This window comes from Peribacillus sp. FSL K6-5616 (assembly GCF_038008245.1).
Taxonomy (GTDB): Bacteria; Bacillota; Bacilli; order Bacillales; family DSM-1321; genus Peribacillus; species Peribacillus frigoritolerans.
The window spans coordinates 1,027,856-1,084,886 of record NZ_JBBOYT010000001.1 but is presented as its reverse complement, the minus strand read 5'-3'; the positions used below and the strand labels follow the sequence as shown (position 1 = coordinate 1,084,886).

The following is a 57,031-nucleotide window of genomic DNA, read 5'->3' as shown; positions in this document are numbered from 1 at the left end:
CAAAAATGAAGATGAATGGTAGAACTTTCCACAAGGTTACTCTGATTGGCCTGATCAATGGACTTCTGCTTGGATGGATAATGAAGTGGGTCGAAATGCTATCCGGTAAACAAGTGTATAAGCTTTTATTGAATGTGGATTTCCTCCCCCTAATTGGAGCCGTTTCCTGGAGTGAGGAATCATTATTCTTTTTCCATCTCCTTTTCTCACTGGCAATTACGTATAGTTACGTTTATATACTACATCCTTTGAAAGCTTTCAGGAAATGGAACAAATACGCACTTGCTTTTATCACGATCATTCCCGCCATCATGCTTTACTTCCCACTATCGGCGCTGTCAAAAACAGAAGTTGTCCTTCCTTCTGATTTGACAGCTTTCTTTTTGTGGACAATCTTACATCTTTTTTACGGACTTTCCCTCCCTAAAGCAATATAAAAAAGAACCGTGCGTAAATCGCACGGTTCTTTTATCATTACTCGATATTTTTATACTTTTCTGGCTCTAACTGAATTTGGTCCAACATGATATCAATCAATTCAATCGGATAACGCTGCTTCTTCATTTCGTCTCCCAAAAGGTACTCGACGAAATAAAAAGGTTCTGTTTTTGTAACCGAATCGATTATCACCTGATGATCGTCTTTCAGCATCTGCATGAAAAACATTTCTGTATCGCGTGCAGCTGAATCATCAGGCCTTGCATCACAGACAACTTTGATCGTCAACCAATTGTATAAAGCATCCTGTAATGATTTCATCATCTTAAGCCTGTTCTTCTTTTCTCGAATTATGAAGACGGATCCTATAGATCCCCAGAACAAGCGAAGCGATGACTAATGCCTCCCCCATAGGGAGAAACACCGCAAAGAAAGAAAGAAGGGTACATCCAAGTGCCATTACCACATAAATGACCACATTTTTTAGCAATGGTAACTTTTTGGCAAAACCTAACTGATAGACAAGGATGCATAATCCAAAGACCGTCAAATATAAATACCACATTCCTGCTTCAGGGTTTTCATCCACTCTGTACAATGCTGCAAAAAATGATAATCGCTCTTGGATATCCAATCTTTTCTCCTCCTCTTGCTATTTATTTTTCTTCAACAGCAACTTTTTTTCTTTTAGCTGCTCTTTCACGCTCGTTTTTATCTAGAATTTTTTTACGAAGGCGGATTGAATCCGGAGTTACTTCACAGTACTCGTCATCGTTCAAATATTCCAGAGCTTCTTCAAGGGACATGATTCTTGGTTTTTTCATGGAAGAAGTTTGGTCTTTATTTGCTGAACGCATATTTGTCATTTGTTTCGCTTTAACGATATTAACAGTCAAATCGCTATCACGGTTATGTTCCCCGACGATCATGCCTTCATAAATATCCGTACCTGGCTCAACGAAAATAACACCGCGGTCTTCTACTTGCATAATACCGTATTGTGTCGTTTTTCCTGATTCCATGGATACAAGTACACCTTGGCGTCTTCCGCCGACTTGACCTTGTGCCATTGGTTGATAGCTGTCAAATGAATGGTTCATGATACCATATCCGCGTGTAATCGTTAAGAACTCAGTTGAATAGCCAATAAGTCCGCGAGCTGGGATCGTGAACAGTAAACGAACTTGACCGCTTCCGCTGTTGATCATATCCAATAATTCACCTTTACGGGCTCCCATTGATTCCATGATCGAACCAGTGTGCTCCTCAGGTACGTCGATTTGTACACGTTCAACCGGCTCACAACGGACGCCATCAATCAAACGAACGATAACTTCCGGTTTAGAAACTTGCAGTTCATAACCTTCACGTCTCATGTTTTCGATCAGGATGGAAAGGTGAAGCTCCCCACGACCTGAAACAATCCAGACATCCGGAGAATCAGTATTTTCGACTCTTAAGCTGACATCAGTCTGTAATTGGTTTCTCAAACGCTCTTCAATTTTACGGGCTGTGACGAATTTACCTTCACGGCCTGCGAATGGGCTGTTATTTACAAGGAAAGTCATTTGTAATGTTGGCTCGTCAATACGCAGGATAGGTAGAGCTTCAGGATGCTCGGTCGGACAAACCGTTTCCCCTACGTTAATATCCTCCATACCAGAAACGGCAATTAAATCACCGGCAACGGCTTCTTGGATTTCAACTTTCTTCAAGCCAATATAACCAAAGATTTTCGTTACACGGAATTGTTTAACCTTCCCATCAAGTTTCATTAATGAAACTTGTTGACCTACATGCATTTTACCGCGGAATACACGGCCAACGCCAATACGTCCTACATAATCATTATAGTCAAGTAAAGCCACTTGGAATTGAAGCGGTTCATCTGAGTTATCAATTGGTGCAGGGATCGTTTCGACGATTGTTTCGAAAAGTGGGGTCATGTCTTCTTCTTGTTTAGCAGGATCTGAATCCAAGCTAGCAGTACCAGCGATACCTGAAGTGAAGACAACTGGGAAGTCTAATTGTTCTTCTTCAGCTCCTAGTTCGATGAATAAGTCAATTACTTCATCGACCACTTCATTTGGACGTGCAGAATCTTTATCGATTTTGTTCACGACAACGATTGGCGTGATCTTTTGTTCCAATGCTTTTTTCAACACGAAGCGAGTTTGCGGCATACAGCCTTCATATGCATCAACAACAAGTAGAACGCCATCAACCATTTTCATGATCCGTTCCACTTCACCACCAAAGTCGGCATGACCAGGTGTATCCAAAATATTGATTCTTGTATCTTGGTATTGAACTGCTGTATTTTTCGCAAGAATCGTAATTCCGCGTTCTTTTTCAATCGCATTAGAATCCATCGCACGTTCTTCCACATGTTCATTTTCACGGAAAGTACCAGATTGCTTTAGCAACTGATCCACTAACGTCGTTTTACCATGGTCAACGTGAGCAATGATGGCTATATTACGAATATTTTCTCTTAATTTCAAAAAATTCACTCCTAAAAAAGTTTGTGTAAAACGTATCACTAGTATTAACTTACATATTATATCACAAACATACTAGAAACAAATACAGAAATTATGTACAATAGATATATTAGGGGTGATATTAATGAACATTAAATGGAATTTCTTAATATTAGCGGTATTGGCAACATCCAGCATTGGCTCCATTGGCATCTTCATTGCTGAAAAAAGCTTGATTGGAATATTAGCTGCAATCGTTATTCTTTGCGGAATCATGGGGTTCGGTTTCACCCAGAAGAAGAAATTACGTGAAGCCGGGAAGTTATAATATAAAAAACTCGCTGACAGACAGCGAGTTTTTTTTTGTTAATTATTTCTATCCGAGACATTTATCATGGCCGCAATCAGTCCTTGATACTAATGGCTGGAGTTTCCTGATAAGTATTTTTCAAATACTTCGTTGTGTAGCCCTGGTTTTGATACGAAAAGTGAGTCGCCTTTTAAAAAATCCAATTTGTCACCTTTAATATTACTAACTTCCCCGCCCACTTCCTCGACCAGTAAAACTCCCCCGGCAAAGTCCCAAGGCATGAGTCTCATGGTTATGTATGCATCAATCCTTCCAGCGGCCACGAATGCCAGCTCCAACGCTGCCGAGCCATAAGAACGTGTTCCTCTTGCATCCCGGACCAGCGGTGCCAAAAGACTCGGGTCGATCCTCCGGTTTTCCGTTACCCAGCTTGCATTAATGGAAATGATCGCTTTGCTTACCGATGCCTCTTCAAGAGATGGGAGCCTTTGATCATTCAGAAATGCTCCTTGTCCCTTAATCACATGATATAATTCATCACTAAAGACATCATAAACCATGCCAATCTTTCCGATGCCATCCACATAAACCCCAAGGGAAATCGCAAAATTCCTCTGTTGATGAATGAAATTCAAAGTTCCATCAATTGGATCGATGATCCACACCGTACCTTTTAGGTCTTTAATATCATTGCCCATTCCCTCTTCACCAAAAATGCGGTGTTCTGGAAAAACTTCGCCAATTTTTTCGCAAAAAAACTTTTCTATCCCCTTATCCATATTAGTTACCAAATCATTCGGATTCGTTTTCATTTCAATATTCAACTTGGTTTTGAAGGACGCCCTTAGCCGAGTACCGGCTTCTTTCATCCATAACTTCGCATATGTATCCATTTCCTTGACCGATGCCATTATAATATCCCCGTCCTTTATGATCAGAAACTACATTAAAATGATCCTCTTTTAAAGATTAAAGCAAATATAGCTTGCCTTCAAGCTTTTAACATCTTAAATTTTCCATTTTTTTAACTGATGAGGAAAGAAGGTTCCTTGACTGCCCATCCATTAATCGTAATCATGTTTTAGCCAGCAAGAATATTCTCCCTTATTTGACGTTCCCCTTCCTTATTAAAGGGACTTGATACAAAATGATATTCCACCTTATATATATTGGACATTTAATGAAAAACGGACACATTATTTTTTAATAAAATAAAGTGTCCGTTCATCTATAATAAAATTCCTTGTATTGAAATTGATTCATTTCCTTAATTCATTCTCCTTCAAGGTCTCTGCAGCCAATCATTTACAAGGCTTTCAGTTTCAACAATTCCAAGCGGATGCGTTCTAGTCTTTGCTTGCATTGTGACCTCTTTTGGTCATTCTCTTCACCGATTGCTTCAAAAAGGGTTGCTAATTCATAGTCCATTTCCATTCTTAACACTGCAGCTCTATGTCTTTCAACTTCTTTAGCTTTTAATGCTTGGTTCATGACTTGTTTCATAATTAACATTCTCCCTTCGTTAATTAACGTAATTTTCTGAATTTATATTATCATATGACTTCCTACCTCAAATAGCAACTAATTTGTGCTTAAACCTATAAGGAATTTTTCATTGCCAACCCGAATCGTATTTTTTAAATTTTACTTTTACTTATGCTACAATATGTGCAGATATTACGGTAGGAGAGATGAAAATGAATATAGAAAGTTTTACAGCAGATGATTTTGATGTTTTTAAAATTGATGGATTGGAACCACGCATGGATGCTTAAAAGAACGGATCCAGCCTAAATTACAAGCCCTGGGAGAGCACTTTTCTCAAAAACTCTCAGTTATGACCGGCGATGAAATGCACCCTCACGTTGCAAAGCATGCTAGACGGACAGTGAATCCCCCAATGATACATGGGTTGCTCACAAAGTATAACTTCTATAATTCATTGTCCTTACTTGGTTTTTATTTACCCCTACCTAATTCAATCTAAACTTCACGAAGGAGATTTTCGATAATGCAATTTGAAGGATTCACGAAGAATGATTTTGATACATTTAATATAGAAGGTCTTGACGAAAGAATGAAAGCGATTCAAGAACGGATTCAACCGAAGTTCCAATCGATCGGGCAAGCGTTGACGGACGAACTTTCCGTGAATCTTGGGAACGAAATGTTTTTGCATATTGCAAAACACGCACGTCGAAGCGTCAACGCCCCGAAAGATACATGGCTTGCGATAGCGGCAAACAAACGGGGATATAAGCAACACCCGCATTTTCAAATTGGATTATTCGACGACCATGTTTTTATTTGGCTTGCGTTCATTTATGAATTGCCGAACAAGACGGAAATCGCAAAGACGTTCTTGAATAATTTGGACAAAATAGAAAAAAGAGTTCCAAGCGATTTTGTTGTATCCCTTGACCACATGAAAAAGGACGCAATATCAATGAAGGAAATCGACTTGAAAGCGTCACTTGAACGTTTTCGGGACGTCAAGAAAGCGGAATTCCTAATTGGACGACACGTTGCGGCAAACGACCCGATCTTGACGGACGGCAACGCATTTGTGAAACTTGCGAAAGAAACGTTTGAAACGCTTATTCCATTATATAAATTAGCATATAAATAAAAAAAGCGTCTTCGCCCGCTATGCTTGAACGGGTTCGGACGCTTTTTCATATGCCTTTTTATTTATCCAAGAATTGAAATCCTCATCCGCTTCATCACTTGGCTCATTACTTCTAACCGTGGCGGTCAACTTTCCAACCTTAAACATCTTGTTTCGTATAAGTTCTTTTTTCATTTCGAATTCCACCTTTTCGGTTGATACCGAAGTTGTGGTTTCAAAACGGGTGATTGTGACGGTCGGAAAGAATCTTTTTGAATTCACACGGGAAGGCGTCAAGTTCGTTGGATACTGCGTCCGTCCAGAAGCTATTTGAAACGCCGTGAGTCGAGAAAACGGGTCTAAACGGACTATAATCGTTCAACTTGAGTGAAATATGTTCCAACAAAAAAAGACAGAGATCACCACCGCCGTTATAATTCGAGTTCTTGTTCCCGTGTACCCGATAAGTATTTTATTGAATACTGGTCGGAGAAATCAATCAACATTCCTGAAGGTAACGGTTTGTCCTTCGATATGAGAACTCTAAACGTTCTTGATTGTCCAGCCGTATATAAAGAAGGTCTTTCAACAATGAAAACCCGATTCGCCCCACGGTTCACCGTTAACAAAGATTTCTTTTATGTAGAACGTCAACTGAACTTTTGTTTACAATATTAGTTTAATAAACAAAAGGACGGGCAATCGCCGTACCTTTTATTGCCGTTTTCTTGATTGCCTTTTCAATTCGTTTTACGTTTTTTTCATGAATTGCTGATACAAATAGCAGCAGCTTTATTGAAGGATTTGAAATTCGCACGTTAACGTTTAAATTTCGTTCGATATTCTTCCCCTTGTAAAAATATACTCCGAAGCGATTTCAAACGGTGGTAAGTCGGCGGGTAAATCGTTTAAATTACTCTTTACGTCATTCCGTTCCAAAACAACAAAGGACGCCCCCTTTATTCGGATTTGTTGAATGACGCTTGCTTCTTGCCGCCAAGATATTTTTGAATCGTGTGTGTTTCGGGAATGCTTTCGTCCGCCATTTCGAATGCCTTATCGACTTGTTCGAATAGTTCTTCGATCGTTCCGTTGTTGTGGATATCGAAATCAACCTTGAAGTTTTCGACGTGCTTACAAAAATGCGGGTTGCCCCGAACACGTTGTTTTGAAGGCGTTGCGGGCGGATATGGAAGACTTTTCGAAGAAGTTGTTCAATGTTACCCAAGACGAACAAAAAGCGACTAAGGGCGGCAAGGCTTTGATTGCAATACAAATGGAATCGGTCGATAAGTCAAAGGAAAGAATTGATCGGATTAAAGACCTATTCATTGACGGAATCATTGACCGTCCAGAATTCGAGAAACGTAAGAAAGTCGAAGAAATGAAAATTCAAGCGGCTTCGAAAGAATTGGAACGTCTTTCGCAATCGAATGATTTTGTTGACGAAGTGAAGCGGAAAGAACGAATGAAGTTTTGGAAGGAAATCGATCAAAATAAACTATTTGAAGAAGGTCTTTCGGTGAAGGAAAAGAACGAAGGATTCAAAAAACTAATTGAACGAATCGAATATAAACGTGAAGGCGATATAATTGAAATCAACGTAATCTATAAATAAAAAACGGCGGCGGTCATTTCGACCCCGCTTTTTGTTTTGCCGCATTTCCAAATCGGGTTATGGGAAACGCATATGTTCATCTGGTATGCCGTCATTTACGAAGCCCCTAATAAAATGGAAATCGGAAAGCATCTGGAGCAGCAGGCAGACCGATTGGTGAATAGCATTCCCTCCCATTATGTATGGTCAATGGACCATACATAACCTGATGTCATCCCTCACGATGGTCTTGGAGTAGATGATTTGAATTCAATGTTCACCCGTTTGCAAACGGTAAAGAAAGCCGAAATCCTATGCGGTATAAAAATTTCCCGTGATGACGCTATTAAGTTAAAAGATGATGATTTCATTGAAACCATTCAAGATGCGTTTGAACATCTTTTACCCTTATATCAATTAAATTAAACACATTGATTCCTATTCGGATCCAACAAAAACTGGATAATATAAAAGGAGAGCCTTAAAGCTCTCCTCTGACTGTAGACAAACTCGATAATCATTGGGTTGATCTACAGTTTTTTTAGGTTTTTAAAAATTTGACCGTTGCCTCCAGGCACTCGCTTTCCACGGGCGATCCGGCGCTTTTGCACCTGCGGGGTCTCCACTGGACACGCTTTTCCGCCAGAGTCTCGTACACCCGCCCCAATCAACTATGTTTTAAGATAGAACTCCTTTTTGCCTATAAACTAAGGGCAGCCTGGGAGTCTCTCCATCCCTATTTTTGCACTAAGCCTTTGCTTGCTTGAATCAAGTCTCTAATTCGGTCTTCCTTGCCTGTCTCGAAGCATTCAATGATCTTGCTGCCGACAATGACTCCATCGCAGTATTGTATGGCATCACGGACATGTTCTGTAGTCGATATGCCGAACCCGGCAAGAACGGGAACCGGACTTATCTCTTTTACCTTCTTTAAATAGCCTCCAAGTTCTTCTCCGAAGGCGTCACGGGCACCTGTGATCCCTTTGACTGTAACTGCGTAGATGAAACCCTCCGCCCCTGCGGTAATCTCAGTGATGCGCTCTTGCGGAGACGTGAGTGTCACAAGTCGGATAAGAACGATCCCTGCAGTTTTGATTGATGAAAAGATGGCTTCTTCTTCAATCGGTAAATCGGGGATGATGCACCCGGAAATTCCTGCTCGAAGACAGTCAGTCGTAAACTCTTTAAGTCCATATGCCAGGATTGAATTCGTATATCCCATTAAAATAATGGGGATGTTCACATCATTTTTGATTTCCATTACTTTTTTGAGAACATCTTTTAAAGTTGTTCCATTTTTCAAAGAACGGATTCCAGCTTGTTGGATAACGGGTCCATCAGCGACCGGGTCAGAGAAAGGTATACCTAGTTCAACGGCAGTCGCCCCGCTGTTTTCAAGGAAAAGAAGCTGACTCTTTAACCGATCAAGACCTCCATCACCTGCCATGATATATGGTATGAATGCTTTTTCCTGCTTTGTTTGACATTCTTCAAGCGCATTTGTTAATTTATTCATGTTCACTACCCCCCATCAATGATTGGACCGTTTCAACATCTTTATCACCACGGCCGGACAGGCAAATCACCAGTCCTGTTCCTTTCTCCATTTCTTTAGCAAGCTTTAAACCATAGGAAATGGCATGTGAACTTTCTAAAGCAGGGATGATCCCCTCCTCCCTTGAAAGCATCGCTAGGGCTTCCAATGCTTCATCATCGGTTACTGAAGTATACTCCACCCGATTCGTATCTTTTAAGTAACTATGTTCAGGCCCTACCCCTGGATAATCCAGCCCTGCCGAAATAGAATGTGCCTCCTGGATCTGACCGTCCTCGTTCTGCAAAACATACATGAATGCCCCGTGGAGCACCCCAGGCTTCCCTTTCGTCAAACTTGAAGCATGTAACGGTGTATTAAGTCCATGCCCTGCCGCTTCCACTCCGTATAACTTTACCGTTTCGTCCTCAATGAAGGGATAAAACATCCCCATTGCATTACTTCCTCCGCCTATGCATGCAACTACTGCATCCGGCAGGGAATGAACCGCCTCAGAATATTGACGTTTTGTTTCATTCCCTATCACGCTTTGAAAATCACGGACAATAACGGGGAATGGGTGCGGACCAAGAACTGATCCCATTATATAATGGGTGTCATCCACATTAGCCACCCAATATCGTAACGCTTCATTTACTGCATCCTTCAGTGTCCCGCTTCCTTGTGATACAGATATGACTTTGGCTCCCAAAAGCTCCATCCTGAATACGTTCAATTTCTGTCTCCTGATATCTTCTTCTCCCATAAAGATGATGCATTCCAACTTCAGCAAAGCACACACAGTCGCCGTTGCAACCCCGTGCTGTCCTGCACCCGTTTCGGCAATCACTTTTTTCTTGCCCATTTTCTGAGTCAGCAAAGCCTGGCCGATCGTATTATTTATTTTGTGGGCTCCAGTATGATTCAAGTCTTCGCGCTTCAGATAAATGTCTGCACCGCCAGCCAGTCTCGTTAAGTTCTCCGCAAAATAAAGAGGGGTTTCCCGACCGATATATTGTTTCAGGTAATAACTTAGCTGCCTTTGGAATTCTGGATCATTTTTAGATTGTTCGTATACTTCTTCAAGCTCCGTAATCGCCGCCATTAAAGTTTCTGGAACGAAGCGGCCTCCATATGCTCCAAAATGTCCAGTTTTATCAGGCTGTGTATAAGTATTCATCTATTCATTCCTCTTTTCCGGCTGTATTTTTTGCCTCATTGATAAATGCTTTCATTTTTACAGCATCTTTTAATCCGTTTGTTTCAACACCACTTGCTACGTCAACTGCAAATGGTGAAACGGCATTAATCGCTTTTCCGACATTTTCCGGAGTCAGCCCACCGGCTAGAATTACCTTCTCCAGTGGCAGATCAGCTTTTCGAATCATATCCCAATCCAAAGTCAATCCCTTGCCGGATGCGCTCTTAGGAAGATCGACCAATAGATAATCCGCTGGGTATTCATGCAGGTTTTCAAGGTCTTTCTCTGAATGGATGGCAAAGGCCTTGATCACCGGCAGGGGCATTCTGCGGGCAAAGCTGGCAGACTCGTTACCATGAAGCTGAATATAATCCAATCCCGCAATTTCAGCACTTTTTATCACTTCTTGTTCAGTTTGATTGGCAAACACTCCGACCTTTTTAACATGACCAGCTAGATTCGCTCCGAAATCTCCTACTATCTCCGGCTCAACCTTCCTGCTGCTCTCGGCAAAAATGAAACCAATGAAGTCTGCTCCGGAACTAACAGCAGTCTGAGCAGCTGCCAAAGTCTTTATCCCACAGATTTTCACTAACATATTAATCTCCTTATATACTCATTTGCAGTTCGGCCATCTTGTGCGGAAGATTTGATGCAGTCATGAGTGTCTCCCCGACCAAAACCGCTTTTGCACCAGCAACCTTCACACGCATTACGTCTTCTTTTGTTTTGATCCCACTTTCACTGATAATGATATGTCGTTTGGGATCAAGTAACTTCGCCAGTCGTTCCGTTACAGCCAAATCCACTTTGAAGGTCTTTAAATTCCGATTGTTAATCCCTATGAGCTCTGCATTCAGCTCTAGAGCACGTTCCAGTTCGGCTTCATCATGGATTTCCGTCAACACTTCAAGTCCTTTGTTTTTTGCATATTGATATAATTCATGAAGGCGTTCTTTAGAAAGTGCTGCCACAATCAATAGAATGATAGTCGCACCTGCTTGATGGGCCCGATCGATTTGGATTTCATCGATGATGAAATCTTTGCACAACCTGGGAATTCGTATGGCCTCGCTTACGTTTTTCAAATCTGCAATTGATCCTTTAAAGAAAACCTCATCCGTCAATACGGATATCGCTGCAGCTCCGCCACTTTCATATGAAAGGGCCTGCTCGATGGGATTTACATTGATTTTAATGTCCCCTTTTGAAGGGGAAGCCCGTTTTATTTCCGCGATGACCGCCATCGATTTAGCCGTTTTCAAATTTTCCACCAAAGATGGTCTGACTATGTTGATCATGACCGAATCATCTAAGCCCCTTTCTTTTAATTTTGCGACTTCCACCTTTTTCTGTTCGATAATTTTCGTTAAGATATTTTCCATTACATGACCACCTTATTTCTATTGCCATAAGCAATCAGATTTTCTAACTTTGCAAGAGCCGATCCGCTATCAATGCTTTCTTTGGCCATGGAGATTCCTTTTTTGATCGTCGCTGCCGTACCATGTGCGTATAGCCCCAATCCGGCATTCAATAAAACGGTATCACGATATGCACCTTTTTCCCCTTTGAGAAGCCTAAGCATGATATCGGCATTTTGTTTGGCGTCACCGCCACGGATGGCATCATTTCCGTAAACAGGCAGATCCACTTCTTCAGGATGAAGCGTAAATGGGATAATATCTCCTTGCTCCAAAAGGACGAGTGAGTTTTCACCCTGCAGGCTCGCTTCATCCATGAACCCGGCACCATTTATCACGACTGCGCGTTTCCTGCCCAATTTATGCAGGACTTCCGCAAAAAGCTCGAGCATATCGCGTCGATTGATTCCCATTAATTGCGTGTCGAGTTGGACTGGATTTGTCAGAGGACCGATAAGATTAAATATCGTCGGGATTTTCAGTTCTTTTCTCACTTTCATTATCCTTGCAATATTAGGATGAACAGATGGGGCAAATAAGAATGTGATCCCATTTTCCTCCAACAGTTCCTTTAACATGTCAGGCTCCAAGTACAAATTAACGCCTAATGCTTCCAATACATCCGCACTTCCCGTTTTGCTTGAAATGCTGCGATTTCCATGTTTGGCAACCTTGACACCGGCCCCAGCAAGCACGAAGGCCGATGCTGTGCTTATATTGAAGCTTTGTGACCCATCTCCTCCCGTTCCGCAATTATCCATTACATTAAGGGAGCTTGTTTGTACACTTCTTGCTTCTTTTCTCATGACTCTGACAAGGCTTGCTATTTCACCTGCCGTTTCCCCTTTGGCTTTTAAGGCAATGATGAATGCTGCCATCTCGCTTTCGGAGATATCTTTAGAAAATAACGATTGGGCTGCTCTGCTCATCTCTTCTTCCGTCAATGTTTGACGCTCTGCTAACTTCGCTAAATACTCCTTCACCGCTAACTCCCCCAGTCGTTTTTTGTTTTATAGAATGGATTGTTCCTTCTCTGATTGAAAGGTATCGGCAATCTCATAAAATTGATGTAATAATTCCTTGCCGATTTTCGTCCCTATTGATTCAGGGTGGAACTGTAAACCGTAGAGAGGGAATTCCTGATGTTTAAGGGCCATGATTTCCCCATCATCCAGTGCCACTGCCGTCACAGTCAGTTCTTCTGGCAAACTCCCCCTTTCAACCACAAGGGAATGGTAACGCATTACCGGGAATTGTAAGTCCTGTTTGGCAAAAACACCTGTTCCATCGTGTTCGATTACCGATGTTTTCCCATGCATGATTTGTTTCGCCCCAACAACATTCGCTCCAAAAACCGCCCCAATGGCCTGATGCCCCAAACAAATGCCTAATAGCGGAACCTTCTCATAAAAATTGCGGATGATCTCCATACTGATTCCAGCATCTTCCGGCCTGCCCGGTCCCGGGGAAATGACGATTGCCATTGGATTCAGTTCCTCAATTTCCGCAAGGGTGATTTCGTCATTCCTTTTTACTACGATTTCTTTTTCCACTTCACCTAAATATTGATAAAGGTTGTAAGTGAACGAGTCATAGTTATCAATTAATAAAATCATATAGTGTGAACCTCCATTAAAGCGCGTGCTTTATTTTGTGTTTCTTCATATTCCGTTTTTGGATCTGAATCATATACGATTCCAGCCCCTGCCTGTACATAGGCCTTGCCATCTTTGATGATCATCGTCCGAATGGCTAAAGCCATATCAAGATCCCCTCCAAAACCTATGTAGCCTATCGAGCCCGAATACATCCCGCGTTTACAATTTTCCAGTTCATTGATCAGCTCCATTGCCCTGATTTTAGGAGCACCTGAAACTGTTCCGGCAGGAAGGCATACCGTCAGTGCATCTAAACTCGTGTACCCTTCCCTAAGCTTTCCGCTAACCTTCGAAGCAATATGCATGACATGCTGATATCTTTGAATTTCCATTTCCTCGGTAAGGTGGATTGAACCGATTTCGCAAACCCTGCCAAGATCATTTCTACCTAAATCAACAAGCATCTTATGCTCGGCAAGTTCCTTTTCATCCATCAGCAGGCTTTTTTCGAAGCCCTTATCTTCTTCATCCGTTTTCCCTCTCGGCCTTGTGCCGGCAATGGGATTAACATGAACCGTTCCTGATGAAACACTGATTAAACTTTCTGGAGAAGACCCAATGATTGTATAGTCACCAAATTCTATATAAAACATATAAGGAGAGGGGTTGGCTAATCGCAAACGACGATAAGCATCGAAAGGCTCCCCACCAAAGTCCGCTTTAAACCTTTGTGATAAAACAACTTGGAACACTTCACCAGCTATGATCGCCGATTTAGCTTCAAGGACCATTTTCTCGAATTCATCCTGACTGAAATTCGAGTTGAATTCCAAATATTCCGACGATATTTCCTTTGACGGCTTGCTTGCCTGATTGATTTTATCCTTCATTCCCAATAAACTTTTTTCACTATCTTCTTCAGCAGTCAAAAGATGGATCTTCTGCAGAACATGATCGAATATATACAGTTCTTTATAAAAAAGAAAATGAGCATCAGGCATTTGCAAAGAATCAGGTGGAACCGGACCTATATTTTCATAAAGACGAATGATATCATAGCCCATATATCCGATTGCACCACCGTTAAATGGCGGAAGATGTATGGGAGCCTCTTCTATTTCCACTAATAATTCTTTTTTTAGAAACTCGATGATATTGATGTCCTTAACGATTTGATCACCTGTTTCAGTGTCTTTCACATTTACTCGGTCAGCAAGTGATGTCACCTCCAAATAAGGTTTTGAACCTAGATATGAGTAGCGGCCGTTGTCATGATGCGAGTTCGAACTTTCCAATAAAAACTTCTGGTCACCCTCTAATTTCTGAAATATGGCAATGGGTGTATGGATATCCCCTTCAATTGTATCCATTTTGAAACGGAGTATTTTTTTTTCATCCAAATTATTCATCTCTTGATTCCCTCCCGATTCTTATGCGCTCTTATAATCCCCCGGAGGGAAAACCCTTTTGGTCAAATGACCAGGTCTTCATTTCCTCTGGATATTTTCTTTAAAAGGTATATATATTGAAATTCCAATAAAAAAATCCCCTGCAAACACAAATATGTGTCTGCAGAGGACGGTATACCGCGGTGCCACCTCAAGTTGGAAAAATGCATCATTTTTCCCTCTCAAGCAAGAATTGAATTCTTGCGATTACCCTTTAACGGTGGCAGCCGAGTTTCCCTACTTATTTTCAAGAAACCACTCATAAGTCCATTCATCTTCTTATATCGTACCGGTTTCCACCTATTCCGGCTCTCTGTGACGCATCTAAAAAGATTACTACTCTCATTCATAGATTTAATTATCATTTTCAAAAAAACGCAAAAAGGGCCCTCATCCAAAGGACGAGGAACCCGTGGTACCACCTTAATTAGCTAAATTAGCTCACTTTACGGCATTAACATGCCTATCTCCATTAACGATGAGATAATCGCCAAAGCCTACTCCGTTCATCCGTTTCGGTTTGGGGCTCGGAAGTCCATTCGCTTAATTTCGTTCACCAGTTTTCAGCAACCACTGGCTCTCTGCAGAACATCATTAAGGTACTCTTCTTCGTCACTGCCTTTATCTTTTTCTTGATTATTATGTTAAAACAATCTTTTCAGTAAGTCAATGGAGTTTTCGAAAAATTATATTTTTAATGTTTCATTTTTATCCATTCCCCGTCATCGATTCCTTTTGCCTTCTTAATGACAAGATAGGCTGAATAGGTGCTGACTGACTCAAACTCATCCGTATACTTTTTTTCATCCGCCTTACCGGGGACTATTTCCTTGAATCTTCGGTAAGCCTTCATGAATTCTTCCTTTTGTATCTTATTTTCATAAGCCTTTTCTACTGCTTCAAAGAATTTAATCACATCTACGATTTCGTCAGTAGACCAATCAAGATCCATTGGATATTGATAATCCATATCCTAAACACGCTCCTTCTAGATAGTTTTTCATGTTGTCCGGCGGACCATGCATCATCAGTCTGCCCATTTTGAACGAATTGCTTCCGCCTGGTCGATAATCCGACTGAATAGTTCAGCAGTCGATGGTACATCATGAATCAGCCCCATCACTTGTCCAGCCCAGGCAAAGCCTTCACCTTCGACTCCGTCATGAATATAACGCTGATTCGCTTTTCCACTTATGTATTCCTTCAATTGTTCATATCCGCCGTTTTCTTTTTCAATATCAAGAATCTTTTCGGTCCAGCTGTTTGCAATTACCCTGGCTGGTGCACCAATGGACCGCTTGATGATAACGGTATCATTTTCCGTGCCGGAAACCAAGGCATTTTTATATAATTCATGTGCATGAACACACTCCTTGACAGCTATGAAACGTGTCCCCATCTCGATTCCTTCGGCACCAAGCGCCAATGCTGCCATCAAACCGCGTCCATCTCCAAAACCACCAGACGCGATGACTGGGATTTTAACGGAGTCCACAACTTGAGGAATTAACACGGAGGTTCCAATATCATCACGCCCTAAATGTCCTCCGCCCTCCTGACCAACTACCATCACTGCATCTGCACCAAGCTGTTCAGCCTTCATTGCCTGCCTTCTTGCAGCAACAAGCACCAGTTTTTTCACTTGAGTGCCTTTAACGTAATCAAGAAAAGGGCCAGGGTTGCCGCCGGTTACGGAAACAGCAGCAATTCCCTCTTTCAAGGCTGCTTCAAGCATGTGTTCATAAGGCCTCCCATGCTGGCCGATCGCAAAGTTCACACCAAACGGTTTATCCGTCAATGATTTTGTTTTTCTTATTTCTTCTATCAGCTGCTCCGGGGTGTCCAAGGACATGGCCGTCACCTGCCCTAGCCCTCCTGCATTCGACACTGCCGCAGCCAGGTAGGCATATGCTAAATGGGCCAACCCCCCCTGTACAATTGGGTATTGAATACCTAACAAATCGGTCACACGCGTTTCCCACTTCAAACTCCTCATCTCCCTTTTCAATTGCTGGTTTGTTTATTTAGCTGAATCCAAATCATTAGCTTCATTATGGCAAAAATTGTTTACCCGTTCAATTTTTAACTCACACATACAATATAAAAAAAGAAGAATTCTTGAGTAAATCAAGTAAATACTAGGAAAATGGATATTTATAAACTGCTGATAATTTTATTGGGCTCCCTAAAGACAAAGACAAATATAAATTGTTTAAGTCAGGACATTAAATCACTCTAGGCATTTATTATAAGACGTGCTATAATTCATATGTTTTATGTCTATCCACAAGCTCACTAACCATTTGAATGGAATCGGAGAAACATACGATCATTAATAGAACGGGAGTAAAGCCTCCCATATTTCGTACCTATTTTACTGAAAAGGGGCCACAAAGAATTGTCACAGAATGAAACACCCTTATACACTGCCTTATTGCAGCATGCAAAAAGAAATCCCGTTCAATTTCATATTCCAGGTCATAAAAAAGGAAAAGGAATGGACGCTGATTTCCGTAATTTCATTGGAGAAAATGCATTATCGATAGATTTAATCAATATCGCTCCACTCGATGATCTCCATCAGCCAAAGGGGATCATCAAACAAGCTCAGGATCTTGCCGCTGAAGCTTTTGGGGCAGATCACACATTCTTTTCCGTTCAAGGAACAAGTGGAGCAATCATGACGATGGTCATGACAGTCTGCGGACCTGGGGACAAAATCATCGTCCCAAGGAATGTACATAAATCCGTAATGTCTGCCATTGTATTTTCCGGAGCTGTTCCCATATTCATCAATCCTGAAATAGACAAAGATTTGGGCATTTCACACGGAATCACCGTCGATGCCGTTGAAAAAACTTTAAGGGAACATAGCGATGCAAAAGGATTGCTTGTCATCAATCCCACCTATTTCGGCATTTCGGCTGATTTGCAAAAAATAGTGGAAGTTGCCCATTCCCACCAAATCCCAGTACTCGTAGATGAAGCACATGGTGTCCATATACACTTCCATGAAGACTTGCCGATGTCAGCCATGCAGGCTGGAGCGGATATGGCTGCTACTAGTGTTCATAAACTGGGCGGTTCACTAACGGGAAGTTCCATATTGAATGTTAAGACTGGATTGGTTTCCGCAAATCGTGTTCAAGCCATATTGAGCATGCTCACAACCACCTCAACCTCCTATATCCTTCTGGCTTCCCTAGATACGGCTAGAAGACAACTTGCGACAGTAGGCAGGGAAATGATCGATGAAGCGATCAATCTCGCAGGGTATATCCGTGAGGCCGTTAATGAGATTCCTTATCTTTACTGTGTCGGCAGCGAAATTCTCGAGAGCGAGGCAGCCTTTAGTTATGATCCGACAAAATTGATCATATCCATCAAGGAATTGAATATTACCGGATACGACGTTGAGAAATGGCTTCGTGAAAAGCATAATATCGAAGTGGAACTTTCCGACTTGTACAATATCCTTTGCCTGATAACACCTGGAGACACAAAAACAGAAGCGGACCTGCTGATCGCTGCCCTTAGAGACTTAGCGGATGAGTTTAAGGAAATGGCGGCTGAACATGAAAAGATCGAAGTCCTGCTTCCTGATACACCACCGCTGGCTTTATCACCCAGGGAGGCATTTTATGCAGAGACCGAAGTGGTTCCCATTGAGGAATCTGTCGGCAAAATCAGCGCTGAATTCATCATGGTTTACCCGCCTGGAATCCCGATCTTCATTCCGGGAGAATTGATTACTGAAGATAATATCAATTACATCCGGAAAAACATCGAGGCCGGACTTCCGGTTCAAGGCCCTGAGGACCCAGAAATAAAACATTTACGCATCATAAAAAATGATTGATCCCATCAAACCAGAGCAGAGTACTGCTCTGGTTTTTTTGAACCTTTTATTATTAAGCACTGGCTTTTATAAAAAGGGTGCTTCAGGTTACAGCCCTGAAACACCCTTACATTCTATTAATCTTGAAATCTTTTTTCCATTTATTTTTCAGAGGCAGCTGTATCACAGCTTTGGCAGTTGTGATTGTGTGTGTATAATACACTTACTTTCTCATCTTCAAAATGTTCAATCGTGCTATTGCAAGTTTGACATACGATAGTTCCCATTTTTACAACCCCTTCCCCTATATTGTATGCATTATTGATATAATGTAACCGCTTTAAATGAATTATAATATAACACATTTATTATTTCAAGCTAAAAAGTATAACATATATACTTTTTCCCACTTAATGAACGATCATCTTGAAAGAACTGCATTCCAATCGTTCGTTAGACTGATTCTTTTTTTAAAACACGGTAATTTATTTATAAACGAAGGGCCCTGGACCAGTGCATCACACTCCTTGCTTTAGCATGGCAAGGTGAAAAAGGAATTTCGCCTTTTCATTTACATATAGATAGGTATATAATACATCCGTAAAATGTTAAAATATTCTTACATCTTATCGATTTAAGGGGGATCCACATGATTGAAAATGCCTATATCAAACTTGTTCCTGAGTCCGTGAAAGGAACTGTAACCATCGAAGACGTGAAAGAATTACTGAACTATTATCAAATGATTACAGCGAAAACCGGAAAGCAACTGGATTGGGACTATGATAAGAAAGCATTTCCTTATGAAATGAAAGAACCGGAAAGAATGAAGGATAAGGCCATATATCTCCAAGCCAAAGAAGATCGATATCACATGATATTGATAGGAGTTGACCAAGAAGTCGTAAAGGATGAAGATGGATCAGATCGGATCCAATCCTATATCCAATTCACCCTCCCCGAAACAGCAACTTTCGGTGATAAGGGAAAAGCTAATGAATTGTGCAAATTCCTTGCAAAGAAATTACGGGCGCAGCTGCATCTCTTCAATAAACGGGTGATGTATTATTACCCAAGGAAATAAAAAAACCTGCAAATTGGCTCATGCAGGCGTTTCAATTAATTTTGGATCAAGGAACTCGTAGCCTTTCTTTTGAAAACCTTTCACGATATCCTCTATCGCTTCACTCGTCCATTTCCGGTCATGCATCAGTAAGTTCGCCCCATTTCCCAAATAAGGGCTGTTCAACATGATTTCCGTTAAAGCTTTTTTATCCTGATACTCTTTTTCCCAGTCATATCCGTAAGTCCAATTCATGACCAACATTTTTTCTTTCTCAGCGACTTTTTTTGAATGCTCGGTATTCGACCCAAATGGCGCCCTGAAGTACTTAGGGCGCACCCCTATTATTCCCTCAACCAAATTGTTCAATTTTACGATTTCCCGCTCTTGTTCCTTTTCGTTCAACTCTTTTAAATTCACATGCGAATACGTATGATTTCCTATGGAAAAACCCATTTCATGAATTTCTTTCAGCATCGCTTTATTTTCATCATTTTCAAGAAAGTGACCATTTACGAAAAAAATCGCAGGTACTTCAAGTCGCTTTAGGGTTTGGGCGATTGCCAGGGAATATTTTTCAGGTGCATCATCAAATGTCAACAACACAACTTTCGGATTTGCATCCCCAATCGGTTTAAATGACCAATTCTCTTTATCCACCCGATATTCTGCCTTTACATTCCCTTCGCCAATCGTTTGTGACGTTTCCGTTTCCAAATCTTTATCTTGCTGACTTTCATCTTGGACCGTTGTCGTCGTTTCCACACTTTTTTCATTCTCATTTTCAGTTTGACCGGAACTCGGGTCATTACAAGCCACCAATAAAAATGATACTAATGTAAATAATGCCACTACTTTTTTAAACATGATTCCTCCGTTGTTTCATATGTCATCGAAGCTTACGAAAAATTCAATATACGGGTACCAGCGTTTCCAAAAGGATTTGCAAAATCCCGTAACATAATAGACTTATCACGGTAACAAGCATGGTTCGTCTATTGGATTTTAAAATCATTTTACCAATGTAAATGGCTAGATAAGAAAAGACCAGAAACATGAATACTTTGAAAACCAATCGATCGTTAACAGACAGCCATTCAACTAATGTATACCCACTCCAAACGATTAGTTGAAAGAGGATTACCAGATAATTTTTCAAGTGATCCACCCCATTTTAATATGAATATATCAGCCATGATTGGCAAAAAATATTCCTTTAACAAATCGCTCATCTTATTTTTTATCCTCTATGGCCTTTTTCAAACCATTTCAAGGAAAAAAGTAAGAAGTCCTTTTTATAGCTTATGCCCTTTTTGTCCATTTCATTTAACTAGTAAGAAGAAATTCATGTATGGGGAGTCTCCTTCATTTTTTAAATCCGGCCAAAAAAAAGCGTACTGCATTTAGCAGTACGCTTTTATATAACTCAATTACTTAATGATGTGGATAGGAGTTCCAAGGGCAACTTCAGCAGCTTCCATTGTGATTTCCCCTAAAGTTGGATGTGCATGGATTGTCATCGCAATATCTTCGGCAGTCATACCTGCTTCGATAGCCAAACCAAGTTCTGCAATCATATCAGAAGCGTTTGGTCCTGCAATTTGTGCTCCAATAACCAATCCGTCTTCTTTGCGAGTGATAAGCTTCACAAATCCGTCCGTATTATTTAAGGAAAGAGCACGTCCATTTGCAGCGAATGGGAATTTAGAAGCAAGCGCTTCGATTCCAGCTTCCTTCGCTTCTTTTTCATTATAACCGACAGAAGCAAGTTCCGGTTCAGAGAATACAACAGCCGGAATAGCAAGATAGTCGATTTCAGATGAATGTCCAGCAATGGCTTCAGCTGCAATTTTACCTTCATAAGAAGCTTTATGAGCTAACTGAGGTCCAGAAACGATATCACCGATTGCGTAGATGTTTTTCACGCTAGTACGGCATTGTTTATCCGTTTCGATCAAACCGCGGTCAGTCATTTTGATTCCGACTTGTTCCAGGCCGATTTCAGCAGTGTTTGGACGACGTCCAACTGTTACTAAAACGTAATCGGCTTCAACTTTTTTCTCTTCGCCTTTTACTTCATAAGTAACGGTTACACCTGTATCAGTTTCTTCCACGCCTTTAGCATTTGCTTTAGTAACAATTTCAGCACCTTTGTTTTTAAGGTTACGCTTAACAAGTGCTGCCATTTGTTTTTCAAAGCCTGCAGAAAGGATTTCTTCGGTACCTTCAAGGATCGTCACTTTAGTGCCAAAGCTAGCGAATGCTCCGCCAAGCTCAGTTCCGATGTAACCTCCGCCGATTACCACGATCGAACTTGGAACTTCTTCCAAGGCAAGAGCGCCAGTTGAATTAAGTACACGTTTCGTATATTTAAATGACGGAATCTCGATTGGCGATGAACCAGTAGCGATGATTGCGTTTTTAAATGTATATGTTTGGGCTGAGTCTTCATTCATAACACGGATGCTGTTTTCATCAACGAAATAAGCTTCGCCAGTTACAACATCAACATTATTGCCTTTTAACAGGCTGCTTACACCGCCTGTTAATTTTTTTACAACAGAACCTTTCCAAGCTTGTACTTTAGAAAAATCAACAGTAACTTTTTCTGCAAAGATACCCATATCTTCTGAATGCTGAGCTTCATGGAAACGGTGTCCAGCCGAAATTAAAGCTTTCGATGGAATACAGCCTACATTCAAACAAACTCCGCCGATTGTTCCTTTTTCAACGACCGTTACTTTCTGTCCAAGCTGTGCTGCGCGAATTGCGGCAACATATCCCCCTGGGCCTGAACCGATTACTAAAGTATCTGTTTCGATTGGAAAATCTCCTACTACCATTGTTTACGCCTCCATTAACAATAATTCTGGGTCGTTCAATAACTTTTTGATATGATTCAATGCATGTTGAGCTGTTGCTCCATCAATCATGCGGTGATCAAAGCTCAGTGATAATGCCAGAACTGGAGCGGCGATAATTTCCCCGTCGCGTACAATTGCTTTTTCGGCAATGCGTCCAATCCCTAGAATGGCAACTTCTGGATGATTGATAACAGGTGTGAACCATTGACCGCCTGCGGAACCGATATTCGTAATGGAGCAAGAAGCACCTTTCATTTCGTTAGGAGCCAATTTGCCGTCACGGGCTTTCGTCGCTAATTCGTTAATTTCTTGTGAAATAGCAAAAGTTGATTTACGATCTGCATCTTTTACAACTGGAACGAGCAGTCCTTTGTCTGTGTCTGCCGCAATTCCGATATTGTAATAGTGTTTATGGATAATCTCACTAGCTTCATCATCAAATGATGTGTTAAGCATAGGGAATTCACGTAATGCACTTGTTAACGCTTTAACAACATAAGGTAGGAATGTAAGCTTGATTCCTTTTTGTGCAGCAATTTCCTTGAATTTCTTACGGTGAGCAACCAATAGCGTCACATCGACTTCATCCATTAATGTTACATGCGGAGCTGTCTGCTTGGACTTAACCATTGCTTTTGCGATCGCTTTTCTCATACCGCTCATTTTCTCACGAGTTTCAGGATATTGCCCTTCTGGAATTGAAACTTTTTGTTTTTCGGTCGTTTCCGTATCTTTTTGTTGTGAAGCTTCACTTTGAGCTGCTGGTTGCTGTGGAGCGGTTTTGCCGTTTTTGAAAGCATCAATGTCTTCCTTCATGATTCGGCCGTTATCCCCAGAACCAGTGATCTCACGAATATTTACCCCTTGTTCGCGTGCATATTTCCTGACAGAAGGCATGGCGATAATACGACGTGAAGGATCTGCCTCAACCTGTGGTTGTGCTCCCGCGCCCGTTACTCCGCTATTTTCTTGAACCGGAGCAGCCTCTTTCTTGACTTCCTGTCCAGCTTCAGCAGTTGCTTGAACCTGGGCCTCCGTATTCTTCTCGCCTTCTGCCTTCGCTTCTTCTCCATGATCCCCTTTAAACTGAAGATTTTCATAACCTGGAGCATCGAATGTTACAAGTACATCGCCAACAACGGCAACCGTTCCTTCTTGAACAAGGATTTCTTCAACGGTACCTTCCACCGGGGATGGGATTTCAACAACGGCCTTATCGTTTTGAACCTCGCAAAGCACGTCATCTTCTTGTATCTTATCTCCTGGTTTTACAAACCATTTCACTATTTCACCTTCGTGTATACCTTCTCCGATATCAGGGAGTCTAAATTGGAATGCCACTGAGTTCAACCTCCTATATTAAATCATACTTAGTGCTTTGAATAAAGTCCTTTATCTTGCATTACCGTTAATGCAAAATCACTTTCCCAAGCAGGACATTCATTCCATTACTTAAGATTGTTAAAACTTCAAGACTTTAGTCGCCGTTTCAATAATGTCTTTATAATTAGGGAGCCATACTGTTTCAGCTTGTGAAAACGGGAATACCGTATCAGCTGCCGCCACGCGCAGTACTGGAGCATCCAAGCTCAAAATGGCACGTTCGTTAATTTCCGCTACGACATTCGCCGCTATACCAGCTTGCTTTTGTGCTTCTTGAACAACGATAGCGCGTCCTGTTTTTTCTACAGAAGCAATGATTGTATCGATATCCAATGGTGATACAGTCCGTAAGTCGACCACTTCGACGGAATGACCATCCTTAGCCAATTCCTCAGCTGCCTTGATGGATTCCTGCACCATCGCACCATAAGTAATAATGGATAAATCCGTTCCTTCTCTTTTCACATCCGCTTTTCCTAATGGAATTGTGTATTCTTCTTCAGGAACTTCCTGACGGAAAGAACGGTACAATTTCATGTGCTCAAGGAAAATGACAGGGTCATTATCACGAATCGCTGAAATCAATAAGCCTTTTGCATCGTAAGGAGTGGAAGGGATAACTACCTTTAACCCTGGTTGCTGGGCCATTAAACCTTCTAAGCTATCAGCATGCATTTCCGGAGTATGCACTCCGCCCCCAAAAGGTGAGCGAATTGTAACCGGTGCACTGTAACGTCCGCCTGAACGGTAGCGCATACGAGCAAGCTGACCGCTTACGGAATCCATTACTTCATATACAAACCCAAAGAATTGAATTTCAGGAACAGGACGGAAACCTTGTAAAGAAAGACCGACCGCTAATCCACCGATTCCAGATTCAGCAAGAGGTGTATCGAATACACGATCTTCACCGAATTCTTTTTGAAGATTTTCCGTTGCACGGAAAACTCCACCATTAAGACCTACATCTTCTCCAAAAACGAGTACATTCTCGTCATTTTTAAGTTCTGTACGTAATGCTTCTGTAATTGCTTGAATCATCGTCAATTGAGCCATGGCTTACTTCGACTCCTTCTCTTTATAAATTTCATATTGTTCTTTTAAGTTATAAGGCATTTCTTCATACATGATTTCAATTAGGTCTGTAACCTTTTGTTTAGGTTCTGCATCAGCCAATTTGATTGCTTCTTTAATATCGTCTTTGGCCTTCTCTATCGTTTCGTTTTCTAATTCTTCATTCCAAAGTTTTTTGCTTTCCAAGAACTTACGGAAACGAACCAATGGATCTTTCAGTTCCCACTCGTTATCCATTTCGGAAGTACGGTAACGTGTCGGGTCATCCCCAGCCATCGTATGTGGTCCATAACGGTAAGTTAATGTTTCAATCAATGTAGGGCCTTCACCATTGATCGCACGTTCACGCGCTTCTTTAACGGCTGTATAAACGGCCAACGCATCCATACCATCAACCTGGATTCCAGGAATACCTGCAGCCACACCCTTTTGGGCCAATGTTTTCGATGCTGACTGCAAATCAACTGGTGTAGAGATTGCAAAACGGTTATTTTGCACGATGAAGATAGCTGGCGCTTTAAATGCACCTGCAAAGTTAATTCCCTCATAGAAGTCACCTTGTGAAGTTCCACCGTCACCCGTATATGTAATGGCAACAGCTTTTTTCCCGCGTTTCTTCAACCCAAGAGCCACTCCGGCAGCTTGGATATATTGAGCGCCGATAATGATTTGAGGAGAAATTACATTGACGTCTTCAGGGATTTGATTTCCCTTAAAATGACCCCGGGAGAATAAGAATGCTTGCCAAAGCGGCAGGCCATGCCAAACGATTTGCGGAACATCACGATAACCAGGCAAAATGAAATCTTCTTTTTCCAAAGCATACTGGGAAGCGATTTGAGAAGCTTCTTGACCGGCAGTCGGTGCATAGAAACCTAATCTGCCTTGACGGTTCAGTGATATGGAACGTTGATCCAAGATGCGTGTATAAACCATACGGCGCATTAATTCTTGCAATTGTTCATCACTTAAATCAGGCATAGCCGCTTCATTCACGACTTCTCCCTCTTCATTTAAAATTTGAAAAGTTTCAAATTGTTCTTCTACTTTCTTAAGCTGATCCTGAACATTAATTTTAGCTTGTTTAGTTTTTTGAGCCATTTGGCACCTCATCCTTTCATTAAAAAGGTTTGCTATTATTATTCTATAAAGCAAAAATAGTTTGCTTTTTAGTTTCTTCAACAATACATTCTTTTATTTTTCCCTTAAGACCAATCCTCAAACGTGGATATGCTTAATATGTCTCAATCTTATTCTGTACCATAAAAAAAATCAAGGAAAATGATACAAGAATTTTTATAGATTAAGTTTACAAGATGAATTAACATCAAGTCAATCACTTGGAGTTCCTTATAATTTTGATTTAATAGAATTTCCAATACTCATACTTCTTCTCTGTATTAGTTTTCAATTTATAACTGTACTATTAAATTTCCCGTATTTTTCAATTTAAGGATGGCGAAGGATAACATTTCAATTCCCCAGCATATCCCATCGATTCCAAAACCGCTTTGACTAAAGGCATTTGAGCCCTTAAAATAATATTCCGATAAAATATTCAAGCGCTTTCATCTAAGTCTGCTGTTAGATTTTTAATTATCGTTTTTTTTTAGTACAGGTATGAAAATTTCACATCAGGCTTGTTGCATAAAAAAAGACCATTCTAAAATTTTTTATCCAAAAAATGAACTGGATTGAAAAAAATATGGGCTGTGAGTGAGGATCACAGCCCATCATTATTTATATTATTTTGTTGAATCCGCCATTTCTATGCCGGAACTATCATAAAAACTTTCTTTTTTTTGATTTGATTTTTCCGTTAATGCATTAAATTCCTCATTCGCTTCCAAAACTTTTGTATAAGAGGTATTTATTTTCTCGATTTGCACTTGTAATTCATCCATTTTCAAATCCTCTTTTTTAAAAAGCTCATATAATTCACGATCATAAGCGAGACTTTGTTGATAAGCATCATATAAATCATCATAGGTGCTATAGCGCTCACTCATGATCTTTTTCATTTCAGTCGCTTCTTTTTTTATCTTTTCATCCTCTATTTTCCCGATTTGTTCATCTATTTGATTGAATTGTTCTTTTGAGGATTGCATACTGCTTTGTTCCTTTTCAATTATTTTTTCCCTTTCGTCGATATTCTTGGCTGCTTCATCTGAAAGCTCGACGATCCGTTCATAATCATCCAATCCAAGTTTAATGATTTTCTCATATTTTTCTTTTTCTTTTTTCTCCAATTCATTAAGCGGCTCTTGATTCTCGGTGAAATCACTTTCCTTTTCTGCAGTTTTCTCCAGGATTTTGTGGATTCTTTCTTCCGGTGAACCATTAAAACAACCAGTCAAGATCACTAAAGAAAGAAGTAAGATAACAAATGGACCAAAACGTTTCAACATAGACAACTCCTTCTGATAGTTCTTTGAAGATTCATGTTCCTCAATTCATTCTTAAGCCGCAGACATTTGTTACAATCATATTCCGAACAGGTTTTTTTCATTACTGGGCGCTAGCCTACACCCTTTAAACCATACTGCATAGGCTGTAGGGACCGTTTCAAATTTGAATGGTCAGCATTTTAATAAATACAAAAACGGAGGTATGAAATTATGTATGGAGGTTTCAACCAAGAATGTTGTTATCCGGTTTCCGCTGCACCCAGCTATGGATATGGCGATGGTGGAGGCTGCGGCTTTGGAAGCGGCTTTGCCCTGATCATTGTCCTGTTCATTCTGTTAATCATCGTCGGCGCGTGCTTATGCTAACCAGGTAATTACTATTACCTTTACCCGAAAATGATAACGATTTACCCTGATTCACAAAAAATGATAATATTTTTTAAATAGACCAACATGCAAATTAAATAATGGCAGGGATAGGAAATCATCGACTTGATTCCATCCCCTCCATTTTTCTTTCATTAAACCATTCATTAACTTTCACCCTTTTTTTTGTTAAAATAACCCTATACATATTATAAGAATTTTTATGGGGTGAAAGATTATGCTTACCATGGATGATTTTGTTAATGAAGACGATCCAATCTTAAGGCAAGTCGCGGTAGAGGTTCCGCTTCCGGCATCAAATGAAGATAAGCAACTTTTAGCCAGCTTGATGGAATATGTCCAAAACAGCCAGAAACCTGATATTGCTGCTCTATACGGGTTAAGGGCAGGAATTGGCTTGGCTGCACCACAGGTTAATGTTTCAAAAAGGATGATTGCGGTTCATTTAAAAGAAAAGGATGATCAACTTTATAGCTATGCACTTTTCAACCCTAAACTCGTTAGCCATTCAGTCGAAAAAGCATACTTGACATCCGGAGAAGGCTGCCTTTCCGTAAATCGTCCCGTTTCCGGCTATGTGCCACGTTATGCCCGAATAACGGTTGCGGGTACGGACCTGGAAGGAAAATCGGTTCAACTCCGCCTGAAAGGCATCGCAGCCATTTGCTTTCAACATGAAATCGACCACCTTAATGGTATCATGTTTTATGATCATATAAATCCGGAAGACCCCTATGCCATTCCGGAAAATTCAATTGCGGTGGAAAGGTAACGTAATAAGCAAAAACCCCCGTCTGTTGGTTGACGGGGGCTTTATTTTTTATATCAGTTCAAGTTCCTTCAAACCAAAAAGTATGCCATCATCATCGACATCCTTCGTTACAAAGTCGGCCTCTTGCTTCACAAGCTGACCGGCATTCCCCATAGCCACGCCATATCCCGCTACTTTTAACATCTCTATATCGTTTAAGCCATCTCCAAAGGCGTAAACATCCTCAAGAGCAAACCCGACTTTTTCCATTAATATTTTAATGCCTTCAGCCTTTGAACCCCCGAATGGAAGTACATCCGTCGAATACTCATGCCATCTAATGAAGTGAAAATCATCATATTTCCCAACAAAGTTCCCTTCTTCATCTTCCGAACAGAATAATAAGGCTTGGTATATATCATGGTCCTCATAAAAATCCGCCACATGTTCAGGGTGGGGAAACTTAAGGCTGCTTAATGCTTCTTCAATTCTGCTATGATGCGGAACACTCGATTTCATTGTCTCCTCATTCATGAACACGATCGGTATTTCATTTTTTTCAGCATGTTCGTGAAGGCGTTTTATCTCAGGTATGCTCAAAGGGTTTTTATAAACGACTTTCCCTTCAAAAACAACGTATTGTCCATTGAAACTTACGAATGTATCGATGCCAAGCTCTTCCCTTAAAGACTCGAACATGAACGGAGCCCTTCCTGTGGCAATCGCTACAAAAACCCCGCTATCCTGCAGTTGCTTAATGGCTTCTTTTGTTGAAGCAGGTAACTTTTTTTCATGATCAAGCAATGTTCCGTCAATATCAAAGAATACGATTTTCACTTGCAATTCACTTCCAATTCATTCATTTTTTCCTTTTTAATATGTACCCATTTAATAATTGTCATCAAGATAAGTCAAGTAACTCTACCGGACCAAACTCAAAGTTACGTTTTTTATTCAGGAATGGGCATATACTATTCTTAATGAAACCAACTCAGGCTTACCAGATTACACTTCTCCCATCCTTCTGCCTCTTAAATCCCAGTTACTTGTTGAAAGAGCCTTTTTTTTCAAAAATGGGCCATGTACCTGTAAAGACGTATTTACATTATTGAATAATCCTATACAATAATAACTAAGGGAGCGTGATCGCCATGTTAAAAAAGCTTCGTAAAAAGCTTGCTAAACAGTGGAATGATCTTTTAAGAAAAAAATCTATCGCATGATTTGCCACTCATTCCTGCCTTGGCCGTCATCCATATGCGAATTTTTTTCGGACAGCCCTTCAAAAACTTGCGGAGGGCTTCTTCCTTGTTGTAAAGTTCTTGTTAGGCATTCTTTCTATCTTGGCTTTTATATGGTCAGGTGAATACATATTTCAATAAATATATGAGTCGCTGTGTTTTCATGAAACGCTGTACACAGTGGTACTGTATTAATTTAGAAAGAAATCGTTTACGAAAAAAAGATCCCATGATTTAAGTTTTACACATGGCAAAAACGGATAGGATATAAGATAGAGGAAGCTACAATTGGATTGATACCAGATTCGGCCATCTATTTTTTTATATACTTTTAGACATTGGTATATTTAATTCATCAAACCCCTTCCGTTTTTATGGCGGAGCTGGGTTTATTTTTACATGATGTTGAAAAACATGAAAAAATTGTTGTTTTTATATATAATGAAAAAAGCAATGCAAACAAGTGAGGAGAGATTAAAATGGTTTTTAAGGTATACTATCAAGTAACCATATCAGAGGTTCCCATCAGGGAGAATACTAAAACAATGTTTGTCGAAGGTGAATCCGTTCGTGACGTTCGTTTAAAATTAAAAAAAGAACCTTATAATGTAGAAATCGTACTACCCGTAACCGGAGCATATTTAGAATATGAAAAACAAAATGAAGATTACAAAGTATTGGAGCTATAATTTATGAAATTCGTAAAAAACGATCAAACAGCTGTATTCGCCTTGGGCGGTTTAGGCGAAATCGGTAAGAACACATATGCTGTTCAGTTTCAAGATGAAATCATCATCATTGATGCTGGAATTAAATTTCCTGAAGATGAACTCCTCGGTATTGACTATGTGATTCCAGATTACAGCTATTTAGAGAAAAATGTAGATAAAATCAAAGGTGTTTTCATTACCCATGGTCATGAAGACCACATTGGCGGGATTCCTTATTTACTTAGAAAAGTGAATGTCCCTGTATACGGCGGGAAGCTTGCACTTGGACTGCTTCGTAATAAATTGGAAGAACACGGCCTTTTACGTCAGACAACCATGATTGAAATCAGTGAAGATGAAGTGATCAAGTTCCGGAAAACGTCCGTCTCTTTCTTCCGTACAACTCACAGTATCCCTGACTCATATGGAATCGTCGTAAAAACCCCACCTGGACAAATTGTCCATACTGGTGATTTTAAATTCGACTTCACCCCAGTGGGTGAGCCTGCAAACCTGACCAAGATGGCTGAAATCGGTAAAGAAGGTGTATTGTGCTTACTCTCGGATAGCACAAATAGTGAAGTGCAGAACTTTACTATGTCCGAAAGCCGTGTCGGTGATACCATTCAAGACATTTTCCGCAAGGTTGACGGCCGGATTATTTTTGCAACGTTTGCATCGAACATCCATCGCCTTCAGCAAGTTGTGGAAGCAGCCGTGGCCAACGGCCGTAAAATAGCCGTTTTTGGCCGAAGCATGGATTCAGCCATATCAATCGGACAAGATCTTGGTTATATCGTAGCGCCTAAAGATACATTCATTGATGTACAGCAATTGAATCGTATGCCTGCGAATAAAGTAACCATCCTTTGTACAGGCAGCCAAGGTGAACCAATGGCAGCACTGTCGCGCATAGCGAACGGCACTCACCGTCAAATTCAAATCATCCCTGGTGATACGGTAGTATTTTCTTCTTCACCCATCCCAGGTAACACAATCAGTGTTTCCAGAACGATCAATCAATTATATCGTGCAGGAGCAGACGTCATTTCAGGTCCTCTTAATGACATTCATACATCAGGACATGGCGGACAGCAGGAACAAAAGCTTATGCTCCGTTTGATAAAACCAAAATTCTTCATGCCAATCCATGGTGAATACCGTATGCAAAAACTGCATGCCCGCCATGCAGTCGATTGCGGCGTTCCGGAAGAAAATTGCTTTATCATGGATAATGGTGAAGTTCTTTCCTTAAGTGAGAACACAGCTCAAATCGCTGGTAAAATCCCTTCAGGTTCGGTTTATATCGATGGAAGCGGCATTGGGGATATCGGTAATATCGTTCTCCGTGATCGTCGGATTCTTTCCGAGGAAGGCCTTGTCGTTGTTGTGGTCAGCATCAATATGAAGGAATTCAAAATTGCATCCGGTCCTGACATCATCTCACGCGGATTTGTTTATATGAGAGAATCAGGAGACCTTATCAGCGATGCTCAATCCTTGATCACAAAGCATTTAAATAAGGTGATGGATCGCAAAACTACACAATGGTCTGAAATCAAAAATGAAATTACAGACACTCTATCTCCATTCCTATATGAAAAAACGAAACGCCGTCCGATGATCCTGCCGATCATCATGGAAGTGCAATAAATAATAGAAGCCCAACCATCATTTGGCTGGGCTTTTTTTGTTTAGGTTTGTAAATCCCCCACCTTGAATTCCACTCCAGGCACTCACTTTCCACGGCTGTCCGGGAGGCCCCCGGCGCCTTAGAAGCCTGTGGGGTCTCCCTTACACGTCTCCCGCAGGAGTCTTGAATACCCCGCTCCAATCAATTTTGTTTTAAAAGTTAGATAGAACTCCTTTTGTCTACAGTCTTTCTTGTTTTAAAAATGGAAAGCTTCCGAAAGTAAACTGATAAGAAGCATGTATTTGTTGATTCCACACTGTCGAAGTGCCGGAAACACGAGTTTATCAAGTACGCAAAAATAAAAAGGGAATTGAAAAATTGTCGATGCAGGCTATTCTCTATAACTCCTTCAGATCCAATTAAAAAACAAAAAGGTTTCGGAATGAGGCCATTCCGAAACCTTTTTGTTTTCCTTTGATAAAAGCGCTGCTCGATTTTAGCAGGACGCTTACTTATTCCACAATTTTTTTTTCAAAGCGATTGATGTCCGAATCCGCGCCGATGACGATCAATATATCACCTTTATGAATTAAATCGCTCGCCTGTGGGGAAACATTTATTTCGTTCCCTCTTTTGATTGCGACTATATTCAGTCCATAGTGGGCACGGATATCAAGGTCAATTATCGAGTTTCCATTCATCTTTTGGCTTGCAACAATTTCGACGATGGAGTGTTCATCAGAAAGCTCCAAATAATCGAGAATATTATTGGAGACGATATTATGGGCAATCCTTCTCCCCATATCCCGTTCGGGGTGCACGACAAAGTCGGCCCCGATTTTACGAAGAACCTTCTCGTGATAATCATTTTGAGCTTTAACCGTAACATTTCCAACACCCAATTCCTTAAGCATGAGAGTCGTCAATATACTGGCTTGAATATTCTCGCCAATCGCTACAATGACGTGATCAAAATTTCGAATCCCTATGTTTCTCAGTACATTTTCATCTGTCGTATCCCCTACTACAGCATGTGAAGCTATTCTGGCAAATTCATTCACTCGATCTTCGTCGGCATCGATAGCCAGAACCCCTAATCCTTCTTCAGCTAATGTCTTGACTATGCTGCCGCCAAAACGGCCAAGTCCAATCACCGCAAATTCTTTTTTCACAATAAGCCCTCCAACGTCATTCGTTCTTTCTTTAGAGCATGTTCTGTACTGAAAATCATTTTTATGCTTCGCTTCCTTTAAACGTTATATAATCCGTTAAGTGATCGATCGCGAGTTCAATCGCTTTTTCATCCGGGCTTAACTTGGCGTGGTGCAATCCGTATTCCGATGAAACCCCCAGCCAGAACATGAATCCTGGAATCTCCTTTAACATATAACCAAAATCTTCACCAGTCATTGCTTCAGTACATTGATGCAAACGAACAGCAGTTGACCTCTCTGTGAATTCCATGAATTCCCGGGTCAACCGTTCTTCATTATATACCTGGTGATACATTGCGCCATAGTCGATTTCAGCCAAGCACTCATATCCCACTTGTATACCATCCACAAGCGCTTTTATCCTAGACTTGACCTTTACCATCGATTCGGGGTTAAGAGTGCGTATTGTGCCCTCTAACCGCGCTGTCTCCGCAATAATGTTTTGAACAGTGCCTCCAGTAATCTTCCCAACTGTAATGACAGCTGAATCAAGCGGATTGACATTCCTGGAAACGATTGTTTGAAGCTGCCCTACAAGCGAGCAGGCCGCAATGACCATGTCATTTGTTTCGTGCGGATAGGCCGCATGTCCTCCTTTCCCCCTCAAATCGATGAATAATTCAGATGTATTGGCAAATAGAAGCCCTTCTTTAACGGCAATCGTCCCAACTGGATACTCCGGAGCAATATGTAAAGCAAGAATCATATCAGGCTTCCATTTTTTCATCGTTTCCGATTTAAGCATTGGTTCAGCTCCGCCAGGACCCTCTTCTGCAGGCTGGAAGATGAATAGCAAGTCATCATCTATCGGATTTTCCGTGAAATATGTCAATAATCCCAAACCTATGCTCATATGAAAATCATGACCGCAGGCATGCATATATTCCTCGTGGTTGGATGCAAACGGCAATCCGGTTTCCTCTTTTATCGGCAAACCGTCTATATCAGCCCTGTAGCCAATGGTTTTTCGCGGGTTCATTCCCTTCACTTTCACGAATATCCCAGTTCGCCATGTTTCTATTTCCATTCGCTCCTGGGCCAGATTGGTTATGTAATTCAGTAGGTATTGCTGCGTCTTGAATTCTTTGAACCCTATCTCCGGTATTTGATGCAGATCACGCCGGATCTTGGCAAAAGGGTTTATTTTCACATTATTCCCTCCCTATACAGAAAGCGTGGATATAGTTATCCACGCTTCAGGCAATATTCACTAAAGAAATTAAAGTTGACGAAGTTCTTGCATGATTTCTGTTTTTGATTTTGTTTTTTCGTCAATTTGTTTAATGACCCTCGCCGGGATACCAGCAGCCACGGAGTATGGAGGAACGTCTTTCGTTACGACGGCACCAGCAGCGACAACGGAACCTTCTCCGATTTTGACACCTTCCAGTACGACCGCATTGGCTCCGATCAATACATCATCTTCCAAAATGACCGGCTGTGCGGAAGGCGGCTCGATGACACCTGCTAAAACGGCACCAGCACCTACGTGACAGTTTTTGCCCACTGTTGCACGTCCGCCCAGTATTGCGTTCATGTCGATCATTGTACCTTCACCGATGACAGATCCAATATTGATTGATGCACCCATCATGATGACTGCGTTATCTCCAATGGAAACTTGGTCACGGATTATTGCGCCTGGCTCGATACGGGCTTTGATGCCTTTTAGGTCCAATAAAGGAATGGCAGAGTTACGACGATCATTTTCAACTACATAATCCTCGATTTTTGTTCCTGCTGCCTTGATCGCTTCTTCGATTTCAGACCACTCACCGAATACAACCCCTGTATTTCCTGTTATGAAAGTTTTAGAAGCTGGGCCAAAATCCAGGCCTTCTAAATCGCCTTTGACATATACCTTTACAGGTGTAGATTTTTTACTATTCGAGATAAAAGAAATAATTTCGTTTGCATCCATTTTATTCATTCCGGGTAAACCTCCTAAATATGTATCATTACTCGTTTTAAATTTACCAGACAACAGCCGGCAAGACAAGTTGAATGTCACTCATATATATTAATCTGCCCTATTGACATTTTCGTCGGCGGACCTATAACATTCCTTGGTCGCGGATATGCTCTTTCACCACTTCCGTGAATGCTTGGACTTGCTTTAACTGGAAGGCAGATTCATAGCCGCAAAGCCATGTATCACGTTCGATTGAGTGGTTATGCCCATCCAGTAGAGGGATTTTAAATACATTCGTATCTTTATCATGTAAAGTGATGGCTGGCAGGATCGCATATCCAATACCATTAAACACCATTTGTTTGCATGTTTCGATTTGATCAACGACTATGGTGTTTTTTGGTGTCGTTTGAAATTGCCGATGCCACCAATCTTGGATTTCCTGATAATAATTCGAATCGCTTTTAAACTGAATGAATGGACGGTCCGTTTCGAACACTTGATTCAATTCCTTCATTTCAGTATCCACCAAATACAGCATATCCGTGAATAAATGCTGTTTTACGCCTTTCCAATCCGGTGCTCCCCTTATGATGCCAATATGCACTTGCCCTTCGTACAAAGACTTTAAAATCTCACTGCTCCAGCCAGTGATCAAGGAAATTTTTGCATACGGATATTTTCGGACGAACTTTTTCAATACTTGCGGCAGCCAATTTTGACCGACAATCGAGGCACAGGCTATTTTCAAAGTGCCATATACTTCATGGTCCATGGCTTGAATACTTTCCCTGACCTTCTCTTCTTTTTCTATAACCTCATTGGCCAAACGAATTACCGCTTCACCTGCAGGCGTCAGTGACAGCCCCTTTTGTGAACGCAGAAACAGTTTCGAGCCCCAATCCTTTTCTATTGATTGTAAACGCTGGGATAAAGCCGGCTGGGAAACGAACAACCGCTCAGCTGCTTTTCTCATATTCATTTCCTGAGCAAGCACTGATAATAAATGAAATTCTGAAAATGACATACACACCAACCTCTTGATAATTAATTCTTATCATGATGATTTAATTTATTTAAATTTTATTATCAACAAAGTCCGCTTATAATACAAGAGAAAAGAAACGGAGTGAATATCCTTTGACGATCATTTTATTGCTTGCCATCAGTTTTGCAGCATCCTTTGTCGGGACATTGGCCGGGAGCGGCGGTCTCATCGGCATGCCGTCCCTTCTTTTGATAGGTTTACCCATTCACCAGGTTATTGGATCAGTCAAATTTTCCAATATGTTTTCTTCTTTTTCTAGCTTTTATATTTTACTCAAGAAAAAGCAGCTAAAATTGAAGGATGCCCTCCAGTTAATCCCATTTGCCCTTTTTGGTGGCTTATGCGGCGGTCTGCTTGCTAATTCATTCTCCGAGAAGGCAATGAATTTGTTAGCCATCTGCCTTTTGACTGTCGCTTTGATCATGAATTTCATCAAAAAACCGCAACCTTCCGATGAATCGGATTGGCATCTCCCAAAAAAAGTTTATCCATCCCTATTCGGAATCAGTGTCTATGACGGAATGTTCGGACCGGGACAGGCGACCATGCTCATGTATACCTTTTTAAGAAATGGCGCCACCTACCTTCAATCCCTTGCCTTTACTAGATTCCAAACTTTCATTAGCTGTACAGCTGCATTCATTACCTATTTCATGGCCGGTAACATTGCATGGGGGATTGCCATTTATTACACGATCGGTTCCCTGATCGGATCACAGCTGGCCTTGCGTGTGGCTCAAAAAATTTCCACTGGACAGTTGAAATTCATTTTACATTCGGTCACGATCGCATTATTGATTCAATTGGTCATCAGAGTTGCGTTTCCTTAAAACAAAGGCAAACTCCATTAACGAGTCTGCCTTTTTCCTATGCCTTCTTATTCTACCTTATTCTTTCTTAGTCTTGTTAGAAACAGGAAGCTGATTACAGAGAAAACTAGAACAATGAGATAAATGGTCTGTAAAGACAATGTAAGTCCTTCCTGTAAAACATTTACCACATTTTCAGGAAGCGACGTGCGTTCTTCACTGTTCAACAATTTATTTGCCGTATCTATCGTCACTCCCGATCCGGCCGGCGCATGCTCGTTCAGATAAGCGTGAAGCCTCATATTCATGATTCCTCCAAGTAATGCAGCACCTACAGTATTTCCTAAATTACGCATGAACATATTGGAAGCTGTCGCAATACCCCTTCGTTCCCAGCTGACGGTTTTTTGTATGACGACAATGAATGAGGTAGAAGTCAAGCCCATGCCTACACCGACAAAGAAGGATCCCATGGCGGCAATAATGGGCCCAGCTTCCGGCTTCATCCATACTAGGATCAGACTCCCAAGGATCAAAGAGCACCCTCCAAGAAGGGAGGTTGATTTAAATCCTATTTTCAACAATAACTTGCCTGACACCATAGATGCGATCGGCCAGCCAATTGACATGGCTGTCAATGTAAAACCAGCTACCGTAGGCGAGCGCTCCATCACGCCCTGAACGAATGTGGGGAGGAAACTTGATAATCCAATCATCATCACCCCTGTCGTCAAGGATACTAGGTTCGCAATCAGAATGGAACGCTCCTGCCAGATTTCAAATGGCATCATCGGTTCGGATGCTTTCTTTTCCTGAAGAATGAATAGGATAAAGGTGATGATGGCCACTAATGCCAAGGATATGACCGGAGCTGAAGTCCATGACCATTTCACTCCTCCTTCTACGAGCAGCACCATAAGAGTGGATATGGACAATGTCAATAGCGTTGCACCTAGGTAATCGATATCACGTTTTTTCTTTTCGATATTTTCATGAAGGAATAACCAAATTCCAATAAAAGATAGTACGCCCAAAGGAATATTGACCCAAAAGACAAGTTTCCAAGTCAGGGATTCAACGAGCAAGCCGCCCAATGCTGGTCCCATGACCGCTGAAATGCCCCAAACGCTCGATAGATACCCTTGAACGCGTGCCCTCTCTTCATTTTTATAGATATCACCAATAATTGTCGAGGCTACAGGTGCTACAGCTCCCGCCCCAAAACCTTGTACAAAGCGATAAATGATGAGTTCCGTCATTGAATTGGCAAAGCCGCAAAGAAGGGAGCCGATTAAAAAGACAACGATTCCAAATAATAAGACGGGTTTTCTCCCGAGTATGTCCGATAGCTTTCCATAGATCAAAACTGTTACGGCATTCATTAATAAATAGCCTGAAAACACCCAGCTGTATAGTGAAAAACCACCTAAATCACTTACAATGGCCGGCATTGCCGTCGAAACGATCGTTCCTTCAATAGCATTCATAAACATCGCCAACATGATGGCAGCCAATATGAAGGGACGTTTCAATTTTTTATTCTGCACGTTTGCACTATCCATTGCATGGCCCAATGTTTGCATCCTCTCCTAATAGATCCTACCTGTTAATAGACTTCACCACTAACTGGATCAAATATGTAAAAAAACAAGAAAACTCGCCAACTGGCGAGTCTTGGGGTTAACCGTCATTTTATGCCTTGCTTATTTATCAGGTGTATTTTGTTTAAATACTTTTTTCAAGATTGCCCTTCTTGTTAAGATGCCTTCAAATACATGTTCGTCATTCTCCACACAGACAAACGGATGATCAATCAACAATTCCACACCCTTGGTCAATGTATCTTCAATATGCAGGCGAGGTATTTCTATATTCATTATTTCGGAAACTTTTTTATGCTCAAGATTATCAAATTCAATTCGTTCCAGTCCCAAGATTGAATCGAGAATGACTGGTGTGCTAATTAAACCATGCAGTTTATACATCGGATCTAACACAGGAATGGCCGTATAACCGCTCTTTGTTAATACCAATAGTGCATGTTCTAAGTTATTGGTTACCTGCACGTGGGCCACGCGTTCAGAAGAAATCATTAAATCTTTAACGCTGGATTCCAATAAATCCCCATCATGAGTACCGATCATGTTAAAACCCCTTACCATATGTTTTTATATACAGCTCTTTCTATAGTTTAACATATGTAAGCAGAAAAGGCTCATTCCTAGACCAATAAAATCCCAATTGGCGGGATTCGTGAGAGACCCTTAGCCCTTACTAGTTTTGATGTTAACCTGTTTAAAACCGCATTCCGGGCATATTACCATCGGATTTTTCATTTACATCCCTCCAACTAATAAGATGTCGTAAAAATCACGACTTCATTCAGTAAAATTTGACCGGTTTTTCACAATAAAAAAGCCGCTTCCAATGGAAGGCGGCTTTTTGTGTTTTTTTAAGATTGAAGAAGATCAAAGATTTCAATGGTAATCATATCAATATTATCAAATTGATATTTTGATGATTTCCCTTTATCACTGTATACTTCAAGCTCGAACATTTCTGTTTTGCTGAAATATGTAACCTGGCACTTTTTCACACCATCTATTTCAAAAAAACGTTGAGCAGATTCAGATTCCTTCGCTTGCTCTTGAAGACTTTTCAATCTGGTAAGGATGCCCTGTAATTGAGACATACTCCCTCTCCTTTCTGAATAAAACCTTTTCGATAGGTTTCACTATACCATACTTTTCTATCCAGTAGCCACGCGGAAATAAATTCAGAATAATTTAAAACTTCATTCTTTACATGGCACTATTAACAGAATAAAATAAGGAATGGATTTTGTACATGAAAAATTTTCTGGGGGTAGATTCTGTTGCAAAACATTAGTGAGCTTGGTTTTCGAATTTCATTGATTGATGGTTTTGATTTGGATAGAAGAAATCGTACAGGAACATATGTAATTGCCGATGAAGACATCACCTTAGTCGAAACTTCCGCCAGCCCTTCCATCTCCCACTTAATGAAGGGGCTCGAACATTTGGGAATCGCCCTCGAAGATATTACATATATCATTCTTACCCATATTCATTTGGACCATGCAGGTGGAGCTGGACTTTTTTTACAGCATTGTCCGAATGCCAAAGTGATCGTCCACCCAAAAGGCGCAAGGCATCTAGAAGATCCAACACGTTTGATCGCTGGGGCTAAAGCAGTCTATGGTGAAGAATTCAACAAGCTTTTCGATCCGATATTACCTATACCTTTTGAAAAAATGCTGATTAAACAAGATAGGGAATCCCTAAAAACAAGTGATACTTCCACGTTGACCTTTTATGATACGCCAGGACACGCGAACCATCATTTAAGCATATACGATTCGGTTTCAAAAGGGATGTTTTCAGGTGACACCGTAGGCATCTATTATCGTGAACTCGATGAAGAAGGTTTGGAATTTTACTTACCGTCCACATCGCCAAACCAATTTAATCCCGACGCGATGCTTGCTGTAACGGAATTGTATGAAAGCATTGGCGTCGAACGTATATATTTTGGCCATTACGGCGTATCGGAAAACCCTAAGGAAGTATATAAACAACTTCATTACTGGCTGCCTAAATTTGTGGAGACTGCCAAATCGGCATATAGGGAATATGCTAGCTTCGAGGATCAAGTGGCAGCAACCAGTAAAAATATTTTCACGGAAGTCGCTGTTCATTTAGGCGAAAAAGGAATCACTGCTGATCATCCAGTTTTTGATATCATTGCCATGGACTTGAACGTTTGTTCCATGGGATTGATAGACTATCTTGTAAAACAGGAGAAAAATCGGTAAACGATCCTTGAGGTTTATCCCTATTCAAATGTCTTGGCATTCTCTATAATGAAAAAGTGAACCCTACTAAAGCATATATGGAGGAATGAAATGAAAGACGTTACACTCTATACCCAACCTGATTGCCCTCCCTGCAAAATCATGAAAATGTTCTTTGATGATAATAATATAGTATACAAAGAAAAAGATATTAAAGCAGATGGGCATGCACGTAAAGAACTAACCAATAAATACGGGGCTTATTCCACACCAACGGTCGTCATCGACGGGAAAGCCATTATTGGTTTTGAATTGGACGAAATAAAAAAAGAATTGAATATATAACAAAAAGTCTAGAGAAGGCTGTGGCCTTCTCTAGACTTTTTCATTTCAGCTTCCTTTAAAATCCCCAATTCTATTTTCTGTTTTCATACTTTACATCCGTTACCTTCCAAGCGCCATTTTCCTTTTTCAAAGTAACTGCTTCAACATGTTTTTCCATCGATACAGGTCCGTCCCCATTGTCCTGGAATTCTTCCTGAACATAAATGACATCACCGTTTTTCCCATATACAATTTCCGTATTCTTATCGTAACTGAAGAAAGGGATATAATACGGAGCGAAATCTGAACCAAATGCGGTATAACCGCCTTCGACTTTCACTACATTCGCTTGGACGAACTTCTCGATGAGATCACCTGTGAAATGTTTATCCAACTTTCCTTCAATCGCTTCCTTAGATCGTACTTCTTCGCTGATCGAACGTTGATTCTCCATGGCATCATGTACTAAAGATAGTACTTCCTCTCTATGTAAGCCCTCCGCTGAAGCAGTGAACCCCCCATTTAAAAATAAAAGGACGCTGGCAAGACATGCAACTAAATATTTACTCATTACAATCATCTCCTCGTTATAGAATTTCTCCTAATGATTCGGATTTTTGCCTATGTCTTTCAATACCCGTCCAGGTCAAAGCCAAACTACAAAATCACATTCTCCGTTAGACCTTGAAACCATCGCCCATTTTTCACAATAAAAAAGAAGATTTCATGATATTGAAATCTTCTTCTTACAACTATCGAAAAGCATAGTAAAAAATAAAACCGGCAACCAAAATCGTCCCAATAAAAAGAGAAACGAATATCGGGTTCTTTAAATAAGGATGTTCCTTAACTGAATCATCGATAGTCGAATCATATCTGGCTTTCACTTTCTGTGCCCTTGCTACAGAATAAGTATAAAAGAGCAGATATAACGCCATGACTGTAACGATTATGATTAGAATCCAGATGTACGTGCTCAAAATATGTCTCCTCCAAGCGCATCATTTCTGCTTATCGTTACACATTTAAAGCGATTATATTCATGAATCGTTTTTTATAATAGTGCTTCATTTTCATATAAATAACTATAAGAAAGATCACAGAAAATATATTCCTTATTATTCAGTGGATAGGAAAAGGTCCGAATGGTCTCCCCCGTTTCAATATCACTGTATAAATCGGATAGCCTTCCTTTTTTCTCGTTACGCATCTTTACAATATTTTCGAGGAAATAAGGTCTCCAGCTCCAATTTTTATTCATATAACTCGGTTGGACTATCCATTGCCCGTCCTTATGGAGGATATTGGGGGATTTTTGATACCCCTCTTCATCACATATATATAGACGAAAACATATTGAATCCAATTTTTTCGCCAAAACTCCGAGAAACTCTTCATGGGAGCCGGCCCGCTTATGCTGTTTTAAGAAGTTTTGCATATTCTCGTTGAATTGCAAAGTCTTTTGATAAACGGCTTCAAGCTTCTTGGTCTCTAAAGAAATGAAGGACTGGCATTCTTGATGGAATTTTTCACGAAGTAAATCTTTATTAATGAATTCGCCTTCCGGTTTCGCCAAGAAATACCCTTGATAATATCGTCCCCCATTCTTCCATGCAAAGCGAAGCTGGTATTCGGACTCAATGTTCTCAAATAGTAAGTTGGCGCCGATTTTACGTGCTAGCATGCTTAAAGAAAACAGGATGACCTGATAGGCATCTCCACCTGAGATGCGAAGCTGGTCCAGGTTAACTTTTAAAATATTCGGAGAAATCTGTGCGATTCGGTCCAGTTGCGTATCTTGTCCTAAATGATCTAAAGCTATCTTAATCCCATATGTTTTAAAGTAAGCAAGCACATGCTGCAGAGGATCTAAGTTTTCCGGACTGATCGTGTCTGATAATTCCAACACGATCCGGTGCATTTCCTCCGGTTGAAAATGACGATGTAAAATCTCCATGAATTCTTCGCCATGATCCAGCATAAGCAAATTAGGATCTCTGTTGATAAAGATAAGAAAATCTTCACCATAGTCTTTTATTCTCTCCAAGGCAATTTCAAGTACGTAATTGTCCACTTCCACCCTATACTCTTCCGGCACTGCAGAATCGTGAAAAAATGGCCCAAGGCTTTTATATTCAGATTGTTCCTCATAGCGCCCTAGAATTTCATACCCGATTACCTGATGTTGATCTGCACTGAAAATCGGTTGAAAGAATGGTGTCACCCTGTCTAAATTCTTTAATATCTTTTCTGTATCCATGATGCATCTTCCCCCTAATTACGAAAACACCAATATGCCAAAATTATACCATTAGTTTCTTGCATTGATAATAAATAATTTTAATTCCTACTGCATAACTCTTTTTTCAATACAAATTCCCCATTCATCCTATCCATTTGAAAAGAAACACATTGAAAAGGCATTGCCCATAAATGGAACAATGCCTACCGTTTTTTATGGTTTGTACAATGAACGCTGATTTCCTCTCCAGGCACTCGCTTTCCGCGGGCGGTCCGGGAGCCTCCTCGGCGTCTTTGCGCCTGCGGGGTCTCCCCTGGCCTCGCTTTTCCCGCAGGAGTCTCGTACCTTCCGTTCCAATCAACTTTGTTTAACTTTTAGATGCCTAAAGTCTTCATGGTTTTAAATAGAATTAATAAAACTTGATGTGATTAGGATGCATATCTGTGTCATCATCAAGATAAAAAACCTATATATGCTAACGTAAAGAAACGATTGAGCTTGTATCCGCAGATGCAAAAGAAAAGCATGGTATGCATTGAATACTTTAAGGGGACTTAAAAAATTGTCGATTGCTGCGATGCTTACTTTCGCTGCGATTAATTCAAAGAAACCGAAGGCATTGTCCATATATGGAACAATGCCTTCGGTCTGATCAGAAAGGGAAAAACCATGGTATCGTGATCACCATGATAACGCCAATGAAGATCTGTATGGATATCCCGATCATGATAAAATCTTTATGCTTGTAATCACCTGCCGTCATGACAAGCGCGTTGGTAGTGGCAACCCTTGGAGTGGATAACGCCAAACTGCCAGCAACGGCAAGGCATAGAAACACAGGAAGTGGATCGATTCCTTGATTAACCGCAGATGTCAGGGCGATGGGCGTCATGATAACCGTCGCGGCTCCATACGGGATGAATTGGCTCAGGATTAGTGTCAGGAGGTAAAAGACCGCTAAAATGCCGTGTGCTCCGATATTACTGAATAAAACGGCCAGCCAATCACTTATCATTCTCACTCCACCCGTATTATCCAATGCAGCCGTTATTCCGAACATGGCGGCTATCAATAGCACAGGTTCCCAGTTAATCTTTTGGTAAGCATCCTCCATCGAACGGACACAGCCAGTAACCACCATCAACAATGCGGCCGTCAATACCGACAGTACAGCAGGGACGGACTCCATCGATAAAAGAATGACCATCAAAGCAGTGATTCCCAAGGAAATCCAAGCTTTGCCCTTGGAATGCACCGGAGAGCCATCTTCCGATGTACTCCCAATAACGATGACATCCTGCAAATCCGAGGAAATCCTTTCAATGTTCTCCCATTCTCCATGTATCAGGATTGCATCCCCCGGTTTCAGGCGTTCCGTTCCGACATCCGCTTGAATATATTCGCCATTCCGATTGATTGCCAGTACATTACATTGGTATTTCTCACGAAAATGGACATCAATCAAAGTTTGATTTTCATAATCCGAGTTCGGGACGATCAATATTTCCGTCAATCCAAATCTACTGCTAAGAAAATGTTTCTTTATTTGTTCGGTATTGAAATGTTTAAATTCCAGTTCATAGTTAAGTGCCAATCTCTCAACTGCTTCTTCTTCTCCAAACACCAAAATGATATCTTCAGGGTGAAGAACCTCATCCGCCCTGGCTGAAATCGTCTGCTGCCTTTGCAACAGCGGCAATTGCTTATCCTTTGGCTTCCGCTGGATTTCAATTAAAGTCAATTCATACTGAATAGGAAGCTGGAGGTCCGACAGCCTTTCCCCAACAATATCGGAAGTAGCGGGTATATGCAGATAATGCAATCGGTCATATACTTTGTACATGCCGGCAAGCTCCCCTGCCGACAGTCCCTTTACACTATTGTTCGCGGCAATGGTCTTCTCGGGAAGCAACAGGCGTCCGAGTGTCAACATGAAGAATAACCCTGCTGCAAAGGCGACTAAGCCCACAGGTGTAAAATCAAAAAATGATAAATTCCCTATTCCATTTTGCCGTAATACATCAGCGACGATCATATTGGAGGGAGTACCTGTAAGTGTTAATAGCCCTCCAATACTGCTTGCATAGGCAAGGGGTAATAAATACCTTGTCGGACTTGTTTTTTGTTGTAAGGCCATGCTCATGACGAGCGGTAGCAGTATGGAAACAATTCCAGTTCCGCTTAAAAAAGCACTTAATATTCCTGCTGTCAGCATGACGATAAGCAGCGATTTCCATTCACTGCCCCCACATAAACCCAACAACTTATTTCCTGCCTTTTCCACGATTCCTGTATTTAACAGGCCGGCACCGACTATAAATAGCCCAGCCAGCATGATGACCACTTGATTCGCAAAACCGGCCACTAGTTCATCCAATGTAAGAATCCCCAGTAACCCCAGAATGGATAGTGCACTAAGTGCAATTAAATCTGCTCGAAATTTTCCTTGTATAAAAAGCGCAATCGCGCATAGAAGTATAATCAGTGTAATAAACATTGGTTCGGTCATCATGTTACCTCCGTATAGATGTTCAATTTCAAACCGGATACGGTTTCATCAAACCCCAGTTTACATGTTTTTCATAGGCTTATAGAAGATATTTTCTTCAATTTATGTATATTGTTTGTTAGTATGAGGAAGTAACATTTTTATATTAGATAGGTTGATTAATTTGAATAAACCCATTTCCAGAAGAACATTCTTAAAGAAAAGTCTTGGTACTTTGGCTACCTTAACCGGTTTAGGTATTGGCGGAAACTATTATGCCCATAATTTGGAGCCGAAATGGCTGGAAACCAAGCATAAAATCATCAGCCATCCGCTTATCCCAAAAGGTTTTCATGGCATGAAAATGGTCCAATTCAGCGATACGCATTTAGGCTTCCAATTTCAGCTTAAAGATTTACAAGCAATTGTCAATAAGATAAACGAACTGGACCCTGATGTTATTTTATTTACTGGTGATTTAATGGACCAGCCTAATAAATACAAGGCTCACCAGAAAATCCCTCTCGTTTTGAATCAGCTCAAAGCGCCGCTTGGAAAATTCAGCATCTATGGTAACCATGATCATGGGGGATATGGCTCAGAAATTTACAGCGATATCATGGAAAAATCCCATTTTACCATGTTGCAAAATACCTCAGCTAAGATAACCTTATTATCGGCTGAAGAAATAATCATTGCCGGTGTTGATGATGCCATGCTAGGAAAGCCGGATTTTGAAAAAGCCCTTTTAGGCATCCCGAAAGAAGTGTTCACCATCATGCTTTCACATGCCCCTGACCTTGCCGACATATCAAGGACTTACGACATCCAGTATCAAATAAGCGGTCACAGTCATGGAGGTCAAGTGCAAATTCCCTTCGCCGGTGCCCTAGTAACTCCCCCATACGCTGAAAAGTACCGGGAAGGCACGTATGAAATCGATTCATTAACCTTACATGTTAATAGAGGCCTTGGCACTACCCGTCTCCCCTATCGTTTTCTTTCACGTCCGGAGTTAACTGTTTACGAATTCCAAGCCGAAAAATGATAGAAAAAGAACACAGGGGAAAACAGCCAGACTTATTAACAAAACCTGTGCGGATAAAACAACTTGTTGCCATGAATCATTTGTAATCGACTCCTATGAATTATAGCATTAGATGTATATCTGAGAAAACCAGGTTTTTTTTACCAGTACCCGTGGTAATTGCCATAAAGGTCATACCATAATTAAATAGCCACATAGGAAAGTGCCGATACAACCTAAAACAGACACCGTTATATAGATAAGGCAATCTATATAACGGTGTTTTCTAATAAGTTCAAGGGTTTCCATACTGAATGTTGAAAAGGTCGTAAAAGCGCCCAGGAAACCTATCGTCAGAAAAACCTGCAAAGATAAAGCCCAGCTTTCTTTCTGTGGCAACACCATTCCCAGCCCAAAGGATCCTATAAGATTAATCAGTAAAATGCTAACGGGTATCGAGACGGCTGGCAATAGCCTATTAAAAATAATCTGCAAGACATATCTAGAGGCCGCCCCCAAAAAGCCTCCTATAAAAACTGAAAGAACCTCAATCAAAGAGTCCCACCTCTCCGTTTTTTAAACAGGCCCAGTCCAAGGAAACCAGCGGCCAAACCAAATAAAAGCGTGGCCCCAAGATACATTCCCGCCAATGGCAGAGAAGTCTGCAGGAGATTCACCACTTCCTGAGAAAATGTGGACATCGTGGTAAAACCGCCGCAAAACCCGCTGCCCAGCGCCAAAAAAACAAATGATTTCTTTTTCGAGGCGAAATACCCATTTATCATTCCAAGTAAAAAGCTGCCTACTATATTTATTAAGAGGGTTCCAAGCGGGAAGAAGGAATGGCCGGCAGTCAAGATTACGCAATAACGCAATATCGCTCCAGCCGCGCCTCCAAAACCGACTGCAAAAATGCTTTTAAACCGATCCATCAAGGTCACCCCAAATTTTTATCATAAGTAGATTCATTATAACAGATTAAGATGAAACAGGCTCTTTTCTTAAAAAAATCCATACTATGTAAAGAATTTGAGAAAAGGAGGCTAATTATGCAAACACAGTATTTACCTTACTATCACTATCCACAGACCATAATGCTGCCGAACGATTACAGAAATGCATATGGGAATGAATATGGACCTGAATATTGGAATGACGAGCGCTTCTTTCCTTTCTTTCCTCTATTGGCTCCTGTAGCTTTTGTTGCAGGATTGGCAATTGGACCGTTGCTATTCAATAACCGTCCACCTGTCTATCCTCCATATCCTCCTCCATACCCGCCCGCCTACCCTCCTTACCCTGCTTATCCAGCGTACCCTCCCTATCAAGGCTTTCAGGGTTACCAGCAACAACAATTCGGCGCACAGGCTGGGATATCTGAAAATATCAATATCTACACTCAATAAGAGTTGGACAGAAGGCGACATAAACGCCTTCTTTTTCTTGGACCAAAAGGAGCCCGATTGAATTTTACTTCCCTATATATTTTGAAGTGGTATAATATGAAAATGAATAGATGGTAAAGTGTTGGGAAATGATGGTCATACCCCAGAGGTGTACATGCTTAATTTTTTCACTATTTTCTGCCTGGTTGCACACCCGTCTCTATTTCAACCAATATATAAAACAGGTTTTTCCTGAAGGAAGTCTGTATGTAACGTCCTTCTAACCTTATTAAGAAAAGGAGTTTCCACTAATGAACCAAACGAAAGGACATTCTGAAAGGGATGAGTTTTCGATAAACTCCCTTGCCCAAGCCGTGTTTATTGTCAATAAACATGCAAAGACTGCATTGGAGCCAAAGAATTTATATAATTTAAAACGGCTCGCATTAAGCAAGCTTATGCAAGAAGGAAAAGCGAAGAAGATTGGACTTCATTTCTCTGATAACCCTCGCTTTGCAGCACAGCAATCCGACGTCATTGTCGAATGCGGATCATATGTTTTTCATTTACCTCCCACTAAGGAAGATTTGAAAAAACTACCCCACCTCGGCAGCCGGGCAGCCTCCATACGGAACCCTAAAGCCGCGTTGTCATTATCCAAGGCCAAACAGATCCTGCAATCTTACGTTGGACAAGCAGGTGAAAAACAACCGAACACAACCAATACCGAGAAAAGGGCTCACGGGCGCAGGTCGGTCAAGCAACCTTTTAACAATCCATTCCCATCTACCTTTTTAGGAAAAGGTTCCAAGTATTGATCATTGATAAACCAAACGGGCCGTGAGGTAACGCCTCATCGGCCCGTTTTCACATTCATAATACCAATCTGTCTATCAACTTTATAAGCTCTGCAATTTCAGGCTTGCTGATTTGCGCGTCAGCCCCTACGACCTGACCTTTATGACGCAGGCTGTCAGTAATCAATGAAGAGAAAATAATCACCGGCAGCCCAGCGAGTTCCCCGTTTTCCTTTATTCTTCTAGTCAAATGATGTCCATCCATCTGAGGCATCTCAATATCGGTAATCACCAGTTGCACTTCATCTTCAACCACTTTTCCTGATTCAATCAAATTCTCAAGATAATTAAATGCATCAAGTCCATTCTCATAAAACTCCAAGTACTTGAATCCTGCTTCTGACAATGTATCGAACAGCAGCTTTCTCAGTAATGGTGAATCTTCAGCAATCAGGATTCTCTTGTCAGAATTTTGACGGATACCAAGCTTTTTTACCTGTTGGATGTTTATTCCTGATTCTGGATTGATTTCGACCACTATTTTTTCAAAGTCGAGTAACAGTAACATTTCACTATTTAATTTTATTACTCCGATAATCTGACTTTCAAGGCCCTGATACATATCCGAAGGCTTTTCGATTTGGGACCAGGAAATACGGTGGATCTGTGTTACGGTATGGACATGGAAAACCACTTTTTGCTGATTGAATTCAGCCACTATGAATTTATCCTGCTCAGGAGTTTCAGATGGCGGAAACCCTAAAGCATCCGCGACATTCACAACTGGCAGTACTTCTCCGCGAAGCTCGATGATTCCCTCCACATTTGGATGGGAATGAGGGACAAGCGTGATGGGGACAGGATTGATGATTTCCTTCACCTTAATTACGTTAATGCCGAATTTATTCTTTCCGAGACCGAATTCCACTATCTCAAGCTCATTCGTTCCACTTTCCAGTAATATTCCTTTATTTGCTTCCATTGTTTCATCTCGCCCTTCTGCCTTTTCATTTCAAAATTCCATAAATCATTAAACCGCCAGGAAAAATATCATGGTTTCATCAATGAACTCATACCTAATAATTCGGTTAAATATTTCTTTTGTTTAGAGCATGGATAAAAAAAATCCAGAAGTGATCATTTATTAAAGCCCAAACAAAAAAGGGACCCATCTGAGTCCCCCTTATTCCAAGCTCATTTTTCACCACTGTCATTCCGCCGTTCGTATGCCTATCCCTTCGATATAAACCTCTGCCGCGCAAACAAAATACTGAATACTCACCAATTTCTCAACTGAGTCTTATCTCTTTCGCGACCTTTTCTTAGGATTGAGCCAACCTTTTTTTACAAAGAATAAAAACATCATCAAGGCGATACCGCCCATCGTTCCAAGAATGAGGAAATAGCCATAATGCCAATTTAATTCCGGCATATATTCAAAATTCATCCCATATACGCCCACTATGAAGGTCAGCGGCATGAAAATGGTAGTGATGACAGTCAATGTCATCATCGTTGAATTCATATTATTAGAGTTCACAGATAAATAGCTATCACGGATATCGGACGAAAAATCTCGATACGATTCAAGCATTTCAGTCAATTTAAGAAGATGATCGTACACATCATTAAAATAAAGATGCTGATCTTTCAAGTAATTCAGACGCTCCGATGAAATCATTCTGTACAATAAATCACGCATCGGCAATATGGTCCGACGGAGCCTGGACATATCTGTACGTAAATCGAAAAGCTGATCCATCAATTCGTTAATCGCGTCATTTTCAGTATTTTCCTCTATGCTGCCCAATTCGCTTTCAATTTTATAAACAGGCGGGAAGAATTCATCGACGATCCTGTCAATTATCCTATGCAATAAGAAAAATGGACTTTGCTTTAACATTTTATTACCGGCAATTTCTTCCCATACCTTTTCCAGTTCAAGTAAATCTTCCTTATGAAAACTGACTATCCATTTTTCACCAACAAACATATCCAATTCCACTGCTTTAAATACCTTCTCCCTTAAAGCATGAATCACAAGAAATTGGTAGCCTTCATAAAAATCCATTTTGGGACGTTGATTAAAATCATCCAGGCAATCTTCAATTGCCAGCGGATGAAAGTGAAAATGATTGGTTAAAAGTTCGATTTCCTTGTTTGTGGGATTGGAAAAATCCACCCAGTACCACTCGATTTCCGGATTATCCATTTCCGTTAGCGGTAAACCAAAACTGACTTCATGATTTGAAGTAATTGCGCAAGTCCTTATCATATGTATCAACCCTCAAAATTTTCTTATCATACATTATACCTTTAATTCATTAATCACAAAAAGTTTTCTCCCCCTCCAAACTAAATGATAAAATAGAATGAATGAGTCAAACAGGACATCATTCATGTAGTTAGAAAAGGGAGGATATTCATAGATGGAACATTTAATAAACCCTCTAGTAAAAGACGTTCAAATTTCAGGAATCCGTAAATTCTACAATATGGTCGCTGATATCGAAGGCACCATTTCCTTAACGATAGGGCAGCCTGATTTTCCAACTCCGATGCATATTAAAGAAGCGGCAAAACAAGCCATCGATAATGACTATACCGTTTATACTCACAATGCGGGCTATATGGAATTAAGGGAAGCCGCTTCAAATTATGTAAAAGATAAATACAAGCTTAACTATGATCCGGCGACTGAAGTGATCGTGACCTCTGGTGCCAGCGAAGGCATAGACATTACATTTCGGACGATCCTCATCCCAGGGAACGAAGTAATATTACCAGGTCCGGTATATCCGGGATACGAACCCATCATTAAGATGTGCGGCGCAACACCTGTTTATGCCGATACAACAAAAAATGGATTCCGTTTGACGGCAGATATACTTGAAAAGTACATAACTGAACACACTCGGTGCATCGTTCTGCCCTATCCATCGAATCCGACCGGGGTTACATTAACTGCCGAAGAATTATTGGACATTGCCGAACTTGCCAGGGGCAAGGACATCTTCATATTGGCTGATGAGATATACAGTGAGCTGGTATTCGATCAGGAGCATGTTTCGATTGCCACTTTCTTAAAAGAACAAACCATCGTCCTGAACGGATTGTCCAAATCCCATTCCATGACCGGATGGAGGATCGGCCTTCTGTTTGCGCCTGCAGCCATCTCTCAGCATCTCCTGAAGGTTCACCAATACAATGTGACATGTGCCGCCTCCATATCGCAGAGAGCTGCCTTGGCAGCATTGACGGCAGGCAGAAATGATGCAATACCCATGAAGACTGAGTATGCACGGAGACGGGAATACGTGTACAGCCGCTTACAAGCGATGAAACTGGAAATAGTCAAACCAAATGGTGCCTTTTACTTTTTTATAAAGCTGCCTGAAGGCTATGCCTCTTCCCTTGATTTTTGCCTCAAGCTTGTTCAACAGGAAAAAGTGGCAGTGGTCCCTGGAGATGCCTTCTCTCCCCTTGGCGAAGGGTACTTCAGGATATCTTATGCCTATTCCATGGAGACCCTGGAAAAGGCCTTGGACCGTATTGAAGCTTTTTTATCTAAAAAGTAATCGCAAAAAAATAGTGGCCTTCAATTGAATGGACAATTGAAGGCCACTTTCCAATGTTCAAGGATGTCAGGCTACCTAAGTTTTTTCACCTTGCCGCCAACTAATACAATCTTCGTAAAAAACGAATTTCCCGATATCCTTCTTCCTTATTTGTCGTGGTAAGGCTCACTTCAACGATGGACCCAAGTAAATCAGCCATCACTTCTTCAAATTCCTTTGCGGAGCGCGGCTTTGAAAAGCCTAAGCTCTTCAATTCGCGCATCAGTATCTGAAAACCGGCATTCGTTTCGATATGACTGAATTTCACCGGCAAGATTAGCGGACTTTCATTCATTAATTTCAGATCCCAACGAATGGGCTTTGTTTGATGAATGGTTTTTTCTCGTTTAAAACCTTCAATCCTTACAATATATCGACCATCTTCTAATTCCTGGAATTTCATATTGATATCATCGAATTCGCCCATAGCTTTCACTCCTTTTTGTAAAGGCTGTCGCTATCAGCTTATTCATGATAAAGAAATGCTAGCACTTAATTATAATGTTTATATAATGCCTGCGTACCGCTATTTTCTTCGCCACTTTCTGCCAGCCCCTCATACAGGGATTTGCTCAGGCTTAATCCAGGAGCGTCCATTCCCATTCTTTCCGCTTCATCAAGTGCAATCTTCATATCCTTGATAAAATGCTTAATATAAAAACCAGGTTCAAAATCCCCTTCAACCATCCGCGGTACGAGATTGGACAATGACCAGCTCCCGGCAGACCCCGATGATATGCTTCTTAATACCCGGTCCGGATCCAACCCCGCCTTTTTGGCATAGGAAATCGCTTCAGTCACTCCGATCATATTGGATGCAATGGCGATTTGATTGCACATTTTCGTATGCTGTCCTGAGCCAGCCGGGCCTTGATGGACAACATTGCTGCCAAGGATATCAAAAATGGGCCGGACCGCTTCAAATGCCTCACTAGACCCGCCGGCCATGATCGTGAGCTTTGCATCACGAGCACCGATATCTCCACCGGAAACCGGTGCATCCAATGATTCCATGCCCCTTTTCTTCGCTTCCTCTGCTATCTTCACTGCCAAAGTTGGAGTCGAGGTCGTCATATCGATTAAATAAGTTCCTTGTTTCCCGTTCTCGATAAGGCCATTTTCCCCAAGATAGATTTCTTCCACATCACTAGGGTATCCCACCATGGAAATGATCACATTAGCATTTTGCGCAATTTCCTTTGGAGCATCTGCCCACTTCGCTCCCTGTGAGAGCAGTTCACTTGCCTTATCTTTCGTCCTTGTATAAACAAATACCCCATACCCCGCCTTAAGCAGATGTGCGGCCATGCTTTTTCCCATAACTCCTAAACCAATGAAGCCGATCACTTTGTTCGATTGCATCAATGCAGATTCCTCCCAATCATTTTGTTTCAAAAAAACTTAAATGGACTTTATCATTCCTCCGTCAACTAAATAGGACTGCCCCGTTATATATGTATTAGCACCTGAAACAAGGAAAGTAACGAACTTTGCAAATTCCTCGGGTTCCCCATAACGCCCAAGAGGGATTTTGTTAATGGATTGTTCAGTCATCTCCTCAGGAGTGACGCCTTGTTTCTCTGCATTCATCTTATCAAGGTGCTGAACGCGATCCGTTGCGATTCTTCCTGGACCGACTGTATTGATCAAAATCCTGTCTGGTGCAAATTCTGAAGCCAACGTCTTCGACAAACCAACGATTGCCGTCCGGAATGTATTCGATAATATCAGTCCTGGAATCGGTTCCTTAATGGATGAAGAAGCAATATTAACGATTTTCCCGCCTTGTTTTTTTAAATGTGGCAAGCTCTCACGGATCGTCCTTATGAAGCTTAGTAAATTAAGTTCAAAAGATTGTTGCCATTCTTCATCATTGAAATCTGAAAAGGAACCTCCTGGAGGACCTCCGGCATTATTAATAAGAATATCGATACCGCCGAATTCTTCAGCGGTTTGCGCAACCAGGCTTTTAATATCTTCAGCTTTTGTTATATCCGTTACCATATAAGAAACTTTACCCGTCCCAAGCTGCGATAATTCCCTTTGTACGGCGGCTAGCTTTTCTCCATCACGGCTGGCTAGCATGACATTTGCTCCTTCTTTAACCAATTCGGCTGCCATAGCCTTCCCCAAACCTTGACTTGAAGCTAAAATCAAGGCATTTTTCTTTTCCAAATGTAATTCCATATCATATCTAACCTCCATATTCTTAAAAATATAATTCCATTATATCGTTATAACCGTAAAGTGAAAAATCTGAATAATCATTCTTATGATTTTTTATTTGCAAAAAAAATAGCCGGTTGGATAACCAACCGGCTTCAAAGGGGGAAATGAGAATGTCAGCTGCCCTAAAAGAGCTAAACAACTGTGCTTGCTTTTTATTTACCCCCATTTTGGTGCAATAAACCATTTTTTCTTTAAATTAAACAAGAATTACAGGACAGCACCCCATCCGAAGGTTCTAATGGATGGGGTGCTGTTTTCCTGATTTAATTATTTCTTCAAAGCGTTAACAACCGCTTCTTTCACATTATCATTCGTGTCCAGCCCTAGAACTTCCTGAGATAGTTTTTTCATCTCTTCAAGCGAAAGTTGGCTAATTAAAGAACGTGCTTTTAAAATCGAAGTGGCACTCATTGAGAATTCATCAAGGCCCAATCCGATTAAAATCGGGATGGCCACTTCATCTCCAGCCATTTCCCCGCACATTCCGGCCCATTTCCCTTCTTTATGAGCTGCATCTATGACCATTTTAACCAAGCGTAAAATCGCTGGATTGTATGGTTGATATAAATAAGATACTCTCTCATTCATTCGGTCAGCGGCCATCGTATACTGAATCAAGTCATTAGTGCCTATGCTGAAGAAATCGACTTCCTTAGCAAATATATCCGCCATCACTGCAGTTGAAGGGATTTCAACCATGATTCCGACTTCTATCTTTTCAGCAACTTGAATACCATTATCAAGCAATTCCTGCCTGACTTCAGCCAAGACTGCTTTAGCTTCGCGGAATTCAGCCAGTGTGGCAATCATCGGGAACATGATCTTCAAGTCCCCGTAAATGCTTGCACGAAGCAGGGCACGGAGCTGGGTCCGGAATATCTCCTGCTCATTTAAGCAAAGGCGAATCGCACGGTAGCCTAGGAAAGGGTTCATTTCCTTAGGAAGCTCTAAATAAGGCAACTCCTTGTCTCCGCCTATATCAAGCGTCCTGACGACTACAGGCTTCCCTGACATTCCTTCCAGCACCGCTTTGTATGCCTCGAACTGTTCTTCTTCACTTGGAAAGTCATTTCTGCCCATATAAAGAAATTCCGTACGATATAACCCGATGCCTTCACCGCCATTTTGATGTACGCCCTCCAGATCTTTCGGCGTGCCAATATTGGCTGCCAATTCCACATGATGGCCATCATTCGTAACGGTTTTTTCATGAACAAGTTTCGCCCACTCAGCTTTTTGCCTGGCATAGGCTTCCTGCTCCTCTTCGTAGCGTTTCACGAGTTCAGGAGTGGGATTGATGTGGACTTCACCCTTTAACCCGTCAATTATGACCAAGTCACCATTTTCAATGGAAGAGGTCACTGACTTCGCTCCAACGACTGCTGGAATTTCCAATGAACGGGCCATTATGGCTGAATGGGATGTACGTCCACCGATATCGGTCGTAAATCCTTTAACATATGCCGGATTCAACTGTGCTGTATCGGATGGAGTCAAATCCTCCGCAATGATGATCACTTCTTCAGCAATCATGCTCGGATTAGGAATATGAACACCTAAAAGATGTGACAGCACCCGTTTCGTGACGTCACGGATATCCGCTGCTCGTTCCTTCATGTATTCATTATCCATTTGTTCAAACATCGTAATGAACATGCTTGCGGTTTCATTTAAAGAAAACTCTGCGTTGACGTTTTCTGATTGTATTTTATCCTGAATTGGAGTGATAAGTTCCGGATCAGCCAAAACAAGCAGGTGCGCGTCAAAGATTGCGGCTTTATCGGCCCCTAGATCCTTTTCGGCTTTATCCCTGATTATTTCCAATTCATTTGTTGACTTTTGAATAGCTTCCTTAAAACGGGATATTTCAGCCCCGACATCTTCTATGCTTCTTTTTACAATCGATAAATCTGGCTCAGTCAGTCGATAGGCTTTAGCGATGGCTATTCCGTTTGAAGCTGCTATTCCACTAATCAAAGTGGACATTATTCTGCTAATCCTTCTCTGTTCAACGTTTCAGCAAGAGTGTTTAGTGCATCGTTTTCATCGCTTCCTTCAGCAGAAATCGTAATTTCCGCCCCTTTGCCGATACCTAGGGACATTACCCCCATAATGGACTTAAGGTTCACTTT

At 41.1% G+C, this 57,031-nt stretch carries 63 protein-coding genes, 2 pseudogenes and 2 other annotated features (2 of these 67 cut by a window edge); of the genes and pseudogenes, 21 read left to right on the top strand and 44 right to left on the bottom strand.

The window, feature by feature from the left end; translation table 11 throughout:
- Positions 1 to 22, top strand: partial view of a YlaI family protein gene (locus MHB45_RS05245; protein ID WP_072272690.1) — the final stretch only. 179 nt of this gene lie to the left of the window's left edge; 22 of the gene's 201 nt are visible here — the last part of the coding sequence; its start codon lies beyond the left edge, outside the window; its stop codon occupies positions 20 to 22.
- Entirely contained in the window at positions 6 to 437 is a 432-nt protein-coding gene (locus tag MHB45_RS05240) for a hypothetical protein (RefSeq protein ID WP_081088555.1), read from the top strand. The genes MHB45_RS05245 and MHB45_RS05240 overlap by 17 nt, the downstream gene beginning before the upstream one ends.
- A 37-nt stretch (positions 438 to 474) precedes the next feature.
- Here MHB45_RS05240 and MHB45_RS05235 read toward each other — a convergent pair whose 3' ends face one another.
- Genes MHB45_RS05235 through typA form a run of 3 tightly spaced genes read right to left on the bottom strand, consistent with a single transcriptional unit; the run spans position 475 to position 2,942 of the window.
- Positions 475 to 759 (bottom strand): hypothetical protein, encoded by a 285-nt coding sequence (locus MHB45_RS05235; protein WP_034315418.1) that lies wholly within the window; start codon positions 757 to 759, stop codon positions 475 to 477.
- 4 nt (positions 760 to 763) lie between these two features.
- The gene (locus MHB45_RS05230; RefSeq protein WP_034314008.1) at positions 764 to 1,072 is read right to left on the bottom strand and encodes a YlaH-like family protein; all 309 of its coding nucleotides are present in this window, start codon (positions 1,070 to 1,072) and stop codon (positions 764 to 766) included.
- Between the two features lie 22 nt (positions 1,073 to 1,094).
- Positions 1,095 to 2,942, bottom strand: coding sequence for a translational GTPase TypA (gene typA / locus MHB45_RS05225; protein ID WP_048684521.1), 1,848 nt, complete (start codon positions 2,940 to 2,942; stop codon positions 1,095 to 1,097).
- A gap of 124 nt (positions 2,943 to 3,066) precedes the next feature.
- On the opposite strand from typA, the gene MHB45_RS05220 reads away from it, so the two are divergent.
- On the top strand, positions 3,067 to 3,249 hold the full coding sequence (locus tag MHB45_RS05220; RefSeq protein WP_034314013.1) for a YlaF family protein: 183 nt from the start codon (positions 3,067 to 3,069) through the stop codon (positions 3,247 to 3,249).
- 89 nt (positions 3,250 to 3,338) lie between these two features.
- Here MHB45_RS05220 and MHB45_RS05215 read toward each other — a convergent pair whose 3' ends face one another.
- Together MHB45_RS05215 and MHB45_RS05210 are read right to left on the bottom strand one after the other, a co-directional pair.
- A complete protein-coding gene (locus MHB45_RS05215; RefSeq protein ID WP_048684518.1) occupies positions 3,339 to 4,142 on the bottom strand; it encodes an inositol monophosphatase family protein in 804 nt (267 codons plus the stop codon).
- 394 nt (positions 4,143 to 4,536) lie between these two features.
- Positions 4,537 to 4,734 carry a hypothetical protein gene (locus tag MHB45_RS05210; protein WP_034314018.1) on the bottom strand — a complete coding sequence of 66 codons (198 nt, stop codon included), beginning with the start codon at positions 4,732 to 4,734 and terminating at the stop codon, positions 4,537 to 4,539.
- A 247-nt stretch (positions 4,735 to 4,981) separates the two neighbouring features.
- Between MHB45_RS05210 and MHB45_RS28220 the strand changes: the two genes are divergently transcribed.
- Positions 4,982 to 5,218: a DUF1054 family protein gene (locus tag MHB45_RS28220; RefSeq protein WP_422395105.1), complete on the top strand. Its 237-nt coding sequence runs from the start codon at positions 4,982 to 4,984 to the stop codon at positions 5,216 to 5,218.
- A gap of 24 nt (positions 5,219 to 5,242) precedes the next feature.
- Positions 5,243 to 5,860 carry a YktB family protein gene (locus MHB45_RS05200; protein WP_048684513.1) on the top strand — a complete coding sequence of 206 codons (618 nt, stop codon included), beginning with the start codon at positions 5,243 to 5,245 and terminating at the stop codon, positions 5,858 to 5,860.
- Positions 5,861 to 5,878: 18 nt separating this feature from the next.
- On the opposite strand, the gene MHB45_RS05195 is transcribed toward MHB45_RS05200, so the two are convergent.
- Entirely contained in the window at positions 5,879 to 6,034 is a 156-nt protein-coding gene (locus MHB45_RS05195) for a hypothetical protein (RefSeq protein WP_153246131.1), read from the bottom strand.
- Positions 6,035 to 7,028: 994 nt separating this feature from the next.
- On the opposite strand from MHB45_RS05195, the gene MHB45_RS05190 reads away from it, so the two are divergent.
- Positions 7,029 to 7,457 (top strand): hypothetical protein, encoded by a 429-nt coding sequence (locus tag MHB45_RS05190; protein ID WP_161922704.1) that lies wholly within the window; start codon positions 7,029 to 7,031, stop codon positions 7,455 to 7,457.
- A 36-nt stretch (positions 7,458 to 7,493) separates the two neighbouring features.
- Positions 7,494 to 7,862, top strand: a pseudogene (locus tag MHB45_RS05185) (DUF1054 family protein).
- 310 nt (positions 7,863 to 8,172) lie between these two features.
- Here MHB45_RS05185 and trpA read toward each other — a convergent pair.
- From trpA to MHB45_RS05140, 9 genes are all read right to left on the bottom strand, one after another.
- Complete coding sequence (gene trpA / locus MHB45_RS05180) at positions 8,173 to 8,952, bottom strand: tryptophan synthase subunit alpha (protein WP_072272688.1); 780 nt, start codon at positions 8,950 to 8,952, stop codon at positions 8,173 to 8,175.
- The gene (gene trpB / locus MHB45_RS05175; protein ID WP_048687064.1) at positions 8,945 to 10,150 is read right to left on the bottom strand and encodes a tryptophan synthase subunit beta; all 1,206 of its coding nucleotides are present in this window, start codon (positions 10,148 to 10,150) and stop codon (positions 8,945 to 8,947) included. The genes trpA and trpB overlap by 8 nt, the downstream gene beginning before the upstream one ends.
- A gap of 4 nt (positions 10,151 to 10,154) precedes the next feature.
- Positions 10,155 to 10,769, bottom strand: coding sequence for a phosphoribosylanthranilate isomerase (locus MHB45_RS05170; protein ID WP_053534304.1), 615 nt, complete (start codon positions 10,767 to 10,769; stop codon positions 10,155 to 10,157).
- A 10-nt stretch (positions 10,770 to 10,779) separates the two neighbouring features.
- Entirely contained in the window at positions 10,780 to 11,556 is a 777-nt protein-coding gene (gene trpC / locus MHB45_RS05165) for an indole-3-glycerol phosphate synthase TrpC (RefSeq protein WP_048687067.1), read from the bottom strand.
- Positions 11,556 to 12,578 carry an anthranilate phosphoribosyltransferase gene (gene trpD / locus MHB45_RS05160; RefSeq protein ID WP_048687068.1) on the bottom strand — a complete coding sequence of 341 codons (1,023 nt, stop codon included), beginning with the start codon at positions 12,576 to 12,578 and terminating at the stop codon, positions 11,556 to 11,558. Before trpD ends, trpC begins: the two co-directional genes overlap by 1 nt.
- A 27-nt stretch (positions 12,579 to 12,605) precedes the next feature.
- Positions 12,606 to 13,211: an anthranilate synthase component II gene (locus MHB45_RS05155; protein ID WP_072272687.1), complete on the bottom strand. Its 606-nt coding sequence runs from the start codon at positions 13,209 to 13,211 to the stop codon at positions 12,606 to 12,608.
- Positions 13,208 to 14,602, bottom strand: a complete 1,395-nt coding sequence (trpE, locus tag MHB45_RS05150) for an anthranilate synthase component I (protein ID WP_072272686.1) — start codon at positions 14,600 to 14,602, stop codon at positions 13,208 to 13,210. The genes MHB45_RS05155 and trpE overlap by 4 nt, the downstream gene beginning before the upstream one ends.
- Before the next feature lie 162 nt (positions 14,603 to 14,764).
- Positions 14,765 to 15,000 (bottom strand) — a binding site (T-box leader).
- A 35-nt stretch (positions 15,001 to 15,035) separates the two neighbouring features.
- Positions 15,036 to 15,266: a binding site (T-box leader), on the bottom strand.
- A gap of 69 nt (positions 15,267 to 15,335) precedes the next feature.
- Positions 15,336 to 15,611, bottom strand: coding sequence for a UPF0223 family protein (locus MHB45_RS05145; protein WP_048687073.1), 276 nt, complete (start codon positions 15,609 to 15,611; stop codon positions 15,336 to 15,338).
- A gap of 57 nt (positions 15,612 to 15,668) precedes the next feature.
- Positions 15,669 to 16,628 carry an NAD(P)H-dependent flavin oxidoreductase gene (locus MHB45_RS05140; RefSeq protein ID WP_072272685.1) on the bottom strand — a complete coding sequence of 320 codons (960 nt, stop codon included), beginning with the start codon at positions 16,626 to 16,628 and terminating at the stop codon, positions 15,669 to 15,671.
- A gap of 411 nt (positions 16,629 to 17,039) precedes the next feature.
- On the opposite strand from MHB45_RS05140, the gene MHB45_RS05135 reads away from it, so the two are divergent.
- Positions 17,040 to 18,500: an aminotransferase class I/II-fold pyridoxal phosphate-dependent enzyme gene (locus MHB45_RS05135; protein ID WP_048687076.1), complete on the top strand. Its 1,461-nt coding sequence runs from the start codon at positions 17,040 to 17,042 to the stop codon at positions 18,498 to 18,500.
- Between the two features lie 140 nt (positions 18,501 to 18,640).
- Here MHB45_RS05135 and MHB45_RS05130 read toward each other — a convergent pair whose 3' ends face one another.
- Positions 18,641 to 18,766: a GapA-binding peptide SR1P gene (locus tag MHB45_RS05130; protein ID WP_072272684.1), complete on the bottom strand. Its 126-nt coding sequence runs from the start codon at positions 18,764 to 18,766 to the stop codon at positions 18,641 to 18,643.
- Positions 18,767 to 19,128: 362 nt separating this feature from the next.
- Between MHB45_RS05130 and MHB45_RS05125 the strand changes: the two genes are divergently transcribed.
- A complete protein-coding gene (locus MHB45_RS05125; protein ID WP_048687078.1) occupies positions 19,129 to 19,563 on the top strand; it encodes a DUF1885 family protein in 435 nt (144 codons plus the stop codon).
- An 18-nt stretch (positions 19,564 to 19,581) separates the two neighbouring features.
- Here MHB45_RS05125 and MHB45_RS05120 read toward each other — a convergent pair whose 3' ends face one another.
- From MHB45_RS05120 to MHB45_RS05090, 7 genes are all read right to left on the bottom strand, one after another.
- Positions 19,582 to 20,409, bottom strand: a complete 828-nt coding sequence (locus tag MHB45_RS05120) for a polysaccharide deacetylase family protein (protein WP_048687080.1) — start codon at positions 20,407 to 20,409, stop codon at positions 19,582 to 19,584.
- 43 nt (positions 20,410 to 20,452) lie between these two features.
- Positions 20,453 to 20,710 carry a hypothetical protein gene (locus MHB45_RS05115; protein ID WP_309247762.1) on the bottom strand — a complete coding sequence of 86 codons (258 nt, stop codon included), beginning with the start codon at positions 20,708 to 20,710 and terminating at the stop codon, positions 20,453 to 20,455.
- Positions 20,711 to 20,972: 262 nt separating this feature from the next.
- Positions 20,973 to 22,385, bottom strand: coding sequence for a dihydrolipoyl dehydrogenase (gene lpdA, locus MHB45_RS05110; protein ID WP_034314059.1), 1,413 nt, complete (start codon positions 22,383 to 22,385; stop codon positions 20,973 to 20,975).
- Positions 22,386 to 22,388: 3 nt separating this feature from the next.
- Positions 22,389 to 23,747, bottom strand: coding sequence for a dihydrolipoamide acetyltransferase family protein (locus MHB45_RS05105; RefSeq protein WP_048687082.1), 1,359 nt, complete (start codon positions 23,745 to 23,747; stop codon positions 22,389 to 22,391).
- A gap of 120 nt (positions 23,748 to 23,867) precedes the next feature.
- Positions 23,868 to 24,845 (bottom strand): alpha-ketoacid dehydrogenase subunit beta, encoded by a 978-nt coding sequence (locus MHB45_RS05100; RefSeq protein WP_034314063.1) that lies wholly within the window; start codon positions 24,843 to 24,845, stop codon positions 23,868 to 23,870.
- A 3-nt stretch (positions 24,846 to 24,848) separates the two neighbouring features.
- Positions 24,849 to 25,964, bottom strand: coding sequence for a pyruvate dehydrogenase (acetyl-transferring) E1 component subunit alpha (gene pdhA, locus MHB45_RS05095; RefSeq protein ID WP_034314064.1), 1,116 nt, complete (start codon positions 25,962 to 25,964; stop codon positions 24,849 to 24,851).
- A gap of 644 nt (positions 25,965 to 26,608) precedes the next feature.
- A complete protein-coding gene (locus MHB45_RS05090; RefSeq protein WP_048687084.1) occupies positions 26,609 to 27,271 on the bottom strand; it encodes a YkyA family protein in 663 nt (220 codons plus the stop codon).
- A 210-nt stretch (positions 27,272 to 27,481) separates the two neighbouring features.
- On the opposite strand from MHB45_RS05090, the gene MHB45_RS05085 reads away from it, so the two are divergent.
- Both MHB45_RS05085 and def read left to right on the top strand, forming a co-directional pair.
- On the top strand, positions 27,482 to 27,637 hold the full coding sequence (locus tag MHB45_RS05085) for a YjcZ family sporulation protein (RefSeq protein WP_063576945.1): 156 nt from the start codon (positions 27,482 to 27,484) through the stop codon (positions 27,635 to 27,637).
- 238 nt (positions 27,638 to 27,875) lie between these two features.
- Entirely contained in the window at positions 27,876 to 28,430 is a 555-nt protein-coding gene (gene def, locus MHB45_RS05080; protein ID WP_053534293.1) for a peptide deformylase, read from the top strand.
- 48 nt (positions 28,431 to 28,478) lie between these two features.
- On the opposite strand, the gene MHB45_RS05075 is transcribed toward def, so the two are convergent.
- Positions 28,479 to 29,252, bottom strand: a complete 774-nt coding sequence (locus MHB45_RS05075; RefSeq protein WP_072272683.1) for a Cof-type HAD-IIB family hydrolase — start codon at positions 29,250 to 29,252, stop codon at positions 28,479 to 28,481.
- 877 nt (positions 29,253 to 30,129) lie between these two features.
- Between MHB45_RS05075 and MHB45_RS05070 the strand changes: the two genes are divergently transcribed.
- Together MHB45_RS05070 and rnjA are read left to right on the top strand one after the other, a co-directional pair.
- The gene (locus MHB45_RS05070) at positions 30,130 to 30,339 is read left to right on the top strand and encodes a DNA-dependent RNA polymerase subunit epsilon (protein WP_034314070.1); all 210 of its coding nucleotides are present in this window, start codon (positions 30,130 to 30,132) and stop codon (positions 30,337 to 30,339) included.
- Positions 30,340 to 30,342: 3 nt separating this feature from the next.
- Positions 30,343 to 32,013 (top strand): ribonuclease J1, encoded by a 1,671-nt coding sequence (gene rnjA / locus MHB45_RS05065; RefSeq protein ID WP_034314071.1) that lies wholly within the window; start codon positions 30,343 to 30,345, stop codon positions 32,011 to 32,013.
- A gap of 492 nt (positions 32,014 to 32,505) precedes the next feature.
- Here rnjA and MHB45_RS05060 read toward each other — a convergent pair whose 3' ends face one another.
- From MHB45_RS05060 to MHB45_RS05045, 4 genes are all read right to left on the bottom strand, one after another.
- Positions 32,506 to 33,165, bottom strand: a complete 660-nt coding sequence (locus MHB45_RS05060; protein ID WP_034314073.1) for a potassium channel family protein — start codon at positions 33,163 to 33,165, stop codon at positions 32,506 to 32,508.
- 61 nt (positions 33,166 to 33,226) lie between these two features.
- A complete protein-coding gene (locus MHB45_RS05055; protein WP_081088767.1) occupies positions 33,227 to 34,351 on the bottom strand; it encodes an N-acetyldiaminopimelate deacetylase in 1,125 nt (374 codons plus the stop codon).
- A gap of 75 nt (positions 34,352 to 34,426) precedes the next feature.
- Positions 34,427 to 35,137, bottom strand: a complete 711-nt coding sequence (dapD, locus tag MHB45_RS05050; protein ID WP_034314078.1) for a 2,3,4,5-tetrahydropyridine-2,6-dicarboxylate N-acetyltransferase — start codon at positions 35,135 to 35,137, stop codon at positions 34,427 to 34,429.
- A gap of 124 nt (positions 35,138 to 35,261) precedes the next feature.
- Positions 35,262 to 36,146, bottom strand: coding sequence for a LysR family transcriptional regulator (locus MHB45_RS05045; protein ID WP_034314080.1), 885 nt, complete (start codon positions 36,144 to 36,146; stop codon positions 35,262 to 35,264).
- Between the two features lie 113 nt (positions 36,147 to 36,259).
- Between MHB45_RS05045 and MHB45_RS05040 the strand changes: the two genes are divergently transcribed.
- Complete coding sequence (locus MHB45_RS05040; protein ID WP_048687093.1) at positions 36,260 to 36,997, top strand: sulfite exporter TauE/SafE family protein; 738 nt, start codon at positions 36,260 to 36,262, stop codon at positions 36,995 to 36,997.
- Positions 36,998 to 37,044: 47 nt separating this feature from the next.
- Here the strand turns inward: MHB45_RS05040 and MHB45_RS05035 are convergent, their stop codons facing one another.
- From MHB45_RS05035 to MHB45_RS05025, 3 genes are all read right to left on the bottom strand, one after another.
- Entirely contained in the window at positions 37,045 to 38,559 is a 1,515-nt protein-coding gene (locus tag MHB45_RS05035) for an MDR family MFS transporter (protein ID WP_048687096.1), read from the bottom strand.
- A gap of 120 nt (positions 38,560 to 38,679) precedes the next feature.
- Entirely contained in the window at positions 38,680 to 39,120 is a 441-nt protein-coding gene (cbpB, locus tag MHB45_RS05030; protein WP_034314084.1) for a cyclic-di-AMP-binding protein CbpB, read from the bottom strand.
- A gap of 308 nt (positions 39,121 to 39,428) precedes the next feature.
- Positions 39,429 to 39,668, bottom strand: coding sequence for a YkuJ family protein (locus MHB45_RS05025; protein ID WP_034314086.1), 240 nt, complete (start codon positions 39,666 to 39,668; stop codon positions 39,429 to 39,431).
- Between the two features lie 183 nt (positions 39,669 to 39,851).
- Here MHB45_RS05025 and MHB45_RS05020 point away from each other — a divergent pair, with 183 nt between their 5' ends.
- Positions 39,852 to 40,811 carry an MBL fold metallo-hydrolase gene (locus MHB45_RS05020; RefSeq protein WP_072272680.1) on the top strand — a complete coding sequence of 320 codons (960 nt, stop codon included), beginning with the start codon at positions 39,852 to 39,854 and terminating at the stop codon, positions 40,809 to 40,811.
- A 90-nt stretch (positions 40,812 to 40,901) separates the two neighbouring features.
- Positions 40,902 to 41,135, top strand: coding sequence for a glutaredoxin family protein (locus MHB45_RS05015; protein WP_034314090.1), 234 nt, complete (start codon positions 40,902 to 40,904; stop codon positions 41,133 to 41,135).
- 70 nt (positions 41,136 to 41,205) lie between these two features.
- On the opposite strand, the gene MHB45_RS05010 is transcribed toward MHB45_RS05015, so the two are convergent.
- The 3 genes from MHB45_RS05010 to MHB45_RS05000 form a co-directional block, all read right to left on the bottom strand.
- Entirely contained in the window at positions 41,206 to 41,685 is a 480-nt protein-coding gene (locus tag MHB45_RS05010; RefSeq protein ID WP_048687100.1) for a DUF3993 domain-containing protein, read from the bottom strand.
- Positions 41,686 to 41,866: 181 nt separating this feature from the next.
- Positions 41,867 to 42,094, bottom strand: coding sequence for a hypothetical protein (locus MHB45_RS05005; RefSeq protein WP_048687102.1), 228 nt, complete (start codon positions 42,092 to 42,094; stop codon positions 41,867 to 41,869).
- A 74-nt stretch (positions 42,095 to 42,168) separates the two neighbouring features.
- Positions 42,169 to 43,374, bottom strand: coding sequence for an EAL domain-containing protein (locus MHB45_RS05000; RefSeq protein ID WP_048687103.1), 1,206 nt, complete (start codon positions 43,372 to 43,374; stop codon positions 42,169 to 42,171).
- A 420-nt stretch (positions 43,375 to 43,794) separates the two neighbouring features.
- Between MHB45_RS05000 and MHB45_RS28215 the strand changes: the two are divergent.
- A pseudogene (locus MHB45_RS28215) lies at positions 43,795 to 44,008 on the top strand (transposase); the annotation flags it as partial.
- Here MHB45_RS28215 and MHB45_RS04995 read toward each other — a convergent pair.
- Positions 44,009 to 45,865: an SLC13 family permease gene (locus tag MHB45_RS04995; protein ID WP_065421092.1), complete on the bottom strand. Its 1,857-nt coding sequence runs from the start codon at positions 45,863 to 45,865 to the stop codon at positions 44,009 to 44,011.
- A gap of 163 nt (positions 45,866 to 46,028) precedes the next feature.
- Between MHB45_RS04995 and MHB45_RS04990 the strand changes: the two genes are divergently transcribed.
- Entirely contained in the window at positions 46,029 to 46,892 is an 864-nt protein-coding gene (locus MHB45_RS04990) for a metallophosphoesterase (RefSeq protein ID WP_048678194.1), read from the top strand.
- Positions 46,893 to 47,063: 171 nt separating this feature from the next.
- Here the strand turns inward: MHB45_RS04990 and crcB are convergent, their stop codons facing one another.
- Both crcB and MHB45_RS04980 read right to left on the bottom strand, forming a co-directional pair.
- Entirely contained in the window at positions 47,064 to 47,426 is a 363-nt protein-coding gene (gene crcB, locus MHB45_RS04985; protein WP_081088551.1) for a fluoride efflux transporter CrcB, read from the bottom strand.
- Entirely contained in the window at positions 47,423 to 47,803 is a 381-nt protein-coding gene (locus tag MHB45_RS04980) for a fluoride efflux transporter FluC (protein ID WP_072272678.1), read from the bottom strand. The genes crcB and MHB45_RS04980 overlap by 4 nt, the downstream gene beginning before the upstream one ends.
- A 162-nt stretch (positions 47,804 to 47,965) precedes the next feature.
- Between MHB45_RS04980 and MHB45_RS04975 the strand changes: the two genes are divergently transcribed.
- The gene (locus MHB45_RS04975; RefSeq protein WP_373689789.1) at positions 47,966 to 48,277 is read left to right on the top strand and encodes a hypothetical protein; all 312 of its coding nucleotides are present in this window, start codon (positions 47,966 to 47,968) and stop codon (positions 48,275 to 48,277) included.
- A 290-nt stretch (positions 48,278 to 48,567) separates the two neighbouring features.
- Positions 48,568 to 49,074 (top strand): YkyB family protein, encoded by a 507-nt coding sequence (locus MHB45_RS04970; protein WP_063596360.1) that lies wholly within the window; start codon positions 48,568 to 48,570, stop codon positions 49,072 to 49,074.
- Between the two features lie 55 nt (positions 49,075 to 49,129).
- On the opposite strand, the gene MHB45_RS04965 is transcribed toward MHB45_RS04970, so the two are convergent.
- Both MHB45_RS04965 and corA read right to left on the bottom strand, forming a co-directional pair.
- On the bottom strand, positions 49,130 to 50,035 hold the full coding sequence (locus MHB45_RS04965; protein WP_048678203.1) for a chemotaxis protein: 906 nt from the start codon (positions 50,033 to 50,035) through the stop codon (positions 49,130 to 49,132).
- A 318-nt stretch (positions 50,036 to 50,353) separates the two neighbouring features.
- Complete coding sequence (gene corA, locus MHB45_RS04960; protein ID WP_048678204.1) at positions 50,354 to 51,328, bottom strand: magnesium/cobalt transporter CorA; 975 nt, start codon at positions 51,326 to 51,328, stop codon at positions 50,354 to 50,356.
- A 154-nt stretch (positions 51,329 to 51,482) separates the two neighbouring features.
- Between corA and MHB45_RS04955 the strand changes: the two genes are divergently transcribed.
- A complete protein-coding gene (locus tag MHB45_RS04955; RefSeq protein ID WP_048678205.1) occupies positions 51,483 to 52,631 on the top strand; it encodes an aminotransferase A in 1,149 nt (382 codons plus the stop codon).
- 100 nt (positions 52,632 to 52,731) lie between these two features.
- Here MHB45_RS04955 and MHB45_RS04950 read toward each other — a convergent pair whose 3' ends face one another.
- The 5 genes from MHB45_RS04950 to MHB45_RS04930 all read right to left on the bottom strand — a co-directional run.
- On the bottom strand, positions 52,732 to 53,097 hold the full coding sequence (locus MHB45_RS04950; protein ID WP_034314117.1) for a hypothetical protein: 366 nt from the start codon (positions 53,095 to 53,097) through the stop codon (positions 52,732 to 52,734).
- Between the two features lie 65 nt (positions 53,098 to 53,162).
- Positions 53,163 to 54,065: an NAD(P)-dependent oxidoreductase gene (locus tag MHB45_RS04945; protein ID WP_260088930.1), complete on the bottom strand. Its 903-nt coding sequence runs from the start codon at positions 54,063 to 54,065 to the stop codon at positions 53,163 to 53,165.
- Positions 54,066 to 54,071: 6 nt separating this feature from the next.
- A complete protein-coding gene (locus MHB45_RS04940) occupies positions 54,072 to 54,857 on the bottom strand; it encodes an SDR family oxidoreductase (protein WP_072272674.1) in 786 nt (261 codons plus the stop codon).
- Between the two features lie 309 nt (positions 54,858 to 55,166).
- Positions 55,167 to 56,885, bottom strand: a complete 1,719-nt coding sequence (gene ptsP, locus MHB45_RS04935; RefSeq protein WP_048678209.1) for a phosphoenolpyruvate--protein phosphotransferase — start codon at positions 56,883 to 56,885, stop codon at positions 55,167 to 55,169.
- Positions 56,885 to 57,031, bottom strand: the 3' portion of a protein-coding gene (locus MHB45_RS04930) for a phosphocarrier protein HPr (RefSeq protein WP_034314127.1). Its footprint extends 120 nt past the window's final position; 147 of the gene's 267 nt are visible here — the last part of the coding sequence; its start codon lies beyond the right edge, outside the window — the gene reads right to left on this strand; it ends in the stop codon at positions 56,885 to 56,887. Before MHB45_RS04930 ends, ptsP begins: the two co-directional genes overlap by 1 nt.

Bases quoted from the DNA above. Each gene is read 5' to 3' on its own strand.
- MHB45_RS05155 (WP_072272687.1), bottom strand. From the start codon at position 13,211: ATGATTTTATTAATTGATAACTATGACTCGTTCACTTACAACCTTTAT.
- MHB45_RS05025 (WP_034314086.1), bottom strand. From the start codon at position 39,668: ATGTCTCAATTACAGGGCATCCTTACCAGATTGAAAAGTCTTCAAGAG.
- trpB (WP_048687064.1), bottom strand. From the start codon at position 10,150: ATGAATACTTATACACAGCCTGATAAAACTGGACATTTTGGAGCATAT.
- MHB45_RS05010 (WP_048687100.1), bottom strand. From the start codon at position 41,685: ATGAGTAAATATTTAGTTGCATGTCTTGCCAGCGTCCTTTTATTTTTA.
- lpdA (WP_034314059.1), bottom strand. From the start codon at position 22,385: ATGGTAGTAGGAGATTTTCCAATCGAAACAGATACTTTAGTAATCGGT.
- MHB45_RS05070 (WP_034314070.1), top strand. From the start codon at position 30,130: ATGGTTTTTAAGGTATACTATCAAGTAACCATATCAGAGGTTCCCATC.
- dapD (WP_034314078.1), bottom strand. From the start codon at position 35,137: ATGAATAAAATGGATGCAAACGAAATTATTTCTTTTATCTCGAATAGT.
- MHB45_RS05210 (WP_034314018.1), bottom strand. From the start codon at position 4,734: ATGAAACAAGTCATGAACCAAGCATTAAAAGCTAAAGAAGTTGAAAGA.
- MHB45_RS05130 (WP_072272684.1), bottom strand. From the start codon at position 18,766: ATGGGAACTATCGTATGTCAAACTTGCAATAGCACGATTGAACATTTT.
- trpC (WP_048687067.1), bottom strand. From the start codon at position 11,556: ATGGAAAATATCTTAACGAAAATTATCGAACAGAAAAAGGTGGAAGTC.
- MHB45_RS05200 (WP_048684513.1), top strand. From the start codon at position 5,243: ATGCAATTTGAAGGATTCACGAAGAATGATTTTGATACATTTAATATA.
- MHB45_RS05190 (WP_161922704.1), top strand. From the start codon at position 7,029: ATGGAAGACTTTTCGAAGAAGTTGTTCAATGTTACCCAAGACGAACAA.
- MHB45_RS05170 (WP_053534304.1), bottom strand. From the start codon at position 10,769: ATGTTAGTGAAAATCTGTGGGATAAAGACTTTGGCAGCTGCTCAGACT.
- MHB45_RS05015 (WP_034314090.1), top strand. From the start codon at position 40,902: ATGAAAGACGTTACACTCTATACCCAACCTGATTGCCCTCCCTGCAAA.
- MHB45_RS04970 (WP_063596360.1), top strand. From the start codon at position 48,568: ATGAACCAAACGAAAGGACATTCTGAAAGGGATGAGTTTTCGATAAAC.
- MHB45_RS04995 (WP_065421092.1), bottom strand. From the start codon at position 45,865: ATGACCGAACCAATGTTTATTACACTGATTATACTTCTATGCGCGATT.
- MHB45_RS05145 (WP_048687073.1), bottom strand. From the start codon at position 15,611: ATGGATTATCAATATCCAATGGATCTTGATTGGTCTACTGACGAAATC.
- MHB45_RS04950 (WP_034314117.1), bottom strand. From the start codon at position 53,097: ATGGGCGAATTCGATGATATCAATATGAAATTCCAGGAATTAGAAGAT.
- MHB45_RS05215 (WP_048684518.1), bottom strand. From the start codon at position 4,142: ATGGCATCGGTCAAGGAAATGGATACATATGCGAAGTTATGGATGAAA.
- trpE (WP_072272686.1), bottom strand. From the start codon at position 14,602: ATGAATAATTTGGATGAAAAAAAAATACTCCGTTTCAAAATGGATACA.
- MHB45_RS05220 (WP_034314013.1), top strand. From the start codon at position 3,067: ATGAACATTAAATGGAATTTCTTAATATTAGCGGTATTGGCAACATCC.
- MHB45_RS05235 (WP_034315418.1), bottom strand. From the start codon at position 759: ATGAAATCATTACAGGATGCTTTATACAATTGGTTGACGATCAAAGTT.
- MHB45_RS04955 (WP_048678205.1), top strand. From the start codon at position 51,483: ATGGAACATTTAATAAACCCTCTAGTAAAAGACGTTCAAATTTCAGGA.
- MHB45_RS04965 (WP_048678203.1), bottom strand. From the start codon at position 50,035: ATGGAAGCAAATAAAGGAATATTACTGGAAAGTGGAACGAATGAGCTT.
- rnjA (WP_034314071.1), top strand. From the start codon at position 30,343: ATGAAATTCGTAAAAAACGATCAAACAGCTGTATTCGCCTTGGGCGGT.
- ptsP (WP_048678209.1), bottom strand. From the start codon at position 56,885: ATGTCCACTTTGATTAGTGGAATAGCAGCTTCAAACGGAATAGCCATC.
- MHB45_RS05085 (WP_063576945.1), top strand. From the start codon at position 27,482: ATGTATGGAGGTTTCAACCAAGAATGTTGTTATCCGGTTTCCGCTGCA.
- MHB45_RS05045 (WP_034314080.1), bottom strand. From the start codon at position 36,146: ATGTCATTTTCAGAATTTCATTTATTATCAGTGCTTGCTCAGGAAATG.
- corA (WP_048678204.1), bottom strand. From the start codon at position 51,328: ATGATAAGGACTTGCGCAATTACTTCAAATCATGAAGTCAGTTTTGGT.
- MHB45_RS05090 (WP_048687084.1), bottom strand. From the start codon at position 27,271: ATGTTGAAACGTTTTGGTCCATTTGTTATCTTACTTCTTTCTTTAGTG.
- cbpB (WP_034314084.1), bottom strand. From the start codon at position 39,120: ATGATCGGTACTCATGATGGGGATTTATTGGAATCCAGCGTTAAAGAT.
- MHB45_RS05035 (WP_048687096.1), bottom strand. From the start codon at position 38,559: ATGCAAACATTGGGCCATGCAATGGATAGTGCAAACGTGCAGAATAAA.
- MHB45_RS04980 (WP_072272678.1), bottom strand. From the start codon at position 47,803: ATGGATCGGTTTAAAAGCATTTTTGCAGTCGGTTTTGGAGGCGCGGCT.
- trpA (WP_072272688.1), bottom strand. From the start codon at position 8,952: ATGAATAAATTAACAAATGCGCTTGAAGAATGTCAAACAAAGCAGGAA.
- MHB45_RS05100 (WP_034314063.1), bottom strand. From the start codon at position 24,845: ATGGCTCAATTGACGATGATTCAAGCAATTACAGAAGCATTACGTACA.
- MHB45_RS05120 (WP_048687080.1), bottom strand. From the start codon at position 20,409: ATGTTTAAAAAAGTAGTGGCATTATTTACATTAGTATCATTTTTATTG.
- MHB45_RS05125 (WP_048687078.1), top strand. From the start codon at position 19,129: ATGATTGAAAATGCCTATATCAAACTTGTTCCTGAGTCCGTGAAAGGA.
- MHB45_RS05240 (WP_081088555.1), top strand. From the start codon at position 6: ATGAAGATGAATGGTAGAACTTTCCACAAGGTTACTCTGATTGGCCTG.
- def (WP_053534293.1), top strand. From the start codon at position 27,876: ATGCTTACCATGGATGATTTTGTTAATGAAGACGATCCAATCTTAAGG.
- MHB45_RS04975 (WP_373689789.1), top strand. From the start codon at position 47,966: ATGCTGCCGAACGATTACAGAAATGCATATGGGAATGAATATGGACCT.
- MHB45_RS05000 (WP_048687103.1), bottom strand. From the start codon at position 43,374: ATGGATACAGAAAAGATATTAAAGAATTTAGACAGGGTGACACCATTC.
- MHB45_RS05195 (WP_153246131.1), bottom strand. From the start codon at position 6,034: ATGAAAAAAGAACTTATACGAAACAAGATGTTTAAGGTTGGAAAGTTG.
- MHB45_RS04940 (WP_072272674.1), bottom strand. From the start codon at position 54,857: ATGGAATTACATTTGGAAAAGAAAAATGCCTTGATTTTAGCTTCAAGT.
- pdhA (WP_034314064.1), bottom strand. From the start codon at position 25,964: ATGGCTCAAAAAACTAAACAAGCTAAAATTAATGTTCAGGATCAGCTT.